Source organism: Pseudomonas sp. NY15374 (assembly GCF_048068255.1).
GTDB classification, from domain to species: domain Bacteria; phylum Pseudomonadota; class Gammaproteobacteria; order Pseudomonadales; family Pseudomonadaceae; genus Aquipseudomonas; species Aquipseudomonas machongensis.
The window spans coordinates 896,880-940,628 of sequence record NZ_JBLUPZ010000001.1; the positions used below are offsets into that span (position 1 = coordinate 896,880).

Here is a 43,749-nt window from a genome sequence, read left to right on the forward strand (position 1 = left end):
TTACCAATAAACGAGCCTTCGTTTGCCCTGGAGCGGACTGTGCGGCCCAGGTGACCTGTGCGAATTTGGACAAGGACGTGCAGAGCATGCGGGTCGTGCCGCACTTCAAGGTTTACGGAGAGCATAGTGAGGCATGCGGGATCATCAACGGGAAGGCGATCGACCTTGAGGTTGAGCCGAGCGGCCCCGATGGGCAGGAGCGCAAAACCGTCGATGAGTCCATTGTTGACGTGTTCAAGCTTGATCGACCTGACTCGTACTATGACGAACCGACTCAGGATCCCAGCGCTGATGTGCATGTGGCGAAACAACGCGCTAGAAACACAAGGCCTTACACGACCAAGCTGGGTGAATCCGGGATCGTAGGCCCCATTTACTCCGTGCGCTCTGTAGTAAGCCGGTATATCCGGTATCGAACCGACAACACCTTGGAGTTTCGCCGGCTCAATATTGCCGGCCAGGACGTGGCCTACGACAGCATTTTTAAATGCATCTGGGAGCAGGATCTGAATGACCTCCCCGACCACCCTGTCATTTACTATGGGTGGGCCTACATCGATCGCACTAGAAAAAATGACGCGTACCGGATCAAGTTCAAGAAATGCTTGATGCGCGGAACCGAAAGCCTGACGACCTCAAGCTTCGTTTCGGACACGCTCGTCGAGCGCTACAAACTCAAAAACCTCATGGCTACCAGGCTTGCAAAGATCTCCCAGCAGCCCAAACCCACTGCGTTTGTGTTTCTGTACGGACAGCCCACAGTACGGACGTCACAGGGGACGAGCTACGCCAATTTCGAGCTGAAGAACTTGGACATGGTTGACGTTAACTACGACTGCCCATTGCCTTCCAGGTACGACAAGTAGCCGGTGAAGCCTCAGCCACCCCGAAGCATATGCCGATGGTGGTTCGGGCCTGCCATTGATGCGGAGCGAGCGCTAACGGCTCAGACTATTCCGGGAGAAATAGTCCTAGGGCGTCAGGGCTGAGGGGCCTATCGAATTGGTTTGTATCCACTCTACAGCTCCAGCATCGCCCCCCTGCTGGCACAAGAACAGCCCCATGCTTCACGTCTGCACTCCCCTCGCCCATGCTGCTTTTACGAGCAGCTAGATAAGTCATGGTCGCTAAGCTGCTATCTTCAGCGCTCAGACTAGAGCCATCCGTTCTCAGAAGTCATTGACGAGGGCCTGGTGGTTGCGATGATGACGTCGTCCTCAGTGGTCACCGTTGCCAAATACCCTTCAGATTTCATCGCGTTGACCAACCTCCGATTTGACTCGGTGTTTCTCACCTTGATCTTCTTGACCTTCGCGCTCACGGTTTTGAAGTCCTCATCGTCGAGCAAGCCTAGAGCTGCAGCAATGTCCGGCCACTTCATCCCGGGAAGAGATTGTGTCAGCATTTCAGAGCGCTGCTCCGGGGTGAGGCTCGCGTTGCAAACCAGATGTCGCAGTACAGGCATCAGCGAATCAGCAAACCTTGCGCCGGCTTGATTGGCCAGCATGGATACACGGCCGAGCTCTGGAACCGCTTCCGGTTTGCTTTCAATCGTCTCCAGGCTAAGCCCTGACCACATCTGAATTTTCTGTGTGAGTGACAGCGCTTTGCTTTTGCTCAGCGTGAGCATCGTGTCGAGCTGGAGCGAGCTGATATCGATCTCTGCTTTTGCTAGATGCCACCGTTCAACCAGGTACTTGCCTTCGAGGTGAGGGCAAGTATTCAGTACGATCTCCCTGACTTCCGAGCTGTATGGCAAAAATGATGAGGCTACCAGCATGCCCCAGCGACCCTCAGGTAGCGCTGTTTTTATCATTGCTAAGTCTTGAAGCACGACGCCATCGAGCAATACCTGGAGCACGTCATTACTGATACCGGTGGAACTCAGAAGGTACTGTTGCAGCGACCAGTCTGCGCTCGTTGACTGCCACAGCGTGCCCTTGAGAGACGAAGCATTCCGAGCGATGAAGCCGGTGAATACCGCTGTGGGTTCCGATCCGATTTCTTCTTCCGAGACGTTGCCGTCTGGCCCAACGACTTTCTCAAAAAAAATCCACACTGCGTCAGCTTTGGCCACCAGGCGATCACTCTCAAGTGCCTTTGCCCAAAGATATCTCGGGGCGTCAGTGAGTGTGTGTAGGTCACAGGTCGTGTGATCGAAGAGTCTATTTGTCAGATCGTGATCTGCGTCCACTTCTGCTATTAAGCTGGTCAAGGAGTCGCTTGATTCATCCAGGACAGCAGACTGATCTAGCAATACGCTACCGAGCTCATCGGCGTGAGAGAGCAGATAATTACCGAGCCCATTGATGCCCAAAGCCTGTAGCCTACGCAAGGACACGATGCCCACATCTGCAGGTTCGGATTTGGCGTCTTTAGAATCCTGTCCAGCTTCTGACTTCGCGCATATCAGCGATAGCATAGGCAGGTTGATCTTGATGCAGCCCCAGTCGATCAGCCTTTCGAGGTCTGCGAGACTCATCGTATGGCCCAGTGAGGCAAACTGGACTGGGTGAGCCCTAAGCCATGCCCAGGCTCCCACATTGCTCTCTAACCCTGGCATCAGCCGTGAAGCATCTTCCAGCCCATCGATTGTAGGCACCAGATCCGTCGAGGAATCACAGGCCAGGGTCTTGAAGTCGGATTCCGGCAGGTTGTCGACGATTGCTTTGACGAAGGACTGACGGGCCTCGCTTCCTTCAAAAACGCCACCAGCATCCCCCGTTTCCCTAGCGTCGAACAGGCTACGAAACAGTTTGGGTTCGAGTCGGTACACGGCGCGAATAAATCCAGCCGCGTCTGTTCGACTCAAAAGCTCGCGCACTGCGATGGCCATTCGTTCGGTGTGCTCGTCCAGTCCGCTCCTCAGTATATGGCTTAGCTGTGTGTCTGCTGAGCCAGCCGCGAGCGAGGTTGGTCGGGCGCTGAGACAGGCGATCAAATCGACGATGATCCCCCTACCCTCGTCGAGCTCGTCGCTCTTAAGCTTCTCCAGCACGGTACTCGGGTTGTCGACAGGCGCGGAGACTTCAGGCAGCACACCACGTCTCAATGAAAGGATCAGATCTTTGTCACCAGGCGTCAGCGATCCCTGATAGAAATAACCTAGGTAGTCGGTGTAGTCGGCATCGAGAAAACCATGCTGCATCAGATAACTCACGACATCCAAGCCTGGAAGATTGCTCCTTACGACCTCTCCATACCCTTTCTTGACGGCGGTCGTGAACGACATCCTGATGACCTGATCCGATTGTCTCTGCACCGACGCGATTTCATCTGCGATTGTGCTAAGTCGCCGCCCAAGCAAAGCGTGGCGCCGCTCATAGGATGTAGCGGTGAGCAGCTCAGTCATTGAGACGTTCCGAGAGGCGTAACTAGTCGGCTGCCCATATTGCTGCACGGCATCCGTTGTGAGGATCGCGGCATTACTCTTCAAAAAGTCGAATACCTCGTCAGTTACGAACTGTTGTGGCGTGTACCGGTTACCACCACCTCGGACATGAGTCGCGATGCTGGATTCGGTCAATCGAAGAAGCGTGAACCAAACGTAGGCCCTCAGCTCAGTGACATTGTTGGCCAGTTCGGCGACCCGCTCATCCCGCTCACGTTGCAATTCGTCAAGCCGTCTGGCGTTGGCGCTGTTCTGCTGGATTTTCCAGGTCTCGAGGCCCTTGATGACCTCATAGATCGCCCCCCGCCGTTTGACCAGATCGGCATAAGCGCCGGGATGGAGATTTCGAATGGCGACAATCGCAAACAGCTTGTCTGGCTCCAGGCGTAGGCCGCTGGCAAGGATATTTGAAAACATATCGAATTCATTGACGATATTTTTCACCAACCGGAGGTCATCGATGTAGTAGCAGACCGTCTCCACCAGTCGACGGTCGAGGTGTTCGCCCAAGGGTTTCGATTTGAAGGTTCGAAGGTTCAGAAGCTCCATCATCTTTTCCTGGGAGTTTTCCGAGTTGATGACGGGGATCACAGGGACGATGAGGTCAAAAAATTTGGTTTTCTCCCCGACGACGAACATTTCATCGCGCAGCGCGTAGACGAAATAGACAGGTCGTTTCACCTGAGGTGATTGCTTGATGATGAAATTGATTTCCCGCAATCGGGTGAACACGTCATGAATGCCGAATCGGTCGAGATCCTCAATGATCACCACGTCGATGCTGCTTCGCTCAAAGCAGTAAATGATCTCATCGATATTTTTGTGCAGGACGGAGCCATGGTGGGTGGTCTCCAGCTTGCCTCCTTTGAGGGTCAAACCATCAATACTGAACAGCGAACTCAGACGCAGGCACGTGTGTAGCATGTGTATGCACCCTAACGCGGCGATTCCGACGGCGAGTGGGCTCGGGATCCACAGAAGCCATTCCAGGAGCCAGGCCGGTTCAATCTTTGGCAGCTTCTCTGCCACAGGAACGTACAGTCTCAGCGCCGCCAGAATAAGGAGGCCATAGCAGAGCGTTTTCCACCAGATTTTCAGGCCCGAGGCTTGGTCGATCCTCTTAAGGCGGGTCTTGGGAAGTGTCTTTGCAGGGACGGCGTACAGGAGCTGTTGGACGATCGTCTCCTCAATCCGGGCAACGAGATCAGATTCAGCCTTGTTTTCCTCGGGCTTAAAATCCTGCCCTGCCTTTGCAGAGGGTTCGGATGAGCGCGGTGATTCCGAGGTCGCGTCGGTATCGGTAACAAGTTCATACGCCCCAGAGATCTCGGTGTCCTTGCCGAATGTGGCTAGCGAAACAAACGCGTAGACGAACTCGGGGTGGCGATGGACGAAGGTTCGAAGCACGCTGCTCTTCCCTGCCCCGTACTCCCCCGTGATCGCGATGTTCCTGACTTGATCGTTCCTCAGCCCATTCAGTAACTCACGCTCATACCGCTGGATCTTCCCAGGCTCGATGAGTACTGGGGTTAGCGGCTGGAACAGATTCTCATGAGAGGGCGCGGCCAAGAACGCACGTGCGGCCTGATAGGCGCTGACGGCTGCACGTGGGTACCGCTTCAAAGCGGCTAGCTTGCTGCGGGACTTATTAGTCCAGGCGTTAGAGGCTTCTAATGCCCGGTTATAGAAGGCGCGCAAGCGAATGAACATCCGTGTCTCCAAGCAGGCTGGCGGCTACCAGGCATTCATCTGCCGAAGATTGAATGATCGATCTTGGGTCTGAGCGGGAAGGTGAACTTCCGGTGAGCCTGATACGAGGGTTGGGATGATAGCTCACGGCCTTCGTCGCCTGCGAACCCTTTGTTCACCTGGCAGGAACTTGGCGCTGGCTTACCTCTGCACGATCCGCATGCACGACCAGGCCGGGAGAGGATTAATCAAGTCGGTGTGCCGCTGCCGCCAACAGCAGCTGACCATCAGCATGCACGGGGAACGACGTGTTGCCCCGCGCATAGCCGTAGCAGATGTCACGCGCCGATCACATAATACGACTCAGATTTTGCCGCGACGTGAACTCGGCGGCACTCCCCAGTATTGTCCCCAGCACTCCTCAGGCGTCTGCTCAGTGCCTGGCCGCACATGGTTGTGATAGATGGCGATGCTATTGATGAGGCTGCGAGTCAAATCCTCCAATGAGAACACTGGTGATGATTGCCCCAAATTTTTCAGGTCTTGATTGTTGATGGTCAGTCGGGAGGTAACATTTCTCACAACCCTTTCTACTACTCCCCCCGATTGTCGAGGCGTGGACGTGAACGTGAGTCCAAGAGGCGGTTGGGGCTGCAAGAGCGGCTTGGTTCCAGGGCGAACCTGCCCGTGCAGTTTGATCTTGATCCGTTTTTTGACAAAGTAGTCGAGCGGCGTGCCGAGGATACTCGGGCCTTTGAAAGCACTGTTCACAACGTCCCGCGTCAATCTGTTCAAGTCATTATCCAATACCACCGAACTTCCCAGGATCGCACAGGTTTTCGAATCGATGACAAGTGCATACGAAGGCCGCCTGACCTTGCCGTCTGGCAGTGAAATTGTGACGTTCAGCTGGCCAGTTTCTACATAAAGGTCTATTTCATCGAGAGCAGTACATGTAGCGACACCTTCGTTGTACCTGAACCCTACCCGCCCAACCTTCGAGTAGTGCAACTGACAGGTGATGAGCCAGTTCTCTCCCTTGGACGACGCCCATACACCCTCTGCTTCAAGGAGGCATTCGTCTTCATCCCACAGATTCCGGCTTGCGGGTTTGCCCATTACGAAGTGGGTGCCCGCGTCCGAGCCTTCACCGATCTTGGTGGCAAGCGTCTGATCAGCAGCGACGACCTTTGTGACATCTACGGCTCGCCTGCAGAATATGCGAGCACATTCTGCAGGCTTACGACCGACGTACTTACAGGCGCTGCTTCGGCGGCTTGTATTTACATTTGGGAAAGGTTGAGCAGGATTGGAAATTTCCGTATGGCCCTAAACGCCATATCAACTCACCAACTTTACAGCCTGGGCACGATGGGCCTTTAGGCTTGGCTGGAGTTTGCTCAGCACCAGCTGCGGCGCTCCGCTCAGCGGCTACTGGTTGTTTAATCGTCTGTCCGTTCTCATCACAGGGAGCCACGACACCTTCGTCGATCAACTCTTGCAGGAAAGATGATCGGCGCCCTGCGACGGTGAACATTGCGACGCTGCGCCTGGCTCTCGTGAGTGCGACGTAGAAAAGCCGACGCTCCTCACTGGATGGAAAGGTATCGCCCTGCGGCATGACCAAGGACAGCAGTGGGTCATCAACTTTAACGTTTGGAAACCCACGCATGACCATGCCTGGGAGAATCACATAGTCAGCCTCGTCCCCCTTTGAGGTATGCACGGTCTTGAATCTGAATGCCATGCGCTCCCCAAACCGTTGCTGCCAATCGTTACTCAGGAATTTGGCGTCCAGCTTGTAGCGCCCTAGCACGAAGACGGTCACTTTGCCGCCTCGCCCCAAAGGCACTCTCCCCTCGCAGATCTGCTGGTAGAGACGCTCGACATACTTATCAACCGCTTGGGCTACCTTGTTTCGGTGTCCGACCTGTATAGCCTGGAAGGCCGGCCCAATGGGCGCCGTCACAGAGTTCACGTTCTTCTTGAACTGCGCAGGGTTCTTCGATACGAATCGGCTTGAGACGTCACAAATGGCCTGCGGGCATCTGAACGTCGTTTCAAGCCGGAGAACCTGGCCATGGCCGTACCAGGGTTTGAAACCTGTCATGACGGAAACGTCAGCGCCCGCGAAGCGATTGATCGATTGCCAGTCGTCCCCAACGGCGAACAGAAACCGATTAGGCTGCCGAACGAGGGCCTTGCAAAGTCGGGCTCGTGCTCGCGATGCGTCCTGATACTCATCGGCCATAACCAAGTCGTACGGCGACCGGTGCCCTGCCTCCAAATACCCTGCAGCCTTGTTAATCATGTCTTCGAAGTCGATTCCGTTCTCTGCGGCCAAGGCCTTGTCCCATTTCTTGAGCACCGGGATCAGCAGGTCAACGAACATGTTGAATCTGTACTTGAAGGCGCCGCTGTCCATCTCGGCCAAGCGAGCCTTCAAATCCTGTTCCGTGTAGCAGTTGCTTTTAAAATGGTTGATGAACGTACGGATCAGTCCGAGCAGGTCGGCATGCTTGATGGGTTCCAGACCATTGGGAGGGATTGGGCGATCAGGGTTTGGATCAAGCTTGATGCCCCTGCCGGTGAGCTCTTTCGCTAGATGAGTGAAGGCTTCCCCAGAGCGCACTTGATGAGAGAGCGTTTCGATCAGTTGTGTTCCCTTCTGCTTGTGGATCTGACGCTTCCAAGCCACCCCGTCCAGGTATTTTTTGAATTGCTCAGGCGGCTGGCCATCTTCATCCAGAGCAAAATGCTCGTGGTAAAGATTAAGACCTGGGTAGTAGAAATCCGGGAAGTACTGACGATGTTCTGACGTCGCGGTCGGGTGCTCGTATGCACGTTCGTACTGGTAGTCGACCCCGTTGTAAAAAAGCCAGTTGGCAATGATGCACTCTTCCTGGCTGGCCACCTCCTCGCCTTTTAGGGTGACCAGTTTTCCCTCGCCGTCCGAGTTTGTCGTATCGAAGAGCTTGTCGTTGCGTGAAAGCGGTAGGTGTCGTCCAAAAACTAAACGGAAAATATCCCAGCGGGTGCGGAACGCGGGGCACTCATCTTTGAGGTCGTCGACAATGTCGGATAGCTTTGCCAACACGAGTTTCTTTTTGCGAGCCCATGCAGGCACATGGGGTGTGCTTCCGGTAGCTGAGCCTATGATCTTCAGCCCTAACGAATGGAACGTCATGGCTGCAATCTCGATGCTAGGCTTGCCAAGGCGTTCAAGAGAGGCATTGGCCCGCGCTTGAAGCTCTTCAGCCGCATCCCTGTTGTAAGCCAGCATGACGATAGACTTGGGGCTGACAATCCCCCGATACATGGCATAGATGGCCTTGGCGACCATCGTGGATGTCTTGCCGGAGCCCGCTGACGCGACCACCTGAACTCGGTTGTCAAAGCACACCACCGCCTCTGCCTGCTCATCAGTCAAAGGCTTACTTTCTACCTTGTCGAAAAGCTGCCGGCAGTCACGAAGCTCTCGCTTCGTGTGCAGCTTGTTGCGCTCTTCCCATGTGCTCACCCAATCGGACGTCCACCGTTCGATATCGAGCTGAGCTTGGGTATACCCATCATTCAGATGAGCCCTCACCTCTGGGGTTTCAAGCAGCTCTTTCAGGGCCGCTACGCTCAACTCCAGGCTTGGTTTGCACCCCAGTAACGCTTGCTGATTTTCATGGGTAAGCCAGCGGTGCTTTTGATCAGCGGTAGCTAAGGCATGGTCAACTTCTGCGAGCCACCGGGACAGCTTGGCGTAGTAGGAATCGAAGCGTTGGCAGCGGGATCGTTTGAGGAGATCGCTCACCGCGCGGTGCAGAGCCGGAGCGCGTAGGTTCGAGAGTCCACCAAAGCGCACGCCCGTGCCTGCGGGCCACACGAGTTCCGACCAGAGCATGCGGCGTTTGATTTCAAAGCTTGGCAGCGTTTCAGGCGCTATGTGGTATTGCTCCCCACCGACGGCCACCACAAGACGATCGCTCTCGACGAGGAGGCGCCAGTTGGCTGATCTAGTCAGTAAGCGCCCTAGCCAAGATGGCGTCCATTCCAAAAACATGCACGATTCCTACGCTCAAATAGGCGCAATTCTACCCTAATCTTCAGGGCTTTCGGACGTGCGCATGGATAGGTTCAGATCTCGGATCTGGAAATATCCCGGCTGGTATCGCGTTGGCGAATACTGCGACCAAGCACTGATCCAGGTCTGTGATCATGCGCCTGCTGTTATGTACACCCGGCGCCCTCTACGCACGTAAACGTTTAATGCCCTCCAGGCTTCCCGGGCTGCGCACTCCGGATGTCCTGGACAGCGTTGCGGGCAATGGCATGGCGGCTAACTTCAGTCTTCCCTACCCTTCGAGTTCAAAGCTGATTTCCCGGAAAGCGGAAGTTATGATGCTCTCTACGCATCCGCCGACGTCGAGCGCCGCCGGGCAAGCATGGAGCTGTTCAAACGTGACAAACGCGCGGTATTTCTCTCGCCATCTACGTCTTGAAAACAACGAATCATCGGGCTGTCCAGCCATAGTTGATGAGGGTGGTCTTCTTGCCATTGCAGGCCCCAAGGTTATATTGGGGGAGCCGGGCATGGGTAAAAGCCAGCTGATTGGGGAATTAGGACGGCGCTTAGACGTCCGGCCAATCACCGCGCAACGGTTCATCGCCAGCGGCAACCCAGGGCGTTTTCATCTTCCTGGTAAACCTCTGTTGATAGATGGGCTCGACGAAGCCATGGCGCGGCGGGATAGCGATGCTGTGGATATGGTGTTAGGGAAGCTTGAGGATGCCGGGCATCCCGACTTCATCCTTTGCTGCAGGTCGAGAGAATGGCAGTCACGCAATGTTGTGAACCTGTCGCAAATTTATGGCTCAGAGCCCAGCATCCTAACCATCGAAGCGTTTACGAGGTTGGATGCCTTTGCTTTCATGCGCCAGCTCTATCCAGAGCTCGATGTGAATCACGTCCTTGATCACCTGGAGGATCAAGGGATCTCCGAGCTCTACCAGAATCCTCTGACTCTTAGCCTCATTGGCAAAGTCGCTGTTGCTGACAGGACTCTCCCTGCTACACGTGCGGGCCTCTTTGAACGGGTGTGCACTCTACTCTGGCCTGAGCATGACCCTCACCGTACTGACGGCGCGCTTGGCCTTCTTTCTGAAGAGCAAGCGCTTTCGGCCGCTGGGGCTCTCTGCGCAGGATTGCTGCTCGCGAGCGGGGACGCGATCAGTCGCTCCGGCCCTAATCATCTCGTAGTAGGGGATGTCAGGCTTGCAGAGCTCAGCGAGCTGCCTGAGGCGGAAGCCGCAGAAGCGGTTTTTTCCTCAAAGCTGTTCCAGACTGTTGGCCCGGAACGGGCAAAGCCCATGCACCGCGTGGTCGCAGAATTTCTCGGCGCGCGATGGCTGTCAAAGGTCGCAAGAACCACTCAAGCACAGAAGAGAGTGCTCGCTCAGTTTCGCATCGGCGGCAGCGTGCCTGCGAGTTTGCGAGGTCTGCACGCGTGGTTGTCTTACCACAGCCCAGCTATGTCATCTGCGGTGATTGCAGCCGATCCATATGGCGTGTTGCGGTATGGCGAGACGGCGAACCTCACGGCAGAGCAAGCTCAAAGCATGCTCGACGCGCTTTCATCCCTGCCACAAACAGATCCTTTTTTTAGATCCCATGACTGGGGCAGTCATAAGGCCAGTGGCCTGATGCATGAGCACTTGGCAAGCAAAATCGAGACGATCATTACATCGCCGGACAGCAATGTTCACTTAAGGGCCCTTCTGATCGAGGGCATCAATGGTACTCCGCTAGCCAGGTCGCTCGAAGACGCGCTTAACGGCGTGGTGTTCTCGGATCGTTATGCTTTTTCAGAGCGCAAGCATGCGGTGCAGGCGCTACTGCCAGCCTGTGACCGGGTACGCCGGCAGAGCATGATTGAACGCTTACATGAGCCCTACACTGACGTGTCGTTCGAGCTTGCGCTGTTCATTATCGAGGCTACTGACTTTGACGTAAGCGATGAGCTTCTTGCCACGAATATCCTGGCGTGCTCAGGGCTATATGTTTGTGCGCTGCCCAGAGCATCCTCACGGACATCTGGCGGATTGTACTGGCTACCGTTCAGCCAAAAACTGGCTCTCACTAGGATTCCAAAGCTGCTGAGCCTGCTCACTGAGCAATGCATGCCGGTCGACATCAGTGAGACTGAGCCACCAGGCTACCTGGTCGGTCTCATCGCGCTGCTTATAAGTCGGGTTATCGCTGAAAACGTACTCACCACCTGCGCAGAAGATGCAGCGCTTCTCTGGAACTGGCTAGGCGCTATGCATCGGCTTGATCTTTACGATGTACCAGAGAGGAAAACACTCAACGCTCACCTCGACAATGCCGACGACCTCAGGCGTGCCGTCCAGCAATATGTACTGCATGATCTGGAGCCTGCCAGTTCTGTCTGGTCACAGAATTGTGATCTGGAGGATCGCCTTTTGGGGCTTGCAAGCCGCAAGTCCGACTTGATCTTTTTTCTGGAGCAACTGGCCCTCTTTAGCACTCAGGATGAGAAAGCCCGGGCGCAATGGCGTGATTTGATGTTGATAGCGTGTAGAAATCGCACGTTTGACCCTGATGTTCGAGCTGTCAGTCGAAAATTTCAACGGGATGACCCTGAGCTGGAGGCCTACGTCTACACGCTCGAAAATCCAGTCAAATCCGAGCTTGCGATTCGAAGAGAATTGAGACAGGCGGAGCGATTAGAAGCGCTCCGCGTTCAGTATGCAGCCGATAGTGATCACTATTTTCAGAACCGTTCAGCTCTGCGAAATGGCGATCTGCGGGAAATACTCCCTGCGGCCAGATACTACCTGGGCCAGCACGACGTTCACGACATGCACCTTAACTCAGTTGAGGCCCTCACGGCGTGGCTTGGTGCCGAGTTCGCCGAGGATGCCCTTGTAGGCTTTGAAGCCGTGCTACACCGCGATGACCTTCCGTCTCCCCATGATGTGGCTCACAGTCCTGCTGAGGAGAAGGTGTGGAATTACTGCTTCCCTATGGTTGCCGGATTACTGGCTAGGCTGCGCGCGGGTAGAGATTTCCCAGACATCCCAACGCCCGTACTCCTATCCGCTTTGATTGCTTGCTTACACAATCAGATAGCGTTCGTCCCCGACAACCTTTCGTCCCTGTGCGAAGCTCTCGAAAACGAGTTATTTGGCAACCATGACTTGCCAAGGCGAGACACCCTGAGTCGTTATGACTTCGCTTGGCTTTGCCTTGAGCCCTGCATCAAGGCTGGTAAGCCACAAATCTCAGCGATGAATGCAATCTTCTACCAACCCCAGTGGCATGCAACAGCTGCTCACCTTTCTGCGGTTTGGCTCAGCGACCAACTCGTGATGGGAGAATCGGTTGAGAACAGGATGATCCATCTCTTGGTCACACCAGAACATCTGCACGAGATGGGCGCGATCGCGAAGCTTTACTCGGGCGTTGAATTCAGCTCCGTCAGTAGGATGCTCGTGTGGCGGGCCGTAGATTTTCTGGTCAGCTTCAATGAATCCAGGGAGGCTCTTGCGGTAATTCGCCAAGACCACCCGGATTTCATTTGGCCCATCATTAGGCTTGTACCCGGAGAGCGCCGAGGGCAAAAGCGTGTACTCGATACCGCTCAAGTCAAATGGATCGTATCCAATTTTCGAGGATCCTGGCCGCGCCAGAACAGGCCGTGGGTAAGTGACGGAAATCAATCTCCTTTTGAGGCTGCCAGTTTCGTTCGATCAATGATCCAGCGGCTCGCAGACGACACCTCGATCGAGGCAATTGAAGCCCTGCAGGAGCTGATTGCAGAGCCGGAGGACAGCTATACCCTAGATCTTTTACATATGGCGGCCGAGCAGCGGCAGAAGCGCGCAGAGGAAGACTTCGCTCCCCTTCAGCCGTGTGCTTTGAGTGCTCTGCTTCGTGAGGGGCCGCCGACAAACATGATCGATCTCAGAGCACTGGTGCTCGATGAGCTTTCCGTGATTCAGAAAAAATTGTTGGGTGATGACCTTGATCGGGTAAGCATGTTCTGGGGCGACAATGGTGTGCCCTACATTGAGAACATCTGCAGAGACCGCTTTGCCATGCTCATCAGCCCAGAGCTGGAGCAGTTCGGTATCCGGGAGCTCACGGAGGCCGACATGCCCAAGTCCAAGCGAGTGGATCTCGCGTTCGCCTGCGGTGACCTTCAGCTGCCAATTGAGATCAAGTGCCAGTGGCATGACGAGGTTTGGCAAGGTGCAATCCACCAATTGCATGATCGCTATCTAATTGATTGGCGCTCGCATGGCTGCGGGATTTATCTGGTGTTCTGGTTTGGGGAGCTGCCGTCCAACACAGGGAAAAGACTGCAGGCTCCGCCCTCGGGCGTCCCCACTCCCCGCACCCCTGAGGCCATGCGGCAAGCCTTGATAGAGTGCCTGCCGGAAGCATTGCGATCTCAGATTGATGTGGTGGTCATAGATATGGAAGCGGGAAGAACAAACCTCACGCCTTTATCGGATGCCGGATGAGGCTTCAGAACTGGGAGTGGTTCGGGGGCGAGAGCAGAACTGGCCTCAGCAGACCACCCTAGGTTCTACCGGTTTCGCCTGGAAGGCTTCACGGGTGGTTTGGGGACGTCCTGTGTGGGGGCGGCAGACTCCTGCTGCAGCTCTCCAGCAGAGGGCTCTGCTGGCTCGGCGTCCTGCCATTCGAGTTGAGCCTCTAGGTCGAGCAAGCGCCGCGTTAGATCACCTTCACGACTCGCGGCCAGAGCAGCGGAAATGTTGAGCGCTTTGACCTCCTCCCTGAGCTCCATTACCTGGGTCTTATGGTGTTCGATTATCGCAGCGGCCCGTGCATCGGATAGCGTCAAGGCTTGAACCTGGTTGGTGAGGAGCTCCACCTTATCGCTTTGCGCGTGCAGGGCTTTTGCCTGTTGGCGTGCCTCGCCAATCAAGCGCTCGTTGTCTCGACTCAAACGTGTCAGCTCATCCTGTTTGACCACGAGTGATTCTCTAACCTGACGCAATTCCCCTTGGGCTAGCTGAAGCTGGCTTTCGTGGCGACGCTGGTCTTGCTCGCGTTGCTCTTTTGTAGCTTCGCGGTAATGCTCAAGGGCGTTACGAGCATGAACATGCTTTTCCTCTAGGGTTTGAATCTGTTCATCCCGTTCCTGGATACGACGCTCAAGGTCATCACGCGCCTGGTTCAATTGAGCATTACGGCCAAGCTCTTCACGCAGGGACGTTTCACTCACCTGGAGCGCCGCAGTTTGAGCCTCCAAGGCCGACTGTTGAGCCTCGAATTGCTGCTTTAGCGTCGCGAACTCGCCCTCCAAGCGTTGGTTGCGCTCCTCAAGATCACGAACCTGTTCATCAAACTTTGCCTGGGCGACAGTCAACGCCTGACTGCCCTCCTCCATCACTTGGTCAAGAAGGCTCTCAACACTCGCCTTCAGCGCACTGCCTATGCGGTCGCGTAGCTCGATGACCGGACGCTCAGCCGCATCCAGCTCTTTCAGATAGCGAGAAATCGTGGACTTGGAGCCCGTATTTCCGAGCTCTACCCGCACGCTGTCGATGCTCGGGTGCATGCCTTTGGCTAGCAAGGCCTGTCTCGCCTTTTGCACCAGCGCTTTGTTGATTCCACCCCGAGCCATGGATCCACTCCTACGATTTCGTACTGTGTTACATGTCATGTAATTACGTGACACGATATTGAAATTTTAGCTGATTTTACGAGGAGAGCCTAGGAACCTATAATGGAGCCTTATGGCTTCTAGAAACCCCATTCCGTTATTTGAGCGTCCAGATACCCTGCTCGCGGCGCGAACACACCGACTTCAAGGTCAAGCGAGATGGACAAGGCGAATCGATACCTACAGGCGGGTACCCGGGAAAACACGCGTAAGAGCTACCGGGCTGCGATTGAGCACTTCGAGGTAACCTGGGGTGGCTATCTCCCTACGACAGCAGATGGAATCGTCCGCTATCTCGCGGAATACGCAGATAAGCTGTCACTCAACACGCTCAAGCAACGCTTGGCGGCATTAGCGCAGTGGCATATCACACAGGGCTTTCCCGATCCGACTAAATCTCCGAACGTGCGCCAGATGATCAAGGGCATCAGGGTTGTGCACCCTGCCAAGGTCAGACAGGCTGCCCCGCTGCTGATCAGGCACCTGGAGCAGGCAATCGATTGGCTGGAGGCTGAAGCAGCGGCCGCTCATGAGCGAGGTGACTACAAATCGCTTGTTCGCCACCGCCGATCGGTGGCGATTGTGCTTATTGGGTTTTGGCGAGGATTCCGTGGCGACGAGCTCACCAGGCTAACCGTCGAAAACACTGAGGCATCAAGTGGCGAAGTGATCAGCTTTTATTTGCCATACACCAAAGGTGATCGCGCACATGAGGGGCAGACCTTTCAAACGCCGGCGCTGACGAAGCTTTGCCCTGTGGAGGCGTACATCAACTGGATCACTGTTGCCGGACTCACCAATGGGCCCGTGTTCCAGCGGATTGACCGCTGGGGAAATCTCTCAGGTAAAGCCATTCAGCCTCATAGCCTGATCCCGCTGCTCCGTAGGATCTTCAAAGAAGCGGGCCTGCCGGAGGCCCTTTACACGAGCCACTCGATGCGTCGGGGTTTTGCGACCTGGGCATCGGCCAATGGCTGGGACATCAAGGCACTAATGGGTTATGTCGGCTGGAAGGATATGAAGTCTGCGCTGCGCTATGTGGACTCAAGCGTCTCTTTTGGCCACCTAGCAATCAAAGCTCAGCATGGGTACTGACGCCCAACTGACCCCTCTGGCGCCTATGCGGCTCAAATAGTTAAACCAGGCGACACCCAACCGTCAGCCAGATGTGATGCCTTAGCGACTCGGTAACAACTGCCGACGAGCATGCTCTACAACCTAGCGTGGTTCGTCGGGCGGTAGCTCAAGTTACCGCGTCAGGGTGAGCGCTCTACCGTTACGGGTTGGCGGACTGACCGTCCAAACTCCAGCATTAGAGCCGAGGGTGCCCCCGTTTTTTCAAGCGGACATGAGCACTCTCAAGCTAGGTTAGGGATAGAAATTCCAACCTGCCCCTTTCCAAGCCGTCATGACCTGGTTACGCCACGGATGCGGCGCCCTGCCCCCGCTGCTGAACAACCGCTCTTCAGTCTGATGAGCATGCCATCCCAGGTTTGTCGACAAGCTATCTACCTGATTGCAGTAATCTACGTAATCAGCAGAGCTCACCTTGTCATCCACGATCAATCGGAGCATGCCGGGGGCGTTGTGACGTAGCACCTTGGACGCGGACATGTAATCTTTGCGCACAGCCGGATACCGGCCCTGACCACTCAAGATGTGCATGCTACGAGCCGTCCATTGATCCAGGATGTATGCGTCCTGAAGCGGCGATGCAAAAAACAGGATCTTGGTAAAATACGCAGGGCCCATCCCTGGTAGCAGCTTCTTCCCCCTGAGCGCTAGAAAAGCGTCAAATCCAGATGCCCGGGTATGCTGACCTGTCCGTAAAGCGGTACAGAGGGTGAGGCAGTCACCGCGAACGGCCCAAATCCTGCGTCCGTTACCTCTTTGCATCCCACCCCAAGCCATGGTGCTGAGGAAACAGTTTTCCACTGAAAACGCTGGGCTCGCCCAAAGCGATCTCAACGCCGCTCGGGAAAGAGGTGTCTTCGCCAAGCCATGATGACGCCCGAGCCCTGGCTTTACTGATTCCGCCCAATCGTAAGGCGACGCTCCCACCCAAGGTCTAGGAGGAATTTTGTTCAGATGCTGGAACAGCGAAATTTGAGCGGGATCTAGTGTAGGGATCATTGGTGACCTGAATCGTCCTTATTCGGGGCCACCAGTATGCCACCCATCCACGTGAACAGGCTCCTTACCGCAGCAGCGAAATCGCCCTAGCGCTTTTGAAGACATGATCTATGGTCAATACGACTAGTAACAAATTGACCAAGGATCAATATTATGTCCAATGCAGCACTTCTTAAGCAGGCAATGCAATACCTCGACTTGACGGGCGTGGCGTTGGCAGAGCGAGTCAGCGCCTTGCGGGAGGATGACAAGCGGACGGCACCGGAAACGATAAGCCGCTGGCTGAACGGAACAAATCCTGTCGATCCATTCCTCATGGGCTGGATCACAGAGCTCGTGCGCTCGAAGGTTGGTGCCAACATCCAACCTATGGTGGAGCTGCCCAAAGACGGGCTCATTATCGCCGTGGTCAACCCCAAAGGAGGCACAGGTGTGACCAGCCTTTGCATGAACCTGGCGGCCACAGCAAAGTCGCTACACATGAAGACCACATACATGTATGCAGAGTACGAGGACGCACGGGGACGAGCCCAAATTGTCCCCAAGCTACTCGAACCATTGTGGATCAAATGTCCTAATCTGAGTCCTGAAAAAATCCTCGGATATAGGCCGTCTCTCGGGGAAATCGTACTCGTGGATGTGTCGAACCATCTAGCGTCGGACTCTTTTGTATGGCCTTCACCGCATGACAGCAGTGCGCCCCCCAAGGTAGATCCCAAAGGCTTCCTGGATCGCTTCCGTCCTGACCTCTACCTCATCCCTGCTGACCTGGAAAGCAGCCTCGATGTGCGGGCGACCAAGCGCTTTATCGACGGAGATGCTTTACATGCTCCGAAGTGGATCGTACACCGGCCGCGTACCATGTCTCTGAGCTTTGCATCCGTGGTCACCCGGGCAGGCCTGGATATCGAGAGCGAGATTTTCTACCCCTACTTCATCCCGCAAGCAGTCTCGACTTCGCCTCCTATTCCACGCGACATGCTCAGCGACTGGCAGGATGAAGATCAGCACCACCATCACTACCAACTACTCGACGCGGCGCTGAACAAGTTAGGTGGCAGAATCGTAGAGAGCTACGCGCTGCAACTGGAGATCGGAAGAATGGATTTGCCAGGGCTTTTGGAGCTAGTGGAGAAGACCTCTGCTCCCCGTCGGCAACCAGCTTAATGTAGGCAAAACGTAGCCCCGAACCCACTACCTAAGATCGGGATCTAAAAACTAAGGTTTACCTTAGTTTTTGCGGTTTTTATCACGGTTGGTTAGAGAATCTAAGCTATTGCTTAGTTTTTCCCCGGCTGCACCAAGGCGATGTCCCACAGGATTTAATAGGTCTCGCGGGCTGTGAGTGGTTTTGCTGCCAAACGAAAGGTACTTGTGTGTTCTGGTGCTTTAGGCCAGCTCGTACATGGCCTGGGGCGGGGTAACAGCATGGTAAATGAGATATTTCAGACAGAGCCTAGGTAGCAGCGAAGGAGCCCATCTCTATGGGCTCCATCTCGTTGCGTCCATCCAGTCTAGGGTTTGGCACCTGACCTGCACCGGCTCGTTAGAGCGAGTCTGCCCTTTTCGGCCATTCATGGGGAATCAGGGCATCCTCTGACTCCCTGTTCCACCGTTTGCGGGTGGCGGCGACGTAGCGAGGGTCATCCCCGAAGTAGGCGTGCTCAATCAGCAGCACTTGAAGCCCTTCCTGGGCAGCTGTTCTATTGAACAGGAAGTCTAAGTGCCGGCGCATCGCCGAGACCTCTTCATTCTCCTCGATGTTCGACTCATCTCCCCGCTGGGGGTAATAAGGTCGGCTGATCTGGTCGAACGCCAGGAACCCTGGTACCGGGGCGTCGATTTCTTCCAGGTATTTCTGAAGAGCAAAAGAGAGAGCGATGTGAATGGCCAGGTAGTTCTCATCTGACCCAGCATCCGGCAACCGCAATACAGCCTCGGAACGGTCTTCGATAATCGCTACATCCGGCGGTTTCGACGAAAACTCCAGATCAGCGCCGATGCATGGTGCGACCGTAGGGAGCTCTGCAAACGCAGCAGACAGATACTGGGAGACTTTGCGCTCAGCCCGCGACAACAACACCTGCTTAGCTGCACCGTTTACCAAGGCCTCCAGGCCTTGAATCTGCTCACGCAGGACGTTCAGATCCGGGCCCGCCAAAGGAGTTGCCGGGTTCATTTCCAAAAACTGGGATACCTTGCCCAGTAAGTGAGAATGGTACTGAGCCAGGCTGTCCAACCGTTTGGTTTCGGGTATCGGGCTTAGTGATGGCACTCCCAGACAAAAATGACCCGCCTGCGCCCCGTACCACGGGGTGATGAACCGCGTCGGCTACACCTGGCGCAACGCTTCGCCAACGGCTGGACGTTCAACCAGAACCTGCGCTGGCAAACGTTCCGACTAGATGGGCAACTGGTTTCCAACGCCAAGACGGCCGCCGACACAGGACCAGGTCTGGCGTCAGCCTGCGGCCTTGCAGCCAAGGCTGCGCATGAGGTCGCGCGCTGTTTCGAAGAACATCTGCTTGAGGTTTTGCGCACATTCTTCGGTCAAGCGACTGGCGGGCCCGGAAATGACCAGCGCCCCCATGGTCTCGCCTTGAGCGCCATAGATCGGCAGAGCCATGGAGGCGGCGTGGGGATCCGTGGCCCCTTGGGAATAGAAAGGGTTTTGCAGCGCAATGCCCACCTCATACGGCGCGCGCAGAGCTTGCGCACCCGCAGCCTCGTCCATCGGGCGCATATCGCCAGGCTGCATGATGAGCCGCAGCCGATGAGAAGAATTCACCCGATACTGGCACATGCGGTAGGCGCCGTGGCGCACATAGAAGGAGGCGGTCTCCCCCGACTGTTCGGCCAGGTGATGCAACCGTGGCATGACGTGTCGTTCCAGATCGAGCGCTTCCTGATACACAGCGTTCAAGCGCATCACCTCGCTCGCCAACTGATAGCGGCCGTCGGCCATGCGCGTGATGAAGCCATGATTTTCGAGCGAAACCATCAAGCGCATGATCGTGCTCTTGATAAGCCCGGTGCGTTCCACCAACTCGACCAGGCTCAGCGCTGAATCGCCGATCTGAAACGCTGTTAGCACGGTCAGGACTCGGTCTGCCGAAGCCACGCCATTTACCGCTGGACGCGGTCGCGCTTTCACCATTTGCAAAACCTCACATGAAGAGTGCCCTGAAGGTACGCACGGGCAGAAAGCGCCCATTATCAGACAATGGCTTGGCTGTGGCCAACTGCAGATGCGCCTCGCAGACGCAAAAATGCCAGCAGGCCGATGATTGCGCCTGCTGGCAACGGGTAGAACGGCTGTTACGGACCGGAGCTGCGCCGCGCTGCGATTACACCGCCAGGGCGCGGGCGCGTAGCTCGGTGTTGAGAATACGGTCGTTCTCGCTGTAGTCAACCGGGCAGTCGATCACATGCACACCCGGGTTGGAGATGCAGTGATCCAGCAGCGGCAGCAACGCATCGGCGCTCTCGACACGAATGCTACCCGCCGGACGGCCGGCATCGTTTTGCCGCTCCTGAGTGCGCGGTCAGGCCCTCCCCTCTGCAATCTTGTAAGTTGCCCGAGCAGTGCCGCTGAACAGCCAGTCTTTCTCGGCATCGGTAAAGTCCGCGACCACACGCTTGAATGCGTTCCATAGCACGCCGTAGCCGAACATGCCCTTGTCGACGGGAAAGTTGCTTTCGAACAGGCAGCGCTCTACACCGAAGCATTCTATGGCCAGCAGCAGGTATGGCCGCCACAACGCAGCCAGCAGGGCCGACCCCGGCGGCTGTGAGGCGATGTGGTGATCGAAACCTGACACTTTCATTCCCAGTCCTCCCAGCTTCAACCGCACGTTGGCACATTGCGCCAACTGCCGAAGGTCAGCCGACCAGCGCGCGAACACTTGCTCACGCTGGCCTGCATAAGGCCCGGCACCCAGCGGCCCGCCCAGATGGTCAACAACGATGACCAGTTCCGGGAATGACCGGGCCACCTCAAGTACCTCGCCGAGCTGGGTATGGTAGGCCCAGATATCCAGCACCAACTCACGCTGCTGAAGCTGGGCAAGCCCTTGCTGGAAGGCTGGCTCCAGCAGAATGCCTGCAGGCGGTGGTTTGGGATTGGACACCAGCCTTGGGTCTGCATGCCAGGCCGTTGTATTGCGGATACCGCGCAGGCGCGGGCCGGCACGCTGGAGCATTTCGTCGAGCACCGGCGCCACGGCATCGCCCAGCAACAGGTTGGCGCCACCCACGATGGCCTGGCACAGCCGTACGTCACCTAACACTCCGCTGGCACTGTACGCCGCCACACCGTTGGCGTACTCGACCTCCCCCACCGCCTGGAACGGCTCCGGACGGTCCACGGCCAGCATCGAACGGCACTGGATATACACCGAGGCCACCAGCCGATGTCCGCAGGCCATGTCGGCCAGATAATCCTCCATCATGTAGCGCTGACCGGGCCGATCCCACAGATGGTGGTGGGCGTCAATGATGGCCCTTTCGGGGTCCAAGGCTGCTTCACTTACCTGGGCAAGCCACTCCGGTCGAACCGGGGCATGGGGGGAATGCATGGTCAGCTCCTGCTACTGGCTCAGAACAATGCCACGGTATAGTTGACGATCAGGCGATTCTGGTCACCATTACGGGCCGCTTCGCTGTGGGACTTGCCGTTGCGCCAGGCCACTCCCAGGCCCTTGAAGGTGCCACTCTGGATCACATAGTCGAGGGAAAAATCCCGCTCCCATTCCGACTGCTCGGCGCCACCTGCGGTCTGTATATGCTCCCCTTTGAGGTACATCACCGAAGCCTTGAGCCCAGGCACGCCCAGCGCAGTGAAGTCATAGCCGTATTGCGCGAAGCCGGTACGCTCGCCGGCACGGGTGAAGCTCAGAAGCATCTTGTCGGTCCACAGATACAAGCTGCTGCCACCGGCGCCCTTGTCGATCGACCCTTGGTTGATCTGCACGAAGTTGCTGTTATCGGAAACACTCTGGTAACCCAGCATCAACGAATGGCCACCCAGGCGGTAGGTAAATGCCGCACTCCACAGGTCGCTGTCGATTTCGCCGTCGCCATTGGCGGTATAGCCGCCGACCGTATAGCCTCGCGCCCGTCCCGACGCACTGCCGTTAGCACCGTCCGAGCGGGTGCGGAAGTAGCGCAGGTCGGAGGTCAGCGAGCTATCGTCAGCGAGCGCCAGTGTGTGATTGAGGCCGGCGAAATGCTGCTGGTAATAATCCTGCAACTCACCGACGTAGTACTGCAGCATCAGGGCATCGCTAGCACGATAGTCCGCGCCGGCAAAATAAAACCGGTCGCTTTCCTGCGTACCGCCACTCACGGCCATTCCCGTCAGGTCAGTGGACGCCCGGCCTCTGGCGCGGTTGAGTGCACCCCCTACCAGGGTCAGGTTTTCGAACTCCTTTGACTGCAACTGCGCGCCTTGGAAGGTTTGCGGTAGCACCCGGCCATCAGAGGCTACCAGCACGGGGATCTTCGGCATCAATTGCCCCACTCGCAGCTCGCTCTTGCTCGCCTTGAGCTTCAGGGTCGCACCCGCACTGCCCCACTGGTCCGCTGCATGTTCACCAGCAGAAGGGATCATCGTGCTGCCCGCGTGCCGACCACGCCCGCTGTCCAGGGTGATACCCAGCATGGCGGTCGCATCCACGCCAACACCGATTGTCCCCTCGGTGAATCCGGAGCGCACGTCGAGCAGAAAGCCCTGCGCCCACTCTTCGGTCTTCGACGGCTGGGCGGTGCCATCCCGATTATCGCTGTTGAAGTAGAAATTGCGCATCGCCAGGTTGGCATGGCTATCCGTAAGAAAATCCGCTCGCGCAGGCAGCGTCAGGAGGCCAGCACTGGCCACAAGTGCAAAACCACAGAAAGAACGTGAGGATTTCAAGACAAAGGTTCCCTGGGCACCCGAGTACGGGTGCCTGTTTCTTGTTATTGGAATTGACGCAGACTTAGCCCTGCATGCCCCACCGGCGTACTGTGACCAGTTCGATGCTGCGGAACACCAGGCCTTCGACGACCAGGCCGATGACGATGACCATCAGCAGGCCGGCAAATACATGTGGCGTTTCCAGCGCATTGCGATGCTGGAACACATACCAACCCAGGCCGCCGGAATTACCGGAAACGCCGAATACCAGTTCGGCGGCAATCAAGGTACGCCAGGCAAACGCCCATCCAATCTTCAGGCCTGCCAGGATCGATGGCACCGCAGCTGGAATAAGGATGCGCGTGACCAGGCGCAAGCCGCGCAAGCCGTAGTTGCGCCCAGCCATGCGCTGGGTCTGGCTGACTGACTGGAAACCCGAATAGGTATTGAGCGATACCGCCCACAACACCGAATGCACGATCACCAGCATCAGGCTCTGGATGCCCAAGCCAAACCACAGCATGGCCAGCGGCAGAATGGCGATGGCTGGCAGTGGGTTGAACATCGCCGTCAAGGTGGCCAGCACATCGGTACCGAGCCGGGTCGAAACCGCCAGTGAGGTGAGTACCGCCGCCAGGGCGATGGCCAGTGCGTAACTCATCAACAGCACTTTGAGCGAGCTGACTACCGCCAGCGGCAGGACACCATTGAACACGTCCTGGGTCATGGCCTGCACCGTCTCGCTGAAAGTCGGGAACATCAGCGGGTTGTCCAGGTAACGGGCGTAGGCCTCCCAGAGCACGGCCAACACCACGAGCACCAGCGCCCGGCGTACCCCGGTATGTGCGAACAGCCGCTCGAACATGCCCAGTCGCCTGGCGACATCGCCCACTTGACCGGGTGGAACCGGTGCGTATTCGAAATCGGCACGTGGCAGGATGACAGGCTTATTCATGGGCAGTCTCACTGTGACCAAAGAGCATGTGGCTGATGCGCTGGTGCAGTTGGCCAAAGGCCTTGCTGCCCTGGTCGGCGAAGCCGAAAGCGCTGGCGTCGAGTTCGGCGCGAACCTGCCCCGGGTGCGGGGTCAGCACGAGAACTCGGGTACCCAGCACGATCGCCTCGTCGATCGAGTGGGTGACGAACATCAAGGTGAACGGGGCCTGATTCCACAACTCCAGCAATTCCTCCTGCATACGCCGGCGGGTCAGCGCATCCAGCGCGGCGAACGGCTCGTCCATCAGCAACATGGCCGGCTCCATCGCCAAGGCGCGGGCAATGGCTACCCGTTGCTTCATCCCGCCCGACAACTGGTGCGGGTAGGCGTCCCTGAACTTCTCCAGGCCAACCTTGGCGGCTGCGCGCGCCGCCCGCTCGGCAATTTCATTGCGTGGGAAGCGCCCGGTGACCTGCATGGGGAACATGATGTTGGCAATGACCGTTTTCCAGGGCATCAGTTGGTCGAATTCCTGAAATACCATCATGCGATCAGGGCCAGGTTCGCGGACCACCTGCCCATCAAGGCAGATCTGGCCAGCCACCGGCTCGACAAACCCGGCGACGCTCTTGAGCAGGCTCGACTTGCCGCAGCCTGAAGGGCCCAGCAAGACGAAGCGATCGTTGCGCTGCACGTCAAACGAAACGTGATGGGTCGCGGTGATCAACTGATCACGTGTTTTGTACTGCAAGGTGACGTTGTCCACATTCAGCAGCGCGCGTGCGCTGGCTTGCGCGGGCAAGGCGGTCGGGGACACCAGGCTCATCAGCTACCCTCCCCGTCGGCAACAGGGGCGAAGAACACCGCACGCCAATCGTCGGGGGCCTTTTTCAATGCACCGGACCGCACCATGAAATCGGCCAGGGCCATGACCCCGGTCGGCTGCACCGACCACTCACCACTGACCTGTCGCAACATAGCCTCGACCTGATCGAGCGACAGGCTTGACGGCTCGCTGGCCAAAAACAGTTCCGCTGCCTTGCGCGGCTCCCTGCGAATGTAGGCATTGGCCTCATCGATGGCCGCCACCACAGCAGCGCTTAACTGCGGGTTGTTCTCGACGAAGCGTCCGGTACTGGTCAGTACGCCGCTTGTCATGCGCATATCGAGCGCCGAAGAGAAGTCGAACAGCTTGCTGACCCTGGGATCCTGGGCCAGCTGATAGCTGTATGGGTTGGGGCCGATGTAGCCCTTGATGCCGGCTTTGTTCACCAGGCTGGAAGTCGCGTCGGGGTGAGGAAGACTGACCATCAAGCGGTCCAGCTTGTGGATCTGCTCGGGGCCAAACTGACGCTCGGCGGCCATCTGCAGCAGCAGGGCCTGTTGTCCGCTGGGCGAGCTAACGGCGATCTTGTCATCGGCCTTGAAGTCGGCCAGTGACTTGATCGCCGGGTCATTCACGAACAGGCCGTTGTCCCCGGCCACCAGCGCGCAAAGAGCCCTGACATCCAGCGAGCGACGCGTCTTCTCCCAGGCAATCAACGTCCCGGACAAACCATAGCCGCCAATATCGACATTGCCGCTGATGAGCGCGTCATTGATTGCCGGGGCACCACTGATGCGCTTGATTTCGAAGTCCGCGTTCGGGTGCCCATGCGCCTTGGCTTGCTGACGGAACATACCCAGCTTGTCGGCGACCGTGACCGGCAAGTAGGCATAACCGTACTGGATGGCAAGGGTAACGCGGTCTTGCTCGGCTTGCGCCGTCGCGCAGACTGCAGCCAGACCAAGGGCAATCGAGAGGCTTTTCAGGGGCAAACGAGGATGGCACAGCCTGCGCCATGGGCTTAGGTACATAGCAAACTCCACTTGTTATTATTTTAGAACGCCATTTCCTTTACAGAAGGTCATAAACATGCACCGTTCGTCAATAGCCAGTTTAAACGGGCAAAATCAATCGCATTTCCTATCGTCATGGTTTATTTTGCAACGGCATTGCAGTAAAAAAGAAAAGAAAAACAATTCGGACGCGCGTGCGTCCCTCCCCGCCAGGAGCGCCCATGAGCTTTTTCGCTGCCCCGCCGACCGTTGAAACCCGTGTTTTCACCCGCTTGCCCGAGCGCTTTCGCGACCCGCGCCCGACAAGCTGGGCCAATGCCAATCGTCAAGGCCGTGCCATCGACTCGTTCCTTGAGGGGCCCTCCTTCGACCGCCAAGGTCGCCTGTACGTGACCGATATCCCCAATGGACGGATCTTCCGCATTTCGCCACAAGGCGAATGGGAGCTGGTGTGTCAATACGATGGCTGGCCCAATGGCCTGAAGATCCACCAGGACGGCCGCATCTTCATCACCGACTACAAGCGCGGCATCATGCTGCTCGACCCGCAGACCGGTGCTATCGAGGCACTGCTCGACTCGGCAGGCTCCGAAGGCTTCAAGGGCGTCAACGATCTGGTGTTCGCGCCCAACGGCGACATGTATTTCACCGACCAAGGCCAGACCGGCCTGCAGGATGCCACTGGCCGCGTGTACAAGCTCGATGCCAAAGGCAATCTGACTTGCCTGCTGGGCACCATTCCAAGCCCCAACGGCATCGTCTACGACCCTCATCTGAATCATCTGCTAGTAGCTGTGACCCGCGCGCAACAGATCTGGCGCATCCCTCTGGGGAATGGGTCGATCGTCGGCAAGGTCGGGGTGTTCGCCCAATTGCATGGCGGCTTGGGCGGGCCTGATGGCCTGGCGCTGGATGCGCAAAGCAACCTGTACATCGCGCACACCGGCTTCGGCTCGGTGTGGAAGCTGTCGAAAGTCGCCGAGCCACTGCAACGTATCGTTTCCTGCGCAGGGATCAGCAATACCAACCTGGCTTTTGGCGGTGAAGACGGCCAGACCTTGTTCATTACCGAATCCGAGACCGGCAGCATCCTCCAGGTCCGTACCACCACCCCTGGGCTGGCCATGTACTCCCACAGCTGAACCCGCGCCTGTCAGCGCACACAACAACTACAAAAGAGTGACGACATGACCCACGAAACCACTACCCAGGCGCCGCTTAGCGACGCCGAGGGCGAACGTCTCATGCGCCGCGTCCTGTGGCGCCTGGTGCCGTTCATCTTCATCTGCTACGTGATCAGCTATCTGGACCGCACCAACGTTGGCTTTGCCGCCATCAGCATGAACCAGGACCTGGGCCTGACCGCAACGATGTTCGGTTGGGCGGCAGGGCTGTTCTTCTTCGGCTACTTCATGTTCGAGATCCCCAGCAATCTGCTGATGCAACGCTTTGGCGCACGTGTCTGGATTGCACGGATCATGATCACCTGGGGGCTGATCTCCATGGCCACGGCGTTCGCCACCGGGCCTGTCAGCTTCAGTATTGCGCGCTTCCTACTGGGCCTGGCCGAGGCGGGCTTCACGCCGGGTGTGTACCTGTATTTCACCTACTGGTTCCCGGGCAAATGGCGGGCAAAAGCTACCGCGGCGTTTCTGCTGGGGATTCCGGTGGCCAATATCGTCGGTTCGCCGTTGTCCGGCTGGCTGATGGAACAGCACGGCGTCTGGGGCCTGAAGAACTGGCAGTTGCTGCTGGTCACCGAGTCGATGCCGGCGGTATTGCTGGGTATCGCCTGCCTGTTCGTGCTGGTCGACAGCCCGGCCAAGGCCAAATGGTTGAAGCCACGTGAAAAAGCCTGGCTGAGTCAGCGTCTGGCCGAGGAACAGCAGGCGATCGGTGCCTCGCATGGCAATACCTTGCGCGCCGCGCTGACCAACCCAAAGGTGTTTACCCTGGCAGCCATCAACTTCTGCTGCATCGTCGGCTCCATCGGTATCGGCCTGTGGCTGCCGCAGATCATCAAAAGCCTGGGGATCGCCAGCGGAGTGGTCGGCTTCGTTGTGGCACTGCCCTACCTGCTCGGCGCCCTGGCCATGACGCTATGGGCACGCCTGGCGAACCGCAGCCAGCATCGCCTGCCCTACGTGGTCGGCGCACTGGCCACAGCCGCTGTAGCCCTGGTAGCTGCCGCGCTGATCGACCAGCCGCTATTGAAGATCGCCAGTCTGTGCATAGCGGTGGCGAGTATCCTGTCCTTCCAGGCCACGTTCTGGGCAATACCGTCCACCTTCCTCACCGGTCGCGCCGCGGCTGGCGGCTTGGCGATGATCGTATCGATCGGCAACCTGGGCGGTTTTACCGGGCCGTTTCTGATCGGCCTGATCAAGGATGCCACGCACAGCTTCACCTTACCGTTCTTCGCCGTGGCCTCGATCCTGATGATTGGTACCTGCCTTATGCTCTGGCTGGGCGACCCTGCCAAGCGTCAGACGTCGCACGGCCACGGCCAAGTCGCCTGAACCCTCATTTGCGGCGATGCAGGCCGAACTGGGCCAGCAGCCCCGCCGCCAATACCGCGCCGGCGATTGCCAAGGTCACCGGCGCGCCCCAGCGGGCGGCGATCAGACCAGCAGCCAAGCCACCGAGCGCCTCGAAACCAAAGCGCATTGCAATGTAGAAAGCGATGACCCGGCCGCGCAAGTGGCTGGGCGCGCCGCTTTGTAGCTGCATGTTGGTGCTGACGTTACTCAGGGTGATGCCAAAGCCCAACACGGCCAGCGCCAGCAGTGCCAGCGGCAGATTCCCTGCCAACCACAAACCGACCAGCGCCACCGCGGATGACAGCGCCCCGGCATCGGTGAACTGGCGCAACCGCGGCAAGGCGCCGCCTATCGCCAGCACCAGTGTCGCTACGAAGGCACCGGCACCCGCCGCGCCCCACAACCAGCCCAGTACGCGTGCATCGCCGGCGTACACCGACCTGGCCAGGATCGGCAAGAGCGCCGCGTAGCAGGATGCCAGCAGGTTGACCATGATGACGTTGATCAGCAATTGGCGCACGCTTTGGGTCTGCCACATATAGAGCATGCCTTCGCAAAACACCTCTGCGGTTGAGCCGCTGGCCTTGGGGCCTGCAGTGCCCCGCACTTTCAGCAAGCCCCCCAACAGCGCCATGAACGCCATCGCTGTGAGCGCAAAACAGACCGCCTCCCCAGCGAAGGCAATCAGCGCGCCAGCGAGCGGAGGGCCCACGAACCGCGCCGCGTTGATCAACATGGCGTTGAGCACAAGAGCATTGGGCAGATCGGCCGGGTCGTCGACGAAACTGCCGATCAGCGCCTGGCGCAGCGGCGTTTCCAGGGCGTTGAGCAGGCCCAGCAGCAGAGCCATGCTGGCGATGAAAGCCCCGTCGACCCAAGCCTGCCAAGTCGCCACAGCCAGCACCAGCGACTGCAGGATCAGAATCAGCTGTACGATGATCAACAGGCGGCGCTTGTCGTGGCGGTCGATCCACGCACCGGCCAAAGGGCCGATCAACAATTGTGGCGCCAGCGAAAGAAAGGTTATCAGACCCAGCAGCACGGCCGAGCCCGTCAGGTGATAGGCCAGCCAAGCCAATGCTACCTGCTGCACCCACTTGCCGAGCGTGGACACACCCTGGCCGGCGAAATAGATCTGGAAATTACGGTGGGCGAGCGCCCTGACGGCCTTAGGCCAGTTCGATCGATGTGGCGACGATAAATCGGACAAGTCTGCGAATCCTCATAGGCCCGCACCCGGTACCGATCCATCGTCACGGTGCCCTCCATCGCAAGGGCACCGTCGGGCAGGATCAGCCTGGCAGCAGGCAGCCTTTTTTCTTCAAGGACTCCAAGACCCAGGTGCGGTCATTGGTGCCTTGGGCAATTTTTTCCATCTGGACAGTTTCGGCAGCGTGCTTGGCAGTAGCCCCCGCATAAACCTCTGCTACATGGTCGTAAGGCACGCACAGCAAGCCATCGTCATCACCGATTACCAGATCACCCGGCTCGATCACCATACCATCAATGGCGATCGGCACGTTGATCTCGCCCGGGCCGTCCTTGTATGGACCACGGTGCGAAACACCCGCAGCGAACAACGGGAAGTCGCCAGCACCGATATTGGCCGCATCACGGATTGCACCGTTGATGACGATACCCGCCACACCGCGCTTGACCGCGTAGGCCACCATCATTTCGCCGATCAGGGCATTGGTCAGGTCACCCCCTGCGTCGACCACGATCACGTCGCCAGGCTGCGCAATGTCGATCGCGTAATGCAGCATCAGGTTGTCCCCTGGGCGCGCCTTGACTGTCAGGGCCGGGCCACATAGCACGCCTTCTCGGTGCATTGGACGCAGGCGGGCACCACCTGCGGTCATGCGATTCATCGAATCGCTGACGTTGGCAACCGGAACCTCGCGGTATCGCCGAACCCATTCCTCGCCGACTTTGCGTGCGCGCTCAAGCACTTGGAAGCCAATGCTCATGTGACCTACCTCTCTTGGTTTTATTCGATGTCATCGACTGTTGCCGAATCTGTTTTTAGAATTGCATTTCATTCTACCCAGCGCAATTTATTTTTTATCGCCATTCAAAGGGTGATATAGGATGCATGACTAAATTTCTTGCAACACCATTTCATTATGCTAGGGTTTCGTCATCGCCGCCAAGTGGCAGCGCACTGCCCTGATAAGAACAAGGTATCCATGATGTCCCATACCATTCTGCTGACCGGCCCTGCCCTTGCGGCCGAAGCCATGAACCTTGCCGCCCAGCACGGCGTCAAGATCGTCCCCACTACGCCCTACCTGCCCGAAGACGAGCTGGAAGCCATCATTCGCGCGGAGCAACCCGATGCCATCGTGGTGCGTCAGGGCAAACTGACTCGCGCCATGATCGAGGCATCGCCAAAACTCAAACTGATCGCCAAGCACGGGGTCGGCTACAACACCATCGATATCCAGGCAGCTGCCGAGCACGGCATTCCGGTATCGATCGCAGTGGGCGCCAACGCCCAGTCGGTGGCCGAGCACGCCTTTGCCCTGATGTTCAGCGTCGCCCGGCAGACTGCCCTGCTGGATGCGCGCATGCGCGACGGGCACTGGGACAAGGCGTCGGCCAACGGCATCGAGCTTTCGGGCAAGACCTTGGGTCTGGTTGGCCTGGGTTCCATCGGCAGTATCCTGATGGAGCTGGTCGCACCGCTGCGCATGAAGGTCAAGGTGTTTGACCCTTACCTGAAGGAATTGCCGGCACGCCTGCATGTCGAGCGGGAAGAGGATTTCGATCGCCTGCTGGCTGAAAGCGATATCATCAGCCTGCATTGCCCGCTGACCGAGACCAACCACAACCTGATCGGCGCTGCCCAGCTTGAGCGCATGCGGCCAGGCGCCATCTTGATCAACACCGCCCGCGGCGAGCTGATCGACACCAACGCCCTGGTGAAAGCGCTCAGCGAACGCCGCATCGCCGGTGCCGGCCTGGACACCTTCAATCCCGAGCCGCCACCTGCCGATAGCCCGCTGTGGGGCTTGCCTACCCTGGTCGCTACTCCGCACGTCGGTGCCAACACCTCAGAGGCACGTGACCGTGTAGGCCTGGTCTGTGTGAGGCAGGTACTCGAAGTCCTGGCGGGCAATGCCCTGGATCCGCGTTGCGTGGTCAACCGCCACCTGATCGACAGCTGATTGCAATCCACTCGCGCCGCTTCGCGAGAGGGGGCGCTTTTACCCCGCGTCACTCCAGAAAAAAAACAATTGGAGAGCATCATGATTTCAGCTACATCCACAGTGGATGACCTCGAACGCAGCACCATGCGCCGTGTTGCATGGCGCCTGCTGCCCTTTCTGATCGTCTGCTACCTCATCGCGATCATCGATCGCGGCAACATCGGCATGGCGTCCTTGCAGATGAACCAGGATCTGCAACTCACGGCCAAGGTCTTCGGTTTCGCCAGCAGCCTGTTCTTCTTTGCCTACTTCCTGGTCGAAGTGCCCAGCAACCTGGCCATGCAGCGGTATGGCGCGCGGATCTGGATTGCCCGGATCATGATCACCTGGGGCCTGATTTCCGCAGGTACGGCATTCGTCCAGGGTGCCAACTCGCTGTACGTCATGCGCTTCCTGCTGGGCGCGGCCGAGGCCGGCTTCTTCCCGGGCGTGCTGCTCTACCTCACCTACTGGTTGCCGTCTGCCTACCGCGCACGCATGGTGGCGCTGTTCATGGTGGCGATCCCGGCCGCCAACTTCATTGGCTCGCCGCTGTCCGGCCTGCTGCTGAGCCTGGATGGCTGGATGGGCTTGCGCGGCTGGCACTGGCTGTTCATTCTCGAAGGCATTCCGGCAGTGCTGCTGGGCATCGCCTGCCTGTTCGTGCTGACTGACCGCCCTGAACAGGCCAAGTGGCTGAGCGACGAGCAACGCGGCTGGCTGACCAACCGCTTGGCTGAAGAAGCTTCGAAGAAAACTGCCATTGGCCATATCTCGCTGTGGAAACTGCTGCGCCACAAGGATATCTGGGTGCTTGCGCTCATCTATTCGGGGGCTTCCGCGGCAGGTAGCACGATGAGCGTGTGGGCACCGCAGTTGCTTAAAACCTTTGGCCTCAGCGCCATGCAGATCGGCCTGGTCAATGCCATCCCGTACGGCATTGCCTCGGTGGTGATGATCATCTGGGGACGCAGCTCCGACCGCACCGGCGAGCGCCGCTGGCATACCGCGATGACCATGTTGCTGATCGCTGCCGGCCTGCTGATGACCCTGTTCACCTCATCGCTGGCGGCCACCGTCGTCATGCTGACCATGGTGCTGGTGGGTGCTTATTCGATGAAAGGTCCGTTCTGGGCACTGGTCTCGGGCTGGTTGTCTTCGTCTACCGCCGCTGCCGGATTGGCGGCTGTTGGCGCCATGGCCAACCTCATCGGTGGCGGCCTGATGGTGAATGCCTATGGCGCCATCCACGACGCCACCGGCAGCTATGCGCTTGCGCTGATGCCGCTGGCGGCGCTGTGCACGCTGGCTGGTGTCGCGGTGTTGGTGATCGGCCGCAAGCGCCAACGCGAGCAGGTTGAAGTGGCCACTGCAGTCAGCGCCAAGTAAGCCACCTCTGCCGCACCCGATGCCCACCTTCCCTCGCGAACGTGGGCATCGTTCATTGACAAGAACAAAAAACCGAGGAATACCGATGACCTTGTCTCGACGCCAATTCTTGCAGGTGGGGGGCGCGCTGGGCGCCGCCGTTTCAATGGGTGCGCTGGCCAGTGTGCCGTTCAGCCAGGGTGAAGCGAAGCCACGCCTGGCGCCACCCCCAGGCAGTGTCGACTGCCACATGCATTTGTACGACAGCCGCATCCCCGCTGCCCCTGGCGCCAGCCTGCTACCGCCGGATGCCTCCCTGGAGGACTACCGCCAACTGCAGCAGCGCTTGGGCATCCGGCGCATGGTGATCGTCACGCCCTCGACCTACGGCACTGACAACCGCGTCATGCTCGACGGTTTGTTGCGCAGTCGAGGGGATGCCCGGGGCGTTGCCGTAGTGGCCACTTCGGTTACTGACAAGGAGCTCACCACACTGCATGCAGCCGGCGTGCGGGGCATCCGCTTCAACCTCAGCGTAGGCAGCCAGGCTCTCGACGGCCTCGAGCAACTGGCTGCACGGGTCAATGAGTTAGGGTGGAACGTACAGATAGCAACGGGCCCGCTGCTGCCCGAAGTGGCGCCACGGCTACTGGCCCTGTCCGCCAAGGTGGTCATCGATCACATGGGGCATGTGCCTCAACCCGAAGGAGTGAAATCCGAGGCCTACGCATCGCTGGTACGGTTACTGGACACTGACAGAGCCTGGGTCAAGCTCTCGGCACCCTACCTGCGATCGAAAGCCGGTGCCCCCCTTTACGCAGATGTCGGGCGCGTGGCCAGTGCGCTTATCAGCCACCGCCCGGACCGAATGCTGTGGGGCAGCGACTGGCCTCACCCTACGCTGGCCAGCAACAGCAAGCCCGACGATGGCATGATCCTCGACCGTTTGATGGATTGGGCGCCAAAGGTAGAGACCCGAGCTTCCATACTGCGCGACAACCCCATCCAGCTGTACGGCTTCTGAGCGCTTCCTACGCACGCAAACAATCACCCGCAACGTGCAGGTGATTTCGGCGTGTGGCGCGGCCCGGGTGGGTGCCGTCAGTGACTGATCATCCACGGGCGGCCCGCCGCCCTGGATTTCGAGCCGTTTAGGTTTGCGCGGGTGGGTTTGGCCGGTTTGCTCGGGCCACAGCAACCGCATCCACTCGGATGCCGCCGGCTCTCTTTGTACGCATCGACACTCATCGGCGCATGCGCACGGGTCTCGTTGCGCGCCATGGCCACGCGGGTACTGCCCGGCAAGCATCCAGCGCCCTTCCCTCCATCGCTGCCAGGGCTTCCATGCCCTGTCCAGCGATTATCAGAGCCAGGCTTTGATCTGCGCACACACGGCTTCGGTCGAGATACCGTAACGGTCATGAAGCGTCGGCAAGGCACCGGCATCGAGAAACGCATCGGGCAGCGCGATCTGGCGGAACGTCGGCGTAACGCCGTTGCGCATCAACAATCCGGCAACCGCCTCGCCCAAACCGCCGATGATGCTGCTGTTTTCGGCGGTGACCACCAGCCGTCCGGACTGCTTCGCTTCGGCCAGGATGGTGTGTTCATCCAGAGGCTTGATGGTCGGCACGTGCAACACAGCAACGTCGACACCATCGGCCTGGAGCTTGTTGGCCGCTTCGAGCGAGCGCATCGTCATCAGCCCGGTGGAGATGATGAGCACGTCCCTGCCGGTGCGCAGGGTCTTGGCCTTGCCGATTTCGAATTTGTACCCGTATTCGTCAAGCACTACCGGTACGTTGCCGCGCAGCAGGCGCATGTAGACCGGCCCCTGGTGAGCAGCGATTGCCGGCACTGCCTGTTCGATCTCCACGGCGTCGCAGGGATCGACGATCATCAGGTTTGGCATCGCTCGGAAGATGGCGAGATCGTCAGTCGCCTGGTGGCTTGGGCCATAACCGGTAGTGAGCCCGGGCAGCCCACAGACGATCTTCACGTTCAAGTTCTCCTCGGCGATTGCCATACAGATAAAATCGTAGGCGCGCCGCGAGGCAAACACGGCATAGGTGGTGGCGAAGGGTACGAACCCCTCCCTTGCCATGCCCGCAGCCGCGCTCATCAACAGTTGCTCGGCCATGCCCATCTGGTAGAAGCGGTCCGGGTGCGCCTTGGCAAAAATATGCAGGTCGGTGTATTTGGACAGGTCTGCGGACAGCCCGACAATTTCAGGGCGCTGCTCAGCCAGCGCAGCCAGGGCATGGCCAAAGGGCGCCGAGCGGGTCGCTTGGCCCTCAGCGGCGATCGAGGCGATCATGGCCGAAGTGGTCAGGCGCTTCTTGGTTGGCTCGGCAGTCGAAGTAGAACTATTCGGCTTGCTCATCACTGTTTTCCTTCTTCGAGATTGTTGAGCGCCAACGCCCATTCATGTTCTTCCACGCGTATGAAGTGGGTCTTTTCCCGCGTTTCGAGGAACGGTACCCCCTTGCCCATCTTCGTATCGCAAATGATCACGCGCGGTTGCGCGCCTGTGTGATTGCGCGCCGCATCGAACGCTGCGACCAGGGCTTCGATGTCATTGCCATCGACTCGCTGGGTGAACCACCCAAACGCCTGCCAACGATCGACGATTGGTTCAAAAGAAAGAATTTCGCTGGAATAACCATCGGCCTGCTGGTTGTTCACATCGACGATGGCGATGAGGTTGTCGAGCTTCCAGTGAGAGGCCGACATGACGGCCTCCCAAGTGGAGCCTTCATTGAGCTCACCATCTGACAAGAGGTTGTAAACGAAAGAAGTCGATTGCTTGCGTTTGAGGCCCAGGCAAGCACCAACCGCAATACCCAACCCCTGCCCCAACGACCCGCCGGTGATTTCCATGCCCGGCGTATAAGCAGCCATGCCGGACATGGGCAGGCGGCTGTCGTCCGAACCATAGGTTTCCAACTCATCGAGCGGGACGATTCGGGCCTCGATCAAGGCGGCATACAGCGCAATGGCATAATGACCGATGGACAGATAGAAGCGGTCGCGCGGTTCCCAGTCAGGATCATCGGACCGATAGCTCAGTGCATGGAAGTAAGAGACTGCCAGCAGGTCCGCAGCGCCCAGGGCCTGCCCCACATAACCTTGACCTTGCACCTGCCCCATGCGCAACGCGTGGCGACGGATGTTGTGCGCGCGCTCGGCCAGGCTCAAGGCGGGCTTCAGCATAGTGTTCGTATTCATTACGTAGCTCCGTTAACTCAACGATTGACCGCTGCAGCGGGGATGCGCAGGACCAACGAGGCCCCCGCAAGCAGGACGGCTGTAATCAGATACATGCCGATGGCGCTGGACCCGGTCTGGGTAGTGATCCACCCAATCAGGTAGGGCGAGCAGAAGCCGGCCAGGTTGGCAAAGCTGTTGACGGCGGCGATGCCTGCGGCAGCGGACACACCGCCCAGAAGCGTGGTGGGCAGCATCCAGAACAGCGAGGTGGCCGAGAGGATTCCCGACGCAGCCAGGCACAAGCTGAGGATCGACAGTGTCACGTTGCCGCCCATCAAAGCGGCCAGGCTGAGCCCCATGGCGCCGACAATCATCGGTATGATCAGATGCCAGCGGCGCTCGCGGTGCTTGTCGCCGCTGCGACCGACCAACAGCATCGCGGCAATGGCGCACAGGTAAGGCAGGCTGGACAGCATGCCGATGTGCAGCGGGTCAGATACACCGGCATTGCGCACCAAGGTCGGTAGCCAGAAGGTAATGGCGTACTGGCCCATGACCACACAGAAGTAGATGCCAGCCAGCAACCACAACCGACGGTCGCGGATGAATTCCCCCACCGAACCATGGCTGACTTTCTGTTGGTTGTCCTCGGCCAGTTCGCGGGTAACCAGGGCCTTTTCTTCGTCGTTCAGCCACGTGGCCTGGTGCACGCCGTCCTTGAGGTAAGCCAGTACCAGCAGGCCAACCAGCACCGTCGGCACCGCTTCGAGCACAAACATCCACTGCCAACCGGCCCAACCGTGCACGCCGGCAAACTGGTTCATGATCCAACCGGAGAGAGGCCCGCCAACCATGCCTGACAGTGGGATGGCGATGAACCACAACACCGTCATGCGTGCCCGGCGATAGGAAGGGAACCAGTAGGTAAGGTACAGCAGCAGCCCTGGCGCAAGGCCTGCCTCGGCGATACCAAGGAGGAATCGAAGGACGTAGAATTGCCACGCTGTTTCGACGAATGCGAACAGCGCGGAAATGATCCCCCAGGTGATCATGATGCGCGCGATCCATACCCGTGCGCCCACTTTGTGAAGGATGATGTTGCTAGGAACTTCGCAGAGAAAATAGCCTATGAAGAACATGCCCGCACCCAGGCCGTAGACTGTCTCGCTCAAGGCGAGATCGTTCATCATCTGCAGCTTGGCGAAACCGACATTGACCCGATCCAGATAGGCGCAGAGGTAGCACAGCATCAGGAACGGCATCAGGCGCCAGGCGGTCTTGCGGTAGGCGGAGGTACGCACGGTCGAAACCGCTTCGAGCGATAAGGTAGTCATGCTGGTCTGATCTCTTGTTGTTATTGGCAGCCAGGCCTGAAACTTGGCTGTCATTGATCCAGAACCGCGCGGGCCGTGGGCCGGCCCGCCCACGTGTACTCAGTGAATCAGCATCCCGCCGTTGACATCCAGGGTAATGCCGGTCAGGTAGGTAGAGAGGTCGCTGGCGAGGAACAGTGCAGCGTTGGCGACATCCTGGGCCTGGCCAAGGCGGCCCAGGGGGATGCCTTCGATGATCGCGTGGCGGCGTTCATCCTGCATCAGCCCACCGGTGATGTCTGTGTGGATCAAACCCGGTGCGATGGAGTTGACACGCACGTTGTCCGGCCCCAGTTCACGCGCCATCGCCTTGGCAAGGCCCAGCACGCCGGCCTTCGCGGCACTGTAGTGCGGGCCGCCAAAAATGCCCCCGCCGCGCTGTGCAGAAACAGAGGACATGCATACGATGCTGCCGCTGCCTTGCTCACGCATTTGCGGGATCACCGCCTGCGACATCAGCAGCGTGCCCCGCAGGCTGACATCCAGCACCTTGTCATAATCAGCGCCACGGATATCCAAGGTCTTCAGCGGCTGGGTAATGCCGGCGTTATTGATCAACACGTCGATGCGGCCGAAATGTTCGACAACCGTGGCAACAGCGCGGTGAACCTGGGCCTCGTCAGCGACGTTCGCAGCCAGGCCCAGATGGCTTTCGCCCAGTGAGGCGGCAGCATCGCGGGCAGCAGATTCGTCCAGATCGAGGATTACCACGCGGGCACCTTGCTGAGCGAACGTTGCGGCCGTGGCACGGCCAATGCCACGTGCGGACGCTGCGCCGGTGATGATTGCGACTTTACCTTGGAGAAGCATGTGTGAACCCTCTGTTTGTTGTTATGGGCCGATTCAGGAATCGTGGGTTCAGCTTGTGGCCCGCGAGCTACGTGAGCAATAACGTGAAAATCATCCGATGCTGAAAAAAATTCAGCCCTTCTGCGCTATCCTACGGGTTTCCCCGAATAAAAATAACGCTTTGGAGAATCTGTATGCGCTCGGTAAACGACGCGGCATCGCCACTGCCACCGCTCAAGACCATCCAGGCTTTCGAGCAGGCCGCCCGGTTCGGCAACGTTGCTCGAGCTGCCGAGGTGCTGGACTTGACCCCCTCGGCGGTCAGTCATCAGCTTGCCAAACTCGAGGCCATGATCGGCAGACAGCTGTTCGTGCGTGGCGCACGTGGCGTAGCCCTTACCTCAGTTGGCCAGCAGTACCTGAAAGACGTCTCGGGTATCCTGCACAGCCTTGCCATCGCCACCGAACGTGCCAGCAGCGATGTCAGCCTTGACTGCCTGCGCCTGCACTCTTCACCGAGTTTCGGCCTGCTCTGGCTGATGCCGCGTCTCGAGGCGTTTCGCGAGGAGTTCCCGTCCATTCAGATCAATTTGTCATGCTCCTACGAGGCGCTGCATTTCAGCCGTGACAAGATCGACGTGGACATTCGCCATGGCGATCCGAACTGGCCCAGTTACGAAGTCCGCACGGTAAGTAACGAGACCTTCGAGGTGCTGGCGGCACCCAAGCTCCTCTCCCGCCATCCGGTGCATGATGCCAGCGACCTGCTCGATTGCGACCTGATCCTGTCCGAGGCGACCTTGTTGAGGTGGCCGGCGTGGTTTGCCCAGCACGGGCTGGCACGGCCCGAAAAACCCTATGCGCTGAGCTTCGACCGTTCCTACATGAGTCTGGAGGCCGCCAGCCACGGCCTGGGCTTCGCTTTGGAAAGTGGCTTGCTGGCGCAGAAATACCTGGAAGCCGGGACCTTGGTGAAAGTGGCGCCCGAGGCCCTGGGTGCACCGGTCGCTGCGCACCATCTGGTGTTTCCCAAGGCCCACGCAGCCTTTCCCAGGGTGCGGTGTTTTCTGCACTGGGTAGAGAAGGAACTGGGGCACCAGTTCGTTTTCTGACGCTTAACTATCCAAGTTTGAACGACACGCCGTCAGGCCATGGGGCACAGCGCACACTGATGCCCCCTACCCCTACCCCTACCCCTACCCCTACCCCTACCCCTACCCCAACCCCAACCCCTGCTCCGCCAGCTGCGCTTGATACTGCTGCGGACTGACCCCGTGATATCGAGGCGTGGCCACCTCTGGCCCAGGCGCCTTGCACCTGCTCACCGGCCTGTACGATGCCCGCATGGCCCACCAGCCGGTGCTGCCTGGCGAGAAGTGACCGCCCCCTCGGCGACCCGGCTGAACGTTTAGTCAGCCGGGCCTGTCGCACGACAGAGACGCAGCACACTGCGCGTACCCTGACCGTGAGGACCTCACCATGAGCGCGATCTCTTCCAATGGGGCTGAAACGCACCCCATCTGTCTGACCCTCAATGGTCAGTCCCGAACACTGCAGGTGCATCCTTGGGTCACGTTGCTCGACCTGCTACGTGACCAATTGGACCTGGTCGGTACCAAGAAAGGTTGTGACCATGGCCAGTGCGGCGCCTGCACGGTGCTGCGTGATGGCAAGCGCGTCAATGCCTGCCTGACCTTGGCCATCATGTGCGACGGCGCCGACCTGGTGACCATCGAAGGACTGGCCAGCGGCGACGTCCTGCACCCCATGCAGCGCGCCTTCATTACCCACGATGCGTTCCAGTGCGGTTACTGCACCCCGGGGCAGATCTGCTCGGCAGTCGGATTGGCTCACGAGGGCCGTGCCGACAACCGGGAGACCATTCGCGAGCAGATGAGCGGCAATCTTTGCCGCTGTGGTGCCTACGGCAACATCGTCGCGGCGGTGGAAGAAGCCCTGCCGTTGATGAGGGATGGGATCGAGCCACAACGAGGGCAGAATCCATGACACCTTTCAGCTACCACAAGCCCAACTCGGTCAGCGAAGCGGTAAACCTGGCTGATGCCTGCTCGCACTTCATCGCGGGTGGTACCAACCTCGTCGACCTGATGAAGGAAAACGTGGTCCGCCCCAAGCGTCTGATCGACATCTCCGGACTCGGGCTGAACGGTATCCACCCCACTCCCGGCGGCGGCGTGCTGATCGGTGCACGGGTGAGCAATGCCGACCTGGCCTGGCACCCTATGATCGAGCAGCATTATCCATTGCTGTCAGACGCGATCCTGGCTGGGGCATCGCCGCAGTTGAGGAATATGGCGAGTACCGGTGGCAACTTGCTGCAACGTACCCGCTGCTACTACTTCTACGACACCGGCACCCCCTGCAACAAGCGCGAACCAGGCAGCGGATGCCCTGCGCGTACGGGCATGAACCGCATCCATGCCATTCTCGGCGCCAGCGATGCCTGTGTCGCGACCCATCCCTCGGACATGTGCGTGGCATTGGCAGCGCTCGAGGCCGTGGTGCACGTACAAGGGCCGTCCGGTGAACGGCAGATACCCTTCGCGGATTTCCATCGCCTGCCCGAGGACACCCCCGAGCGCGACAATCAACTGGCATTCGATGAACTGGTGACCGGCATCGAGCTGCCGCCCCCAATCTTCGAACACCATTACCGTTACCTGAAAATACGCGACCGCGCCTCCTACGCGTTCGCGCTGGTATCAGTCGCTGCAGCCCTGAGCTTCGATGGCGAAGTGATTCAACAGGCGCGTCTGGCGTTGGGCGGCGTTGCCCACAAGCCCTGGCGAGACCTGGCTGTCGAGCGCATGTTGGTCGGCCAGGTGCCTTCTGAAGCACTCTTCACCCGCGCCGCGCAAACGTTGCTGCAAGGTGCACAACCTCTGAGCCACAACGGTTTCAAGGTAACGCTCGCTCAGCGAGCAATCGTGCGTGCATTGGATGACGCGGCGCGCGGCGCCGCTAACGGGGGAGCACGACCATGACCAAAAGCACACCAGTAGTCGGCACGCCAATGGACCGGGTGGACGGTGTGGCGAAGGTCACCGGGCAGGCCCGCTATGCGGGCGAATACCCCGAGGCGGGCCTGCTACACGGCAGCGTCGTGTCCAGTACCATCGCCCGCGGTCGGGTACTCGACATCGACAGCACGCAGGCCTTGCGCGTACCCGGGGTAATCGCCGTGCTCGACCATGGCCATCGCCCGCATATATCGAGTTATGACGACGACTATAGCGATGCCGACTCTGCCGAGGGCTCGCCGTTTCGGCCCTTGTTCAATGATCGAGTGCTCTACAGCGGGCAACCGGTAGCGCTGGTGGTCGCTCAAACCCTCGAACTGGCCCGGTATGCAGGCTCGCTGCTCAAGATCGACTATGCCGAGGAGTCTCACCAGACAGACCTGGGCGCATGCCAGCAGTCGCATCCGGCACCCGCCGAAACGCCGGCGCCACGTGGCGACTTCCCCGGGCAGTTTGCCGGTGCGCCGGTGCAGGTGGATGCGACCTACCTGACGGCCAACGAGCACCACAACCCGATGGAGCCCCATGCGTCGACCGTGCACTACAAGGCCGACGGCGCTCTGGAAATCCACGACAAGACCCAAGGCACGCAGAACTGCCAGGACTACCTGCACAAGGTGTTCGGCCTGCCCAAGGCCAATATTCGTGTACGCGCGGCGTTCGTCGGCGGAGCCTTCGGCTCGGGCTTGCGCCCGCAGTACCAGTTGCCGCTGGCAGTGATGGCGGCGTTGCACCTGAAGCGCTCGGTGCGCGTGACCCTGACCCGCCAGCAGATGTTCACCTTTGGCTACCGGCCCCGCACCGAGCAACGCTTGCGCCTGGGGGCAGACGCAAACGGGCGCTTGCTGGCAATCGCTCACGATGCGCTTGGCCAGACCTCCCGCTTCGAGGACTTCACCGAGCACCTGGTGGAATGGAGCGGCATGCTTTACCAGTGCGACAACGTCGCGCTCAGCTATCGCCTGGCCTCGCTCGATGTGTACACCCCGCTGGACATGCGGGCACCTGGGGCCGGGTCCGGGATGATTGCGCTGGAATGCGCCATGGATGAGCTCGCTTGTGCAGCGAAGATTGACCCGGTAGAGCTGCGCCGACGCAACTTCGCCGCCAACAATGGCAACGAGGGCAAGCCCTACTCCAGCAAGGAATTGCTGGCCTGCTACCAGCAAGGTGCCGAACGTTTTGGCTGGCATGAGCGCACCCCCCAACCGCGCAGCATGCGTAATGGCAACCAATTGATCGGCTGGGGGATGGCCGGTGGCGTCTGGGAAGCCATGCAGATGAAGGCCAGCGCCAAGGCGCGCATCGATGCCAATGGCCACCTCACCGTCAGCAGTGCCACCACCGATATCGGGACCGGCACCTATACCGTCATGACACAGATCGCGGCCGATGCTGCCGGCACCAGGGTGCAGGACGTCACCTTCGTGCTGGGGGACTCTTCACTGCCCACCGCACCGCTTCAGGGCGGATCGTTCACGGTGTCGTCAGTGGGCTCGGCCGTGCGCCAGGCCTGCCAGGTTCTGCGCACCAAGGTGCTGGAGCATGCGCGGAACATATATCCCCAGGTGGCCAGCACCCCCTCGGAGCAGATCGTTTTCGCCAATGGCTACTTGCACGCTGGCAGCCAGCGTTGGGCCTTGGCGGACATCGTGGCGAGCGCCCCCGACGGTGAGTTCGAAGTGCAGATCGACGCCGAGCCCGGCGCCCGGCGCCAACCGTTCTCCACCGCCACGCATTCGGCGGTATTCGTGGAAGTCCACGTCGACGAAGACCTTGGCACGATCAAGGTGGTACGTGTGGTCAGCGCCGTGGCGGCTGGGCGCGTGGTCAACCCGAAAACTGCGCGCAGTCAGATCCTGGGAGGCGTGGTGTGGGGGGTTGGCATGGCCCTGCATGAAGCAGCGCTGACCGACCATCGGTTGGGCCGCATCGTCAATCACAACCTGGCGGAGTACCACATCCCGGTGAACGCAGACATCGAGGATATCGACGTGATCTTCGTTGAAGAGCACGACGAGATTGTCAATGAGCTCGGGTCCAAGGGGGTGGGCGAAATTGGAGTGGTCGGGGTGGCCGCTGCGGTGGCCAACGCGGTCTACCATGCCACGGGCAAGCGTGTGAGGGAGTTTCCCATCACGCTCGATAAAGTGCTCTGATCGGGTGGGGCCAAGTCCCCATCCGCCTTGCGCTATCGGCAGCGCCTCGATGTGCTCGTGCAAAACCGGTCGACACCGCCATTGCCGCCGAATATGAGAACGGTCCCTATGCCGATGTGCCGGGCAAGGCGCTAGACGGGTTGAAGCATCTGGAGCCTGACGACGCCGACCCTGCCGAAGTGGCGCGCGAAATCGTGCGGGTGGTGGGCCTGCCTTTAGGCAAGCGCCCGTTCCGTGTGCACGTCGAGCCGTCCCAGGATGGCGCAGAAGTGGTCAACGCCGTGGCTGACCGGGCTCGCCGCGAGATGGACTACGCCATCGATCTGCAGGATCTGCTGTCGCCGGCGGTGATTGGCGAGTTACCCGTTGTGATTGCCCGTTTGCGCGACAGAAGGCGCATAGGGGCCGCGGGTGGGGGGGTGGAGCACCGCCCCCGCGCCCGCCAAAACACACACGCCCCCCCGCGCCCCCCACGGGGAGGGGGCT

The 43,749-nt window shown here is 58.9% G+C and carries 31 protein-coding genes and 3 pseudogenes (1 of these 34 cut by a window edge); 15 read left to right on the top strand and 19 right to left on the bottom strand.

What is annotated here, in order from left to right:
- Positions 1-866, top strand: partial view of a hypothetical protein gene (locus ACNFHO_RS04190; protein ID WP_416765348.1) — the 3' portion only. Its footprint begins 85 nt before the window's first position; the window shows 866 of its 951 coding nt (coding positions 86-951); its start codon lies beyond the left edge, outside the window; it ends in the stop codon at positions 864-866.
- Positions 867-1,153: 287 nt separating this feature from the next.
- Here ACNFHO_RS04190 and ACNFHO_RS04195 read toward each other — a convergent pair whose 3' ends face one another.
- The 3 genes from ACNFHO_RS04195 to ACNFHO_RS04205 form a co-directional block, all read right to left on the bottom strand.
- Positions 1,154-5,101, bottom strand: a complete 3,948-nt coding sequence (locus ACNFHO_RS04195; RefSeq protein ID WP_416765350.1) for a hypothetical protein — start codon at positions 5,099-5,101, stop codon at positions 1,154-1,156.
- Positions 5,102-5,443: 342 nt separating this feature from the next.
- Entirely contained in the window at positions 5,444-6,199 is a 756-nt protein-coding gene (locus ACNFHO_RS04200; RefSeq protein ID WP_416765351.1) for a hypothetical protein, read from the bottom strand.
- A gap of 136 nt (positions 6,200-6,335) precedes the next feature.
- Positions 6,336-9,131: a UvrD-helicase domain-containing protein gene (locus ACNFHO_RS04205; protein ID WP_416765352.1), complete on the bottom strand. Its 2,796-nt coding sequence runs from the start codon at positions 9,129-9,131 to the stop codon at positions 6,336-6,338.
- Between the two features lie 155 nt (positions 9,132-9,286).
- Here ACNFHO_RS04205 and ACNFHO_RS04210 point away from each other — a divergent pair, with 155 nt between their 5' ends.
- Positions 9,287-13,618 (top strand): NACHT domain-containing protein, encoded by a 4,332-nt coding sequence (locus tag ACNFHO_RS04210; protein WP_416765354.1) that lies wholly within the window; start codon positions 9,287-9,289, stop codon positions 13,616-13,618.
- Positions 13,619-13,683: 65 nt separating this feature from the next.
- Here ACNFHO_RS04210 and ACNFHO_RS04215 read toward each other — a convergent pair whose 3' ends face one another.
- Positions 13,684-14,748: a DNA-binding protein gene (locus ACNFHO_RS04215; RefSeq protein WP_416765356.1), complete on the bottom strand. Its 1,065-nt coding sequence runs from the start codon at positions 14,746-14,748 to the stop codon at positions 13,684-13,686.
- Between the two features lie 198 nt (positions 14,749-14,946).
- Between ACNFHO_RS04215 and ACNFHO_RS04220 the strand changes: the two genes are divergently transcribed.
- Positions 14,947-15,882: a tyrosine-type recombinase/integrase gene (locus tag ACNFHO_RS04220; protein ID WP_416765357.1), complete on the top strand. Its 936-nt coding sequence runs from the start codon at positions 14,947-14,949 to the stop codon at positions 15,880-15,882.
- A 273-nt stretch (positions 15,883-16,155) separates the two neighbouring features.
- Here ACNFHO_RS04220 and ACNFHO_RS04225 read toward each other — a convergent pair whose 3' ends face one another.
- Positions 16,156-16,920 carry a hypothetical protein gene (locus tag ACNFHO_RS04225; protein WP_416765359.1) on the bottom strand — a complete coding sequence of 255 codons (765 nt, stop codon included), beginning with the start codon at positions 16,918-16,920 and terminating at the stop codon, positions 16,156-16,158.
- A 153-nt stretch (positions 16,921-17,073) separates the two neighbouring features.
- Between ACNFHO_RS04225 and ACNFHO_RS04230 the strand changes: the two genes are divergently transcribed.
- Positions 17,074-18,087 (top strand): ParA family protein, encoded by a 1,014-nt coding sequence (locus ACNFHO_RS04230; protein WP_416765360.1) that lies wholly within the window; start codon positions 17,074-17,076, stop codon positions 18,085-18,087.
- A 379-nt stretch (positions 18,088-18,466) separates the two neighbouring features.
- Here the strand turns inward: ACNFHO_RS04230 and ACNFHO_RS04235 are convergent, their stop codons facing one another.
- The 8 genes and pseudogenes from ACNFHO_RS04235 to ACNFHO_RS04270 form a co-directional block, all read right to left on the bottom strand.
- Positions 18,467-19,159 carry a DUF3732 domain-containing protein gene (locus tag ACNFHO_RS04235; protein ID WP_416765362.1) on the bottom strand — a complete coding sequence of 231 codons (693 nt, stop codon included), beginning with the start codon at positions 19,157-19,159 and terminating at the stop codon, positions 18,467-18,469.
- A 222-nt stretch (positions 19,160-19,381) separates the two neighbouring features.
- Positions 19,382-20,077, bottom strand: coding sequence for an IclR family transcriptional regulator (locus tag ACNFHO_RS04240; RefSeq protein WP_416765364.1), 696 nt, complete (start codon positions 20,075-20,077; stop codon positions 19,382-19,384).
- Between the two features lie 190 nt (positions 20,078-20,267).
- Positions 20,268-20,414: pseudogene (locus tag ACNFHO_RS04245) on the bottom strand (hypothetical protein); the annotation flags it as partial.
- A 51-nt stretch (positions 20,415-20,465) separates the two neighbouring features.
- Positions 20,466-21,497 carry an amidohydrolase family protein gene (locus tag ACNFHO_RS04250; protein ID WP_416765366.1) on the bottom strand — a complete coding sequence of 344 codons (1,032 nt, stop codon included), beginning with the start codon at positions 21,495-21,497 and terminating at the stop codon, positions 20,466-20,468.
- A 20-nt stretch (positions 21,498-21,517) separates the two neighbouring features.
- Entirely contained in the window at positions 21,518-22,834 is a 1,317-nt protein-coding gene (locus tag ACNFHO_RS04255) for an OprD family porin (protein ID WP_416765368.1), read from the bottom strand.
- A 64-nt stretch (positions 22,835-22,898) separates the two neighbouring features.
- Positions 22,899-23,771: an ABC transporter permease gene (locus tag ACNFHO_RS04260; RefSeq protein WP_416765370.1), complete on the bottom strand. Its 873-nt coding sequence runs from the start codon at positions 23,769-23,771 to the stop codon at positions 22,899-22,901.
- Positions 23,764-24,579 carry an ABC transporter ATP-binding protein gene (locus tag ACNFHO_RS04265; RefSeq protein ID WP_063544927.1) on the bottom strand — a complete coding sequence of 272 codons (816 nt, stop codon included), beginning with the start codon at positions 24,577-24,579 and terminating at the stop codon, positions 23,764-23,766. Before ACNFHO_RS04265 ends, ACNFHO_RS04260 begins: the two co-directional genes overlap by 8 nt.
- Positions 24,579-25,571 carry an ABC transporter substrate-binding protein gene (locus ACNFHO_RS04270; RefSeq protein ID WP_416765372.1) on the bottom strand — a complete coding sequence of 331 codons (993 nt, stop codon included), beginning with the start codon at positions 25,569-25,571 and terminating at the stop codon, positions 24,579-24,581. Before ACNFHO_RS04270 ends, ACNFHO_RS04265 begins: the two co-directional genes overlap by 1 nt.
- A gap of 242 nt (positions 25,572-25,813) precedes the next feature.
- Between ACNFHO_RS04270 and ACNFHO_RS04275 the strand changes: the two genes are divergently transcribed.
- Together ACNFHO_RS04275 and ACNFHO_RS04280 are read left to right on the top strand one after the other, a co-directional pair.
- Complete coding sequence (locus ACNFHO_RS04275; protein WP_416765374.1) at positions 25,814-26,734, top strand: SMP-30/gluconolactonase/LRE family protein; 921 nt, start codon at positions 25,814-25,816, stop codon at positions 26,732-26,734.
- 45 nt (positions 26,735-26,779) lie between these two features.
- Positions 26,780-28,111, top strand: coding sequence for an MFS transporter (locus tag ACNFHO_RS04280; RefSeq protein ID WP_414155479.1), 1,332 nt, complete (start codon positions 26,780-26,782; stop codon positions 28,109-28,111).
- Between the two features lie 4 nt (positions 28,112-28,115).
- Here the strand turns inward: ACNFHO_RS04280 and ACNFHO_RS04285 are convergent, their stop codons facing one another.
- On the bottom strand, positions 28,116-29,342 hold the full coding sequence (locus ACNFHO_RS04285) for an MFS transporter (protein ID WP_416765376.1): 1,227 nt from the start codon (positions 29,340-29,342) through the stop codon (positions 28,116-28,118).
- Positions 29,343-29,424: 82 nt separating this feature from the next.
- Positions 29,425-30,102: an RraA family protein gene (locus ACNFHO_RS04290; protein ID WP_416765378.1), complete on the bottom strand. Its 678-nt coding sequence runs from the start codon at positions 30,100-30,102 to the stop codon at positions 29,425-29,427.
- Positions 30,103-30,324: 222 nt separating this feature from the next.
- Between ACNFHO_RS04290 and ACNFHO_RS04295 the strand changes: the two genes are divergently transcribed.
- The 3 genes from ACNFHO_RS04295 to ACNFHO_RS04305 all read left to right on the top strand — a co-directional run bounded on the left by ACNFHO_RS04295 (position 30,325) and on the right by ACNFHO_RS04305 (position 33,715).
- Positions 30,325-31,302, top strand: a complete 978-nt coding sequence (locus ACNFHO_RS04295) for a hydroxyacid dehydrogenase (RefSeq protein ID WP_063544921.1) — start codon at positions 30,325-30,327, stop codon at positions 31,300-31,302.
- An 81-nt stretch (positions 31,303-31,383) separates the two neighbouring features.
- Positions 31,384-32,712 (top strand): MFS transporter, encoded by a 1,329-nt coding sequence (locus ACNFHO_RS04300; RefSeq protein ID WP_063544920.1) that lies wholly within the window; start codon positions 31,384-31,386, stop codon positions 32,710-32,712.
- 85 nt (positions 32,713-32,797) lie between these two features.
- A complete protein-coding gene (locus ACNFHO_RS04305) occupies positions 32,798-33,715 on the top strand; it encodes an amidohydrolase family protein (RefSeq protein WP_416765380.1) in 918 nt (305 codons plus the stop codon).
- A gap of 339 nt (positions 33,716-34,054) precedes the next feature.
- On the opposite strand, the gene ACNFHO_RS04310 is transcribed toward ACNFHO_RS04305, so the two are convergent.
- From ACNFHO_RS04310 to ACNFHO_RS04325, 4 genes are all read right to left on the bottom strand, one after another.
- A complete protein-coding gene (locus tag ACNFHO_RS04310; RefSeq protein ID WP_063544918.1) occupies positions 34,055-35,074 on the bottom strand; it encodes a transketolase family protein in 1,020 nt (339 codons plus the stop codon).
- Positions 35,074-35,919, bottom strand: a complete 846-nt coding sequence (locus tag ACNFHO_RS04315) for a transketolase (protein WP_063544917.1) — start codon at positions 35,917-35,919, stop codon at positions 35,074-35,076. The genes ACNFHO_RS04310 and ACNFHO_RS04315 overlap by 1 nt, the downstream gene beginning before the upstream one ends.
- Positions 35,920-35,936: 17 nt before the next feature.
- Positions 35,937-37,235 carry an MFS transporter gene (locus ACNFHO_RS04320; RefSeq protein WP_063544916.1) on the bottom strand — a complete coding sequence of 433 codons (1,299 nt, stop codon included), beginning with the start codon at positions 37,233-37,235 and terminating at the stop codon, positions 35,937-35,939.
- Positions 37,236-37,334: 99 nt separating this feature from the next.
- Complete coding sequence (locus tag ACNFHO_RS04325; RefSeq protein ID WP_416765383.1) at positions 37,335-38,084, bottom strand: SDR family NAD(P)-dependent oxidoreductase; 750 nt, start codon at positions 38,082-38,084, stop codon at positions 37,335-37,337.
- Positions 38,085-38,257: 173 nt separating this feature from the next.
- On the opposite strand from ACNFHO_RS04325, the gene ACNFHO_RS04330 reads away from it, so the two are divergent.
- From ACNFHO_RS04330 to ACNFHO_RS04355, 6 genes and pseudogenes are all read left to right on the top strand, one after another.
- Positions 38,258-39,175, top strand: coding sequence for a LysR substrate-binding domain-containing protein (locus ACNFHO_RS04330; protein ID WP_112898264.1), 918 nt, complete (start codon positions 38,258-38,260; stop codon positions 39,173-39,175).
- Positions 39,176-39,350: 175 nt separating this feature from the next.
- Positions 39,351-39,428: pseudogene (locus ACNFHO_RS04335) on the top strand (hypothetical protein); the annotation flags it as partial.
- 114 nt (positions 39,429-39,542) lie between these two features.
- Entirely contained in the window at positions 39,543-40,070 is a 528-nt protein-coding gene (locus tag ACNFHO_RS04340; RefSeq protein WP_414155476.1) for a (2Fe-2S)-binding protein, read from the top strand.
- Positions 40,067-41,068: an FAD binding domain-containing protein gene (locus tag ACNFHO_RS04345; protein WP_416765386.1), complete on the top strand. Its 1,002-nt coding sequence runs from the start codon at positions 40,067-40,069 to the stop codon at positions 41,066-41,068. Before ACNFHO_RS04340 ends, ACNFHO_RS04345 begins: the two co-directional genes overlap by 4 nt.
- A complete protein-coding gene (locus ACNFHO_RS04350; protein ID WP_416765388.1) occupies positions 41,065-43,263 on the top strand; it encodes a xanthine dehydrogenase family protein molybdopterin-binding subunit in 2,199 nt (732 codons plus the stop codon). The genes ACNFHO_RS04345 and ACNFHO_RS04350 overlap by 4 nt, the downstream gene beginning before the upstream one ends.
- A gap of 140 nt (positions 43,264-43,403) precedes the next feature.
- Positions 43,404-43,749: pseudogene (locus ACNFHO_RS04355) on the top strand (hypothetical protein); the annotation flags it as partial.

What these genes read in the sequence shown, in the direction of transcription:
- ACNFHO_RS04315 (WP_063544917.1), bottom strand. Translation starts at nt 35,919, where the DNA reads ATGAATACGAACACTATGCTGAAGCCCGCCTTGAGCCTGGCCGAGCGC.
- ACNFHO_RS04350 (WP_416765388.1), top strand. Translation starts at nt 41,065, where the DNA reads ATGACCAAAAGCACACCAGTAGTCGGCACGCCAATGGACCGGGTGGAC.
- ACNFHO_RS04195 (WP_416765350.1), bottom strand. Translation starts at nt 5,101, where the DNA reads ATGTTCATTCGCTTGCGCGCCTTCTATAACCGGGCATTAGAAGCCTCT.
- ACNFHO_RS04250 (WP_416765366.1), bottom strand. Translation starts at nt 21,497, where the DNA reads ATGCATTCCCCCCATGCCCCGGTTCGACCGGAGTGGCTTGCCCAGGTA.
- ACNFHO_RS04290 (WP_416765378.1), bottom strand. Translation starts at nt 30,102, where the DNA reads ATGAGCATTGGCTTCCAAGTGCTTGAGCGCGCACGCAAAGTCGGCGAG.
- ACNFHO_RS04300 (WP_063544920.1), top strand. Translation starts at nt 31,384, where the DNA reads ATGATTTCAGCTACATCCACAGTGGATGACCTCGAACGCAGCACCATG.
- ACNFHO_RS04265 (WP_063544927.1), bottom strand. Translation starts at nt 24,579, where the DNA reads ATGAGCCTGGTGTCCCCGACCGCCTTGCCCGCGCAAGCCAGCGCACGC.
- ACNFHO_RS04330 (WP_112898264.1), top strand. Translation starts at nt 38,258, where the DNA reads ATGCGCTCGGTAAACGACGCGGCATCGCCACTGCCACCGCTCAAGACC.
- ACNFHO_RS04320 (WP_063544916.1), bottom strand. Translation starts at nt 37,235, where the DNA reads ATGACTACCTTATCGCTCGAAGCGGTTTCGACCGTGCGTACCTCCGCC.
- ACNFHO_RS04310 (WP_063544918.1), bottom strand. Translation starts at nt 35,074, where the DNA reads ATGAGCAAGCCGAATAGTTCTACTTCGACTGCCGAGCCAACCAAGAAG.
- ACNFHO_RS04225 (WP_416765359.1), bottom strand. Translation starts at nt 16,920, where the DNA reads ATGATCCCTACACTAGATCCCGCTCAAATTTCGCTGTTCCAGCATCTG.
- ACNFHO_RS04340 (WP_414155476.1), top strand. Translation starts at nt 39,543, where the DNA reads ATGAGCGCGATCTCTTCCAATGGGGCTGAAACGCACCCCATCTGTCTG.
- ACNFHO_RS04200 (WP_416765351.1), bottom strand. Translation starts at nt 6,199, where the DNA reads ATGGGCAAACCCGCAAGCCGGAATCTGTGGGATGAAGACGAATGCCTC.
- ACNFHO_RS04210 (WP_416765354.1), top strand. Translation starts at nt 9,287, where the DNA reads ATGCGCCTGCTGTTATGTACACCCGGCGCCCTCTACGCACGTAAACGT.
- ACNFHO_RS04325 (WP_416765383.1), bottom strand. Translation starts at nt 38,084, where the DNA reads ATGCTTCTCCAAGGTAAAGTCGCAATCATCACCGGCGCAGCGTCCGCA.
- ACNFHO_RS04345 (WP_416765386.1), top strand. Translation starts at nt 40,067, where the DNA reads ATGACACCTTTCAGCTACCACAAGCCCAACTCGGTCAGCGAAGCGGTA.
- ACNFHO_RS04260 (WP_416765370.1), bottom strand. Translation starts at nt 23,771, where the DNA reads ATGAATAAGCCTGTCATCCTGCCACGTGCCGATTTCGAATACGCACCG.
- ACNFHO_RS04220 (WP_416765357.1), top strand. Translation starts at nt 14,947, where the DNA reads ATGGACAAGGCGAATCGATACCTACAGGCGGGTACCCGGGAAAACACG.
- ACNFHO_RS04280 (WP_414155479.1), top strand. Translation starts at nt 26,780, where the DNA reads ATGACCCACGAAACCACTACCCAGGCGCCGCTTAGCGACGCCGAGGGC.
- ACNFHO_RS04295 (WP_063544921.1), top strand. Translation starts at nt 30,325, where the DNA reads ATGTCCCATACCATTCTGCTGACCGGCCCTGCCCTTGCGGCCGAAGCC.
- ACNFHO_RS04215 (WP_416765356.1), bottom strand. Translation starts at nt 14,748, where the DNA reads ATGGCTCGGGGTGGAATCAACAAAGCGCTGGTGCAAAAGGCGAGACAG.
- ACNFHO_RS04275 (WP_416765374.1), top strand. Translation starts at nt 25,814, where the DNA reads ATGAGCTTTTTCGCTGCCCCGCCGACCGTTGAAACCCGTGTTTTCACC.
- ACNFHO_RS04240 (WP_416765364.1), bottom strand. Translation starts at nt 20,077, where the DNA reads ATGGTGAAAGCGCGACCGCGTCCAGCGGTAAATGGCGTGGCTTCGGCA.
- ACNFHO_RS04305 (WP_416765380.1), top strand. Translation starts at nt 32,798, where the DNA reads ATGACCTTGTCTCGACGCCAATTCTTGCAGGTGGGGGGCGCGCTGGGC.
- ACNFHO_RS04205 (WP_416765352.1), bottom strand. Translation starts at nt 9,131, where the DNA reads ATGTTTTTGGAATGGACGCCATCTTGGCTAGGGCGCTTACTGACTAGA.
- ACNFHO_RS04230 (WP_416765360.1), top strand. Translation starts at nt 17,074, where the DNA reads ATGTCCAATGCAGCACTTCTTAAGCAGGCAATGCAATACCTCGACTTG.